Annotated in this window: 52 protein-coding genes (1 of these 52 cut by a window edge); 20 read left to right on the top strand and 32 right to left on the bottom strand. The window is 72.2% G+C overall.

Annotated features, from left to right (window positions below; translation table 11 throughout):
• From ACIOWN_RS22135 to ACIOWN_RS22210, 16 genes are all read right to left on the bottom strand, one after another.
• The coding region (locus ACIOWN_RS22135; RefSeq protein ID WP_401741802.1) for a flavodoxin-dependent (E)-4-hydroxy-3-methylbut-2-enyl-diphosphate synthase at window positions 1-275 on the bottom strand (275 nt) is incomplete at its 3' end.
• A 4-nt stretch (window positions 276-279) separates the two neighbouring features.
• Complete coding sequence (gene hpnH, locus ACIOWN_RS22140) at window positions 280-1,302, bottom strand: adenosyl-hopene transferase HpnH (protein WP_362351483.1); 1,023 nt, start codon at window positions 1,300-1,302, stop codon at window positions 280-282.
• Between the two features lie 5 nt (window positions 1,303-1,307).
• Window positions 1,308-1,949, bottom strand: a complete 642-nt coding sequence (locus ACIOWN_RS22145) for a 1-hydroxy-2-methyl-2-butenyl 4-diphosphate reductase (protein WP_362351480.1) — start codon at window positions 1,947-1,949, stop codon at window positions 1,308-1,310.
• Complete coding sequence (gene shc / locus ACIOWN_RS22150) at window positions 1,949-3,988, bottom strand: squalene--hopene cyclase (protein WP_401983165.1); 2,040 nt, start codon at window positions 3,986-3,988, stop codon at window positions 1,949-1,951. The genes ACIOWN_RS22145 and shc overlap by 1 nt, the downstream gene beginning before the upstream one ends.
• A 119-nt stretch (window positions 3,989-4,107) precedes the next feature.
• Window positions 4,108-5,172 carry a polyprenyl synthetase family protein gene (locus ACIOWN_RS22155; RefSeq protein WP_362351522.1) on the bottom strand — a complete coding sequence of 355 codons (1,065 nt, stop codon included), beginning with the start codon at window positions 5,170-5,172 and terminating at the stop codon, window positions 4,108-4,110.
• Between the two features lie 71 nt (window positions 5,173-5,243).
• A complete protein-coding gene (gene hpnE / locus ACIOWN_RS22160) occupies window positions 5,244-6,674 on the bottom strand; it encodes a hydroxysqualene dehydroxylase HpnE (RefSeq protein ID WP_362351474.1) in 1,431 nt (476 codons plus the stop codon).
• Window positions 6,671-6,811 carry a DUF6380 family protein gene (locus tag ACIOWN_RS22165; RefSeq protein WP_362351471.1) on the bottom strand — a complete coding sequence of 47 codons (141 nt, stop codon included), beginning with the start codon at window positions 6,809-6,811 and terminating at the stop codon, window positions 6,671-6,673. Before ACIOWN_RS22165 ends, hpnE begins: the two co-directional genes overlap by 4 nt.
• Entirely contained in the window at window positions 6,811-7,758 is a 948-nt protein-coding gene (hpnD, locus tag ACIOWN_RS22170; RefSeq protein ID WP_362351468.1) for a presqualene diphosphate synthase HpnD, read from the bottom strand. Before hpnD ends, ACIOWN_RS22165 begins: the two co-directional genes overlap by 1 nt.
• Window positions 7,755-8,651, bottom strand: coding sequence for a squalene synthase HpnC (gene hpnC, locus ACIOWN_RS22175; protein ID WP_362351467.1), 897 nt, complete (start codon window positions 8,649-8,651; stop codon window positions 7,755-7,757). Before hpnC ends, hpnD begins: the two co-directional genes overlap by 4 nt.
• 359 nt (window positions 8,652-9,010) lie before the next feature.
• Window positions 9,011-9,820: an ABC transporter ATP-binding protein gene (locus ACIOWN_RS22180; RefSeq protein ID WP_362351464.1), complete on the bottom strand. Its 810-nt coding sequence runs from the start codon at window positions 9,818-9,820 to the stop codon at window positions 9,011-9,013.
• Window positions 9,813-10,742: an ABC transporter permease gene (locus tag ACIOWN_RS22185; RefSeq protein ID WP_362351461.1), complete on the bottom strand. Its 930-nt coding sequence runs from the start codon at window positions 10,740-10,742 to the stop codon at window positions 9,813-9,815. Before ACIOWN_RS22185 ends, ACIOWN_RS22180 begins: the two co-directional genes overlap by 8 nt.
• Before the next feature lie 102 nt (window positions 10,743-10,844).
• Complete coding sequence (locus tag ACIOWN_RS22190; protein ID WP_401983259.1) at window positions 10,845-11,690, bottom strand: glycosyltransferase family 2 protein; 846 nt, start codon at window positions 11,688-11,690, stop codon at window positions 10,845-10,847.
• A gap of 53 nt (window positions 11,691-11,743) precedes the next feature.
• Window positions 11,744-12,523, bottom strand: a complete 780-nt coding sequence (locus tag ACIOWN_RS22195; protein ID WP_362351456.1) for a CDP-alcohol phosphatidyltransferase family protein — start codon at window positions 12,521-12,523, stop codon at window positions 11,744-11,746.
• A complete protein-coding gene (locus ACIOWN_RS22200; protein WP_362351453.1) occupies window positions 12,501-13,562 on the bottom strand; it encodes an iron-containing alcohol dehydrogenase family protein in 1,062 nt (353 codons plus the stop codon). Before ACIOWN_RS22200 ends, ACIOWN_RS22195 begins: the two co-directional genes overlap by 23 nt.
• The gene (locus ACIOWN_RS22205) at window positions 13,550-14,299 is read right to left on the bottom strand and encodes a sugar phosphate nucleotidyltransferase (protein ID WP_401983166.1); all 750 of its coding nucleotides are present in this window, start codon (window positions 14,297-14,299) and stop codon (window positions 13,550-13,552) included. The genes ACIOWN_RS22200 and ACIOWN_RS22205 overlap by 13 nt, the downstream gene beginning before the upstream one ends.
• Window positions 14,296-16,113 (bottom strand): DUF5941 domain-containing protein, encoded by a 1,818-nt coding sequence (locus ACIOWN_RS22210; RefSeq protein ID WP_401983167.1) that lies wholly within the window; start codon window positions 16,111-16,113, stop codon window positions 14,296-14,298. Before ACIOWN_RS22210 ends, ACIOWN_RS22205 begins: the two co-directional genes overlap by 4 nt.
• Window positions 16,114-16,571: 458 nt before the next feature.
• Here ACIOWN_RS22210 and ACIOWN_RS22215 point away from each other — a divergent pair, with 458 nt between their 5' ends.
• Both ACIOWN_RS22215 and idi read left to right on the top strand, forming a co-directional pair.
• A complete protein-coding gene (locus ACIOWN_RS22215; RefSeq protein ID WP_362351445.1) occupies window positions 16,572-17,510 on the top strand; it encodes a cation diffusion facilitator family transporter in 939 nt (312 codons plus the stop codon).
• A gap of 277 nt (window positions 17,511-17,787) precedes the next feature.
• The gene (idi, locus tag ACIOWN_RS22220) at window positions 17,788-18,378 is read left to right on the top strand and encodes an isopentenyl-diphosphate Delta-isomerase (protein WP_362351442.1); all 591 of its coding nucleotides are present in this window, start codon (window positions 17,788-17,790) and stop codon (window positions 18,376-18,378) included.
• A 27-nt stretch (window positions 18,379-18,405) separates the two neighbouring features.
• Here the strand turns inward: idi and ACIOWN_RS22225 are convergent, their stop codons facing one another.
• Window positions 18,406-18,915 carry an ATP-binding protein gene (locus tag ACIOWN_RS22225; RefSeq protein WP_362351519.1) on the bottom strand — a complete coding sequence of 170 codons (510 nt, stop codon included), beginning with the start codon at window positions 18,913-18,915 and terminating at the stop codon, window positions 18,406-18,408.
• A 239-nt stretch (window positions 18,916-19,154) separates the two neighbouring features.
• Window positions 19,155-19,733, bottom strand: a complete 579-nt coding sequence (locus tag ACIOWN_RS22230) for a DUF308 domain-containing protein (RefSeq protein WP_362351439.1) — start codon at window positions 19,731-19,733, stop codon at window positions 19,155-19,157.
• Window positions 19,734-19,856: 123 nt separating this feature from the next.
• Here ACIOWN_RS22230 and ACIOWN_RS22235 point away from each other — a divergent pair, with 123 nt between their 5' ends.
• Window positions 19,857-20,603 (top strand): enoyl-CoA hydratase-related protein, encoded by a 747-nt coding sequence (locus tag ACIOWN_RS22235; protein WP_362351436.1) that lies wholly within the window; start codon window positions 19,857-19,859, stop codon window positions 20,601-20,603.
• A 246-nt stretch (window positions 20,604-20,849) separates the two neighbouring features.
• Complete coding sequence (locus ACIOWN_RS22240) at window positions 20,850-23,216, top strand: Tex family protein (RefSeq protein ID WP_362351433.1); 2,367 nt, start codon at window positions 20,850-20,852, stop codon at window positions 23,214-23,216.
• A gap of 424 nt (window positions 23,217-23,640) precedes the next feature.
• On the opposite strand, the gene ACIOWN_RS22245 is transcribed toward ACIOWN_RS22240, so the two are convergent.
• Both ACIOWN_RS22245 and ACIOWN_RS22250 read right to left on the bottom strand, forming a co-directional pair.
• Entirely contained in the window at window positions 23,641-25,281 is a 1,641-nt protein-coding gene (locus ACIOWN_RS22245; RefSeq protein ID WP_362351427.1) for an ABC-F family ATP-binding cassette domain-containing protein, read from the bottom strand.
• Between the two features lie 13 nt (window positions 25,282-25,294).
• A complete protein-coding gene (locus ACIOWN_RS22250; protein ID WP_401983168.1) occupies window positions 25,295-26,386 on the bottom strand; it encodes an oxidoreductase in 1,092 nt (363 codons plus the stop codon).
• A 90-nt stretch (window positions 26,387-26,476) separates the two neighbouring features.
• On the opposite strand from ACIOWN_RS22250, the gene ACIOWN_RS22255 reads away from it, so the two are divergent.
• Both ACIOWN_RS22255 and ACIOWN_RS22260 read left to right on the top strand, forming a co-directional pair.
• A complete protein-coding gene (locus ACIOWN_RS22255; protein ID WP_401983260.1) occupies window positions 26,477-27,412 on the top strand; it encodes an FAD-dependent oxidoreductase in 936 nt (311 codons plus the stop codon).
• Window positions 27,413-27,594: 182 nt separating this feature from the next.
• On the top strand, window positions 27,595-29,088 hold the full coding sequence (locus ACIOWN_RS22260) for a M1 family metallopeptidase (RefSeq protein ID WP_401983169.1): 1,494 nt from the start codon (window positions 27,595-27,597) through the stop codon (window positions 29,086-29,088).
• Window positions 29,089-29,153: 65 nt separating this feature from the next.
• Here ACIOWN_RS22260 and ACIOWN_RS22265 read toward each other — a convergent pair whose 3' ends face one another.
• Entirely contained in the window at window positions 29,154-30,617 is a 1,464-nt protein-coding gene (locus ACIOWN_RS22265) for an amino acid permease (protein WP_401983170.1), read from the bottom strand.
• A 238-nt stretch (window positions 30,618-30,855) separates the two neighbouring features.
• Here ACIOWN_RS22265 and ACIOWN_RS22270 point away from each other — a divergent pair, with 238 nt between their 5' ends.
• Window positions 30,856-31,608 carry a MerR family transcriptional regulator gene (locus tag ACIOWN_RS22270; RefSeq protein ID WP_362351416.1) on the top strand — a complete coding sequence of 251 codons (753 nt, stop codon included), beginning with the start codon at window positions 30,856-30,858 and terminating at the stop codon, window positions 31,606-31,608.
• A gap of 171 nt (window positions 31,609-31,779) precedes the next feature.
• Here ACIOWN_RS22270 and ACIOWN_RS22275 read toward each other — a convergent pair whose 3' ends face one another.
• The 3 genes from ACIOWN_RS22275 to ACIOWN_RS22285 form a co-directional block, all read right to left on the bottom strand.
• Window positions 31,780-33,957, bottom strand: coding sequence for a 3-hydroxyacyl-CoA dehydrogenase NAD-binding domain-containing protein (locus tag ACIOWN_RS22275; protein ID WP_401983171.1), 2,178 nt, complete (start codon window positions 33,955-33,957; stop codon window positions 31,780-31,782).
• Between the two features lie 50 nt (window positions 33,958-34,007).
• Complete coding sequence (locus ACIOWN_RS22280; RefSeq protein WP_401983172.1) at window positions 34,008-35,222, bottom strand: acetyl-CoA C-acetyltransferase; 1,215 nt, start codon at window positions 35,220-35,222, stop codon at window positions 34,008-34,010.
• A gap of 82 nt (window positions 35,223-35,304) precedes the next feature.
• Window positions 35,305-36,477 (bottom strand): CaiB/BaiF CoA transferase family protein, encoded by a 1,173-nt coding sequence (locus tag ACIOWN_RS22285; RefSeq protein WP_401983173.1) that lies wholly within the window; start codon window positions 36,475-36,477, stop codon window positions 35,305-35,307.
• A gap of 262 nt (window positions 36,478-36,739) precedes the next feature.
• On the opposite strand from ACIOWN_RS22285, the gene ACIOWN_RS22290 reads away from it, so the two are divergent.
• The gene (locus tag ACIOWN_RS22290; protein ID WP_362351407.1) at window positions 36,740-37,918 is read left to right on the top strand and encodes a saccharopine dehydrogenase NADP-binding domain-containing protein; all 1,179 of its coding nucleotides are present in this window, start codon (window positions 36,740-36,742) and stop codon (window positions 37,916-37,918) included.
• Here the strand turns inward: ACIOWN_RS22290 and ACIOWN_RS22295 are convergent.
• Together ACIOWN_RS22295 and ACIOWN_RS22300 are read right to left on the bottom strand one after the other, a co-directional pair.
• The gene (locus ACIOWN_RS22295) at window positions 37,890-38,615 is read right to left on the bottom strand and encodes an endonuclease V (protein WP_362351404.1); all 726 of its coding nucleotides are present in this window, start codon (window positions 38,613-38,615) and stop codon (window positions 37,890-37,892) included. The two genes, ACIOWN_RS22290 and ACIOWN_RS22295, sit on opposite strands and share 29 nt — an antisense overlap.
• Window positions 38,616-38,708: 93 nt before the next feature.
• A complete protein-coding gene (locus ACIOWN_RS22300; RefSeq protein ID WP_362351402.1) occupies window positions 38,709-39,035 on the bottom strand; it encodes a plasmid stabilization protein in 327 nt (108 codons plus the stop codon).
• Window positions 39,036-39,275: 240 nt separating this feature from the next.
• Here ACIOWN_RS22300 and ACIOWN_RS22305 point away from each other — a divergent pair, with 240 nt between their 5' ends.
• On the top strand, window positions 39,276-39,692 hold the full coding sequence (locus tag ACIOWN_RS22305) for an SsgA family sporulation/cell division regulator (protein WP_362351399.1): 417 nt from the start codon (window positions 39,276-39,278) through the stop codon (window positions 39,690-39,692).
• Between the two features lie 47 nt (window positions 39,693-39,739).
• On the opposite strand, the gene ACIOWN_RS22310 is transcribed toward ACIOWN_RS22305, so the two are convergent.
• Window positions 39,740-40,408: a GPP34 family phosphoprotein gene (locus ACIOWN_RS22310; RefSeq protein WP_362351396.1), complete on the bottom strand. Its 669-nt coding sequence runs from the start codon at window positions 40,406-40,408 to the stop codon at window positions 39,740-39,742.
• Between the two features lie 311 nt (window positions 40,409-40,719).
• Here ACIOWN_RS22310 and ACIOWN_RS22315 point away from each other — a divergent pair, with 311 nt between their 5' ends.
• From ACIOWN_RS22315 to ACIOWN_RS22325, 3 genes are all read left to right on the top strand, one after another.
• Window positions 40,720-42,345 carry an ABC-F family ATP-binding cassette domain-containing protein gene (locus ACIOWN_RS22315; RefSeq protein WP_362351393.1) on the top strand — a complete coding sequence of 542 codons (1,626 nt, stop codon included), beginning with the start codon at window positions 40,720-40,722 and terminating at the stop codon, window positions 42,343-42,345.
• Between the two features lie 105 nt (window positions 42,346-42,450).
• Entirely contained in the window at window positions 42,451-43,227 is a 777-nt protein-coding gene (ddaH, locus tag ACIOWN_RS22320; RefSeq protein WP_401983174.1) for a dimethylargininase, read from the top strand.
• A gap of 240 nt (window positions 43,228-43,467) precedes the next feature.
• A complete protein-coding gene (locus ACIOWN_RS22325; RefSeq protein WP_362351387.1) occupies window positions 43,468-44,442 on the top strand; it encodes an acyl-ACP desaturase in 975 nt (324 codons plus the stop codon).
• On the opposite strand, the gene ACIOWN_RS22330 is transcribed toward ACIOWN_RS22325, so the two are convergent.
• Window positions 44,443-44,709 carry a WhiB family transcriptional regulator gene (locus ACIOWN_RS22330; RefSeq protein WP_326805197.1) on the bottom strand — a complete coding sequence of 89 codons (267 nt, stop codon included), beginning with the start codon at window positions 44,707-44,709 and terminating at the stop codon, window positions 44,443-44,445.
• A gap of 284 nt (window positions 44,710-44,993) precedes the next feature.
• Here ACIOWN_RS22330 and ACIOWN_RS22335 point away from each other — a divergent pair, with 284 nt between their 5' ends.
• Window positions 44,994-45,785, top strand: coding sequence for a VOC family protein (locus tag ACIOWN_RS22335; protein ID WP_362351383.1), 792 nt, complete (start codon window positions 44,994-44,996; stop codon window positions 45,783-45,785).
• A 31-nt stretch (window positions 45,786-45,816) separates the two neighbouring features.
• Here ACIOWN_RS22335 and ACIOWN_RS22340 read toward each other — a convergent pair whose 3' ends face one another.
• Both ACIOWN_RS22340 and ligD read right to left on the bottom strand, forming a co-directional pair.
• The gene (locus tag ACIOWN_RS22340; protein ID WP_362351380.1) at window positions 45,817-46,893 is read right to left on the bottom strand and encodes a LacI family DNA-binding transcriptional regulator; all 1,077 of its coding nucleotides are present in this window, start codon (window positions 46,891-46,893) and stop codon (window positions 45,817-45,819) included.
• A gap of 100 nt (window positions 46,894-46,993) precedes the next feature.
• Window positions 46,994-48,019, bottom strand: a complete 1,026-nt coding sequence (gene ligD, locus ACIOWN_RS22345) for a non-homologous end-joining DNA ligase (RefSeq protein WP_401983175.1) — start codon at window positions 48,017-48,019, stop codon at window positions 46,994-46,996.
• A gap of 74 nt (window positions 48,020-48,093) precedes the next feature.
• Between ligD and ACIOWN_RS22350 the strand changes: the two genes are divergently transcribed.
• Window positions 48,094-49,164 carry an ATP-dependent DNA ligase gene (locus ACIOWN_RS22350; RefSeq protein ID WP_362351374.1) on the top strand — a complete coding sequence of 357 codons (1,071 nt, stop codon included), beginning with the start codon at window positions 48,094-48,096 and terminating at the stop codon, window positions 49,162-49,164.
• A 58-nt stretch (window positions 49,165-49,222) separates the two neighbouring features.
• On the opposite strand, the gene ACIOWN_RS22355 is transcribed toward ACIOWN_RS22350, so the two are convergent.
• Complete coding sequence (locus ACIOWN_RS22355; RefSeq protein WP_362351371.1) at window positions 49,223-50,413, bottom strand: zinc-dependent alcohol dehydrogenase; 1,191 nt, start codon at window positions 50,411-50,413, stop codon at window positions 49,223-49,225.
• Between the two features lie 254 nt (window positions 50,414-50,667).
• On the opposite strand from ACIOWN_RS22355, the gene ACIOWN_RS22360 reads away from it, so the two are divergent.
• The gene (locus ACIOWN_RS22360; protein ID WP_401983176.1) at window positions 50,668-51,672 is read left to right on the top strand and encodes a DUF3048 domain-containing protein; all 1,005 of its coding nucleotides are present in this window, start codon (window positions 50,668-50,670) and stop codon (window positions 51,670-51,672) included.
• A 35-nt stretch (window positions 51,673-51,707) separates the two neighbouring features.
• Here the strand turns inward: ACIOWN_RS22360 and ACIOWN_RS22365 are convergent, their stop codons facing one another.
• Entirely contained in the window at window positions 51,708-52,172 is a 465-nt protein-coding gene (locus ACIOWN_RS22365; protein ID WP_362351367.1) for a MarR family transcriptional regulator, read from the bottom strand.
• A 237-nt stretch (window positions 52,173-52,409) separates the two neighbouring features.
• Between ACIOWN_RS22365 and ACIOWN_RS22370 the strand changes: the two genes are divergently transcribed.
• The 5 genes in view from ACIOWN_RS22370 to pcaG are tightly spaced (at most 20 nt apart) and all read left to right on the top strand, a layout consistent with a single transcriptional unit that may run on beyond the window.
• A complete protein-coding gene (locus tag ACIOWN_RS22370; RefSeq protein ID WP_362351513.1) occupies window positions 52,410-53,165 on the top strand; it encodes a CoA transferase subunit A in 756 nt (251 codons plus the stop codon).
• Window positions 53,165-53,809, top strand: coding sequence for a CoA transferase subunit B (locus tag ACIOWN_RS22375; RefSeq protein WP_362351364.1), 645 nt, complete (start codon window positions 53,165-53,167; stop codon window positions 53,807-53,809). The genes ACIOWN_RS22370 and ACIOWN_RS22375 overlap by 1 nt, the downstream gene beginning before the upstream one ends.
• Window positions 53,806-55,008, top strand: coding sequence for a thiolase family protein (locus ACIOWN_RS22380; protein ID WP_401983177.1), 1,203 nt, complete (start codon window positions 53,806-53,808; stop codon window positions 55,006-55,008). The genes ACIOWN_RS22375 and ACIOWN_RS22380 overlap by 4 nt, the downstream gene beginning before the upstream one ends.
• A gap of 20 nt (window positions 55,009-55,028) precedes the next feature.
• Window positions 55,029-55,802 (top strand): protocatechuate 3,4-dioxygenase subunit beta, encoded by a 774-nt coding sequence (gene pcaH / locus ACIOWN_RS22385; protein WP_362351358.1) that lies wholly within the window; start codon window positions 55,029-55,031, stop codon window positions 55,800-55,802.
• Between the two features lie 6 nt (window positions 55,803-55,808).
• Window positions 55,809-56,179, top strand: partial view of a protocatechuate 3,4-dioxygenase subunit alpha gene (gene pcaG, locus ACIOWN_RS22390; RefSeq protein WP_401983178.1) — the 5' portion only. The gene runs 235 nt beyond the window's last position; only the first 371 of its 606 coding nucleotides appear in the window; it begins with the start codon at window positions 55,809-55,811; its stop codon lies beyond the right edge, outside the window.

Here is a 56,179-nt window from a genome sequence, read left to right on the forward strand (position 1 = left end):
GGGATCTGCGACTTCCGCGCGATCGTCGCCAACGCGTCCGCGTCGTCCTGCGTCGGACACGCCACCCGCACGATCTGGCACCCCGACGCCGTCAGTTCCGCGATCTGCTGCAACGTCGCACCGATGTCCGACGTACGCGTCGTCGTCATCGACTGCACCGACACCGGCGCCCCGCCCCCGACCGCCACCGGCCCGACGTCGATCCGCCGCGACACTCGCCGCTCGCCGATCGGCCGGGCCGGTACCTCGGGGACGCCCAGAGGAATGGCGGCCATGCCGTCAGTCCCGGTTCCCGGAGATGGTCTCGCGCATGGCGCGCAGGGACTCCTTCAGCGATCCCATGGTGGCCAGCACGGCCGTGGGTTCGTAGCCGCAGTGCGCCATGCAGTTGGCGCAGCGCGGGTCCTTGCCCCGGCCGTACTTGTCCCAGTCGGTGTCCTCGATGAGCTCCCGGTACGTCGGCACGTACCCGTCGCTCATCAGGTAGCAGGGGCGCTGCCAGCCGAAGAGGGAGTAGTTCGGGATCGCCCAGGCGGTGCACGGGAAGTCGACCTTGCCCTCGAGGAAGTCGAGGAACAGCGGGGAGTGGTTCAGCCGCCAGCGGCCCCTGTTTCCGCCCGCGAAGGCCTTCCTGAACAGCTCACGGGTCTGCTCCACGCCCAGGAAGTGCTCCTGGTCGGGCGCCTTCTCGTAGGCGTAGGCCGGTGAGATCATCATCTCGTCGACCTTGAGGTCGTCGTTGAGGAAGTTGAGCACCTCGACGACGGTCTGCGGGGTGTCGGTGTTGAAGAACGTGGAGTTGGTGGTCACCCGGAAGCCGCGCCGCTTGGCCTCCTTGATGGCCTCCACCGCCTCGTCGAACACGCCCTCCTTCGCCACCGACTCGTCGTGCCGATCGCGCAGGCCGTCGATGTGCACCGCGAAGGCGAAGTAGGGGGACGGCTTGAACTTGTCCATCTTCTTGCGCATCAGCAGCGCGTTGGTGCACAGGAAGACGTACTTGCGCTTGGCCACCAGCTGCCGGACGATCTCGTCGATCTGCGGGTGCATCAGGGGCTCACCGCCCGCGATGGACACCATCGGCGCACCGGACTCCAGTACCGCTCCCACCGCCTGGGCGACGGGCATGCGCTGCTTGAGCACTCCGGCCGGATGCTGGATCTTGCCGCAGCCCTCGCACTTGAGGTTGCAGGCGAAAAGCGGTTCGAGTTCGACGATCAGCGGGAACTTGTCCCGCTTGCGCAGCTTCTGTTCGGCCAGGTATGTGGCGACTTTGACGGACTGGCGCAGCGGCATGGCCATCTGGCTCACCTCCGGGGGAGCAGCACATTACGGTGCCATTCGAAAAAAGTCGGCAGGACGGAACGAAGAACACGGAAGGCTGATATTCCACCGCGCACCGTACCGATACGGACGAGTTCATGTTCTGGAGCGTCCACGACCACCCGCACGGCCGCAACGGGGCGCACGCCCGTGCGCACGGCGCTCAGAAGCGTGGCCGCCGACTCCATGTCGACAGCGATCGCGCCGGTGGCGCGCAGATCGGACCGCTCGGGGCCGCGCACGACGTGATCGGAGCCGGTGAGCGGCCCGGTGTGCACGGTGCGCCCGGGCAGGGTGCGGGTGAGTTCCTTGACGAGCAGTTCGGTGCCCACACAGGGGACGGTGCCGTGCGGGTCCCGGGTCTCCTCGGCGACGACGAGGTCGCCGGGGTGCATGCCCGGGGCGAGCCCCGCGCAGAAGCCGGTGGCGAGCACCGCGGCCCGGTCCAGCGGGGGGCCGGCGAGGACCCGGGTGACGGAGCGTTCCGCCGCCTTGGGCCCCATGCCCGTCCGCAGGACGGTGACCGGCCCGCCGGCTCCGCCGCGGTCGCCGGCGCGCAGGGCGAGACGCTCGATGCCGAGCGCGCAGGCGATCAGCAGCGGGGCCGGTCCGGGCCGTGTGCGCATCAGCTCCCCTTGGCCTCGGCGCCGGGCCGGCCGGCGAGGGCACCGGCGGGGCGTCGCCGGCCGGTGAGGGGCTCGCCGTGCACATACCGGCCGAGCGCGGTGAGCGGGAAGACCTGCCGGTACAGGTGGTAGTTGATGGAGAAGTCCCAGGGGAAGCCGGTGCCGGTGAAGTACGGCTCGTCCCAGGAGCCGTCCTCCTGCTGGGTGGCCGCGAGCCACTCGACGCCGCGCTCGACGGCCTTGGAGTCCTGCTCCCCCGCGGCCAGCAGGGCCATCAGGGCCCAGGCGGTCTGCGAGGCGGTGGAGGCGCCCCTGCCTCTCCACTCCCCGACGTCCTTGTAGGAGCGCAGGTCCTCGCCCCAGCCGCCGTCGTCGTTCTGCACGCTCTCCAGCCAGCTCACCGCGCGGCGGACGGCCGGATGGGAGCCGGGCAGGCCCGCGGCGGTCAGCGCGGGCACGACCGACCCGGTGCCGTAGAGGTAGTTGACGCCCCAGCGGCCGAACCACGAGCCGTCCGGCTCCTGTTCGGCCAGCAGCCATTCGATGCCGCGCCGGGTGCGCGGATCGTGGGTCAGGCCCTCGGCGGCGAGCATCTCCACGACGTGCGCGGTGACGTCCGCCGAGGGCGGGTCGATCACCTCGCCGAAGTCGCAGAACGGCAGCCGGTTGGGGAACAGGCTGGTGTTGTCGGCGTCGAAGGCTCCCCAGGCGCCGTCCTTCGACTGCATCCCGAGGTTCCAGCGCACCCCGCGCCCGATGGCCTTGTCCAGCCGCTCCGGATCGTGGTGCCTGACCCGGCGCAGGGCGAGGACGACCTCGGCGGTGTCGTCGATGTCCGGGTAGTTGTCGTTGTGGAACTCGAACGCCCAGCCGCCGGGCGGCAGTCCGGGACGGCGCACCGACCAGTCGCCGGGGCGGACGATCTGCTCGCCCAGCATCCAGTCGGCGGCCTTGACCAACTGCGGGTGGTCGGCGGGCAGTCCGGCGTCGGCGAGGGCGATGGTGGCCAGGCAGGTGTCCCACACCGGCGACTGGCAGGCCTCGATCATGCGGGCGCCGTCCTCGCGCCACACGGCGTAGCGGTCCAGAGACTTCAGGCCCGCCCGCATCACCGGATGTTCGAGGTCGTAGCCGAGCAGGTACAGGGCGATGACCGAGTACACGGCCGGCGGCTGGATGCCGCCCCAGCAGCCGTCGTTCTCCTGCCGCTCGATGATCCAGCGGGCGGCCGAGTTCATGGCGGCCTCGCGCACCTTGCGCACGGCGACGCCGCGGTAGCCGCGCACGACCATGTCGAGCCGCTGGAACAGTCCGTCCCAGGTGCGCGCCGGGGCGAGCGGCCGCGGCGGCCGGGGGCTGCCGGGGTCGGTGTGCAGTTCGTCGAGCGGGAACGGGGCCGGACGCACCGGGCGTTTGGCCGAGACGACGGTCAGGGGCACGATCGTCTGCCGCGCCCAGCACCCGAAGTTGTAGATGTTGAGCGGGAACCACTTGGGGAACCAGATCAGCTCGGGAGGCAGTTCCGGCAGGTCCTCCCACTTCCACCAGCCGAACAGGGCGAGCCAGATCCGGGTGAAGACACGGGAGGCCGCGATGCCGCCCTGCTCGCGCACCCAGGCGGAGGCCCGGGCCATGTGGGGTTCGTCCGGCGTGTCGCCGGCCAGCCGGAGGGCGACGTAGGCCTCGATGGTGGTGGAGAGTTCGCCCGGGCCGCCGTAGAAGGTGGCCCAGGTGCCGTCCTCGCGCTGCTCCCCGCGGATGAACAGCGCGGCGGCCCGGGTGGTGTCCTCCTCCAGGATGCCCAGGAACTGGCGCAGGAGCAGGTCCTCGGCGTCCATGGTGACGTTCGTCTCGAGGTCGCCCTTCCACCAGCCCTCGGCGTCCTGCTGGGCGAGCAGGAAGTCGGTGGCCCGCCGGACGGCGGCCGCGGCGGCTTCTTGTACCCCGGCCGCCTCGGGGGTGCTGAGTACGGTTTCACTGGCCGCGGCAGCACGGGTCGGCAGTGTCGCCCCGGTGCTTCCGTCGGTCGTCGCTGTCATGGCTTCCCCTTCGTGCAGTCGTGCAAGTCGTGCTGCTGTGGGTCCGCCGTCGGCCGGTGCCTGAAACCACCTTGCAGCACCGGCCGGCGACTACGCGAGGCTGGTTCGACCGATAGTGATCATCTCTCTCGTACGACGACGAAGTCGGCGAGCGCCGTGAACGCGGCCCGTACCCGCTCGGGCATGTCGACGGCGTCGAGGGCTTCGATGGCGATGGTGTGCTGACGGCGCGCCTCCTCGGCCGTCCACTCCCGGCCGCCCGCCTCCTCGATGAGGGCGGCGCGGGCCGCGAACTCCTCCTCGGAGAAGTTCGCGAAGTCGCTGCTCTTGGCGTCGGCGGCGAGGATCTCGCCGAGCCGCTCGGAGGCCGGGCCGCCCGCCGCGAGCGCGGCGACGACCGGCAGGGACTTCTTGCGCTGGCGCAGATCGCTCCAGGTCTGCTTGCCGGTGGCCCCCGGGTCGCCCCAGATGCCGAGGAGGTCGTCGACGGCCTGGAAGGCCAGGCCGAGGTGGTACCCGTACGTCTCCAGGGTGTCGGCGGTGCGGTCGTCCGCGCCGCCGAGGACCGCGCCGACGGAGGAGGCGCAGGCGAGCAGGGCGCCGGTCTTGTTGCCCTCCATCTCCAGGCACTCGGCGACGCTGACCCGGTCTCGGTGCTCGTAGGAGATGTCCTGCGCCTGACCGTCGATCAGGGCGAGGGTGGCGCTGGTCAGGCGGCGGGCGGCGCGCCCGGCCTCGGCGGTGCCCGGTTCGAGGAGCACCTCGTTGGCCAGCGCGAACAGGGCGTCGCCGACCAGGATGGCCTGGGCGGGGCCGTGCACCTTCCAGACCGTGTCGCGGTGGCGGCGCTGTTCGTCGCCGTCCATCAGGTCGTCGTGCAGCAGGGAGAAGTTGTGGACGAGCTCCACGGCGACCGCGCCGGGCACACCGGCCTCGGGCGCGGCCCCGGCGACCTCGGCGGAGAGCACGGCCAGCGCCGGGCGCACGGCCTTGCCGCCGTCCCCGGCCGCCGGGTTGCCCTGAGCGTCGATCCAGCCGAAGTGGTAGGCGGCGACAGTGTCCATGGGGGGCGCCAGGCGGTCGACGGCCGCCCGCAGTACCGGCGTGGCCAGGGTCCGGCCGCGCTCCAACAGCGCGGTCACGTCCACCGCGGTCCTCCGAGCGGCCGTCGAGGCCGGGGGCACAGTGGGCACAGTCTCTCCTCTTGTTGCGGTGCCGGAGGTGCGGGGGCCTGCCACGGGCTGCTGATCGAACGTCATGCCGCCGCCTCCTCGATGGCGAAGAGACGGCTCGGGCGGGGCCGGCCCAGGGCGCTCAGCGCGGCCTCGGCCGCCTTCACACCGCTGCGGACCGCACTCTCCATGGTCGCGGGCCACCCTGTGGCGGTCCACGCTCCGGCCAGGTACAGGCCGGGTGCCTTGGTACGGGCGCCGGGCCGCAGCCGTCCGACGCCGGGGGCCGGGGCGAACGTCGCCGTGCGCTCCCGGGTCACGAAGAAGTCCTTCACCTCGGCCCGGCGGGCGCGGGGCAGCAGCCGCCTCAGTTCGGGCAGATAGCGCTCGCGCAGCACGGCGACCGGCGCGTCGATCTCGTCCTGCGCCACCGACTGGGACACCGCGAGGTACTGACCGTGCTTCAGGCCGGCCGCCTCGGTGCGGTCGAAGACCCACTGCACGGGGGTGCCGATGGCCGCGAAGAAGGGCGCGTTGAGCACCGTGCGGTCGTAGACGACGTGGGCGTTGAGGATCGGCGCGGTGCCGATCCTGAGCAGCCGGTCCGGCGCGTCCAGGGCGCCGGACGGCAGCAGGCCGTGGGCCTCGCGCTGCGGTACGGCGAGGACGACCGCGTCGGCGAGCAGGTTCTCACCGGGAACCTGAACGTTCCAGCTCCCGTCCGCGTCGAGGGAGACGGAGGTGACGCGTGTTCGGACCTCGGTACGCACGCCCGCGGAGTCGAGCGCCCTGCGAGCCAGCCGGTCGTGCAGTTCGCCCAGCGGGACGCGGGCCCAGCCGATGTCGGCCGCTCCCGGGTCGGACAGCAGTCCGGTCTTGAACACCATCGCGGCGAGCCCGAGCGAGGCGTCGCCGGCGACCGCGTTGAGGGTGGCGACCCCGACCAGGTCCCACAGCGCCTCCACGGCGCGCGCCGACTGGCCGTGCTCGGCCAGCCAGGTGCCGAAGTTCTGTGCGTCCAGGGTCGGGTCGGACAGGTCGAGGCCCTTGAGCGCGAGCGCGGCGCGGCCCACCCGGGCCCGCTCGGCGAGCGAGAGGTGCGGGTAGGTGGCGAGGCTGCGCCCCAGGTGCAGGGGCACGGGCAGCGCGTCGCGCCGCAGCGTGCCCAGCCGCCGGCCCTCGGGTCGCGCCACGTCGACGACGGGCACCTCGAGGCGGTCCTGCAGCGGGGCGAGCTCGGCGCCGCCGATCCGGTCGAGGAACCAGCGGTAGGCGGTGCAGCAGCGCAGGTACACGTGCTGCCCGTTGTCGATGGTGAGGTCGCCGCGCTGGAAGGAGAAGGCGAGCCCGCCCAGGCGGGGTCTGCCCTCGAGGAGCGTGACGCGCATTCCGGCGTCGGCGAGCGCGAGCGCGGAGGTGAGGCCGGCCAGGCCGCCGCCGACCACGACGGCGTGCCGTCCGGCCGGTCCCGTGACGTCGTCGAGCGGTCCGTCGCGCCGTGTGCCGTCGGTCATCGTGCGCCCTCCCCTGTGCGTCCGCCGCGATGGGCGGGGACCTCGCGGGCGACCGTTGCCGTCAGGGACGCCGCCCGGCACCCGAGGGTTGCCCGCTTCTTCTCACCGGTGGCCCCACCGTGCGGTGACTTCGCCATCAGGCACGCCTCCTGACGGTCTGCCGGGACACGTACCGCGCGTCGAGGCCCGACAGGCCGCGCACGGCGACGTACGCCTTCTCGTGTCCGGGCAGCGAGACCCGGCCGCGCAGCACGGCCTCCGGCTCGCGCTCGATGCGGTCGAGCAGGCGGCGGTAGATGCCGGCCATGGCGGCGACGCAGGCGCCGCTGCGCCGGTCCAGCAGGGGCAGCAGCCGGTAGCCCTCGGCGAACAGGGCGCGGGCCCGTCGCACCTCGAAGTGCACCAGGCCCGCGAAGTCGGAGCCCTCCGGCGGCGTCGGGCCGTTGAACCCGGCCGAGCAGCCGAACTTGGCGAGGTCGTCGGCGGGCAGGTAGGTGCGGCCGCCCTCGGCGTCCTCGCGGACGTCTCTGAGGATGTTGGTCAGTTGCAGCGCGAGCCCCAGCGTGTCGGCGTACTCGGAGGCGCGTTCGGCGCCGCGCGCGCCCGGTTCGGTGCCGAACACGCCGAGGGAGAGGCGTCCGATGGCCCCGGCCACGCAGCGGCAGTAGACCTTCAGGTCCTCCCAGGTCTCGTAGCTCTCGCCGCGGACGTCCTTCAGGACGCCGTCGATGAGTTCGTCCAGGCCGCCGAGCGGGATCGGGAAGACCCGGGCGGCATGGGCGAGGGCGACGGCCACGGGGTCGGTGTCGTCGTCCTCGACGGCGCCGTCGCGGACCCGGCCGAGCAGCGCCCGCGTGTCCTCCAGACGGGTGATCTTCACGTCGTCGGGCAGCGCTCCGTCGCCGATGTCGTCGACGCGCCGGGAGAACGCGTACAACGCCGACATCGCCCGCCGCTTGGCCGACGGCAGCAGTCTGATGCCGTAGGCGAAGTTGCGGGCCTGCTGCCCTGTGACCGCCTCGCAGTAGCTGTAGGCGGCGAGCACCGGCGCGGACACGTGTTCCGACTCCACGGCCCGGATCACCCCTCTCCTCGCAGAGTCACGCCCACCTCGCGCAGCAACCGGGTCCTCCCGGGCTTGGGTGGGCCGGGAAGTACGTCGTATTCGGCGGCGGCGATCGCCTGGATCGCCGCCCTTCCCCCCGCCACGAACCCCGCGAGCAGCAGCTTCAGCCTGCCGTGGACGCTACCCACCAGGGGGGCGCCTTCATTCAGCAGACCGCGGGCGCGTTCCGCCTCGTACGCGACCAGTGCGCGCAACGACGCGCCCGCGGAGGCCGCGGCGAGATCGGACTCCTGCACGTGGAAACGTTTCATGTCGGCGGCGGGCAGATAGATGCGGTCCCGTCCGAGGTCCTCCCGGACATCCTGGAGGTGCTCGACGATCTGGAGGGCGGTGCAGACGGCGTCGGAGCGGCGGATCCGCTCGGGGGTCGAGGTGCCGGTGACGGCGAGGACGAGGCGGCCCACGGGGTTGGCGGACAGTTCGCAGTAGGCGAGGAGGTCGTCGTAGGTCTCGTACCGGGTGACGATTTGGTCCTGGCGGTTGGCGGCGATCAGACCGAGGAACGGCTCGGGGGTCAGCGAGCGGCGGCGGACGGTGGGCTGGAGCCGGCGCAGCAGGGGATGGCGCGGGGTGCCGTCGAAGACCCGGCGCAGATCGGCCTCGAAGGCGTCGAGGAGGACCAGGCGGTCCTCGGCCTCGTCGGGCGACACGCCGAGCAGCCGGGCGTCCGCGCCGCCGGGGGCCAGGTCGCCGTCGCCGATGTCGTCGACGAGGCGGGCGAAGCCGTAGACGGCCATCAGGTCGGCACGCCAGGCTCTGGGCAGGAAGAACGGTGCCACGGGGAAGTTCTCACCCGCGGCCTTGTCGAGAGTGGCGCGCTCGTGGTCGCGCGCCGTCGGTGTCCACGTCATCGTCCACTGCCCGGCACGGTGGCGGCACCTGCTGCGTTGAGCTGGGGAGTTTCCGTAGCCATTGCCGTCACATCTCCCGTTCTACACTGCCGACCCAACACACACTATTTCGGACACGCCGCCCGGCCGTCCGCCCGGCGGCGTCGGCGGAGGGTGTCGCGCATTATCTCCCCACTTGCCGCTTTCCGGGACCGGTACAGCTTACGTTGTACAACGCAGCGAGCCGCGCGGGGGGTGTCCGCACATCACAACAACACACCGATTGCCGTCAAGATTCCTCAGGACGGCGCGAGTTGACACATCCTTTGCGGACGGGAGCCCCGCCGGACACGTTCCGGCGGGGCCCTGGCGCCTGCGGGCTACTTGCCCGTGAACTTCTCGTACTCCTTGAGCACCTCGTCGGTGGGGCCGTCCATGCGCAGTTCTCCGCGCTCCAGCCACAGCACCCGGTCGCAGGTGTCGCGGATCGACTTGTTGTTGTGGCTGACCAGGAAGACGGTGCCGGCCTCCTTGCGCAGTTCCCGGATGCGCGCCTCGGAGCGCTTCTGGAACTTGCGGTCGCCGGTGGCCAGGGCCTCGTCGATCATGAGGACGTCGTGGTCCTTGGCGGCGGCGATGGAGAAGCGGAGCCGGGCGGCCATGCCGGAGGAGTAGGTGCGCATCGGGAGCGTGATGAAGTCGCCCTTCTCGTTGATGCCGGAGAAGTCGACGATCCCCTCGTAGCGCTCCCTGATCTGCTCGTGCGACATGCCCATGGCGAGCCCGCCCAGGATGACGTTGCGCTCGCCCGTGAGGTCGTTCATCAGCGCCGCGTTCACACCGAGCAGCGAGGGCTGGCCGTCGGTGTAGACCCGGCCCTTCTCGGCGGGCAGCAGTCCGGCGATGGCACGCAGCAGCGTGGACTTGCCGGAGCCGTTGGAGCCGATCAGGCCGATCGCCTCGCCGCGGTGGGCGACGAAGGAGACGCCCCTGACGGCGTGCACCTTGCGCACGCCCCGCGCCTCGTCGTCGGAGCCCCGCCTGAGGATGCGGCTGAGTGCGGCGGTGGCACTGCCCTTGCCGGTCCTGGTGCCGTTGACGCGGTAGACGATGTGCAGCTCGTCCGCGATCACGGTGGGCACCCGCGGCCCGTCGTCACGCGTGTCATGGTGGTGGTCCCGGTCAGCCACGGCCGTACCTCTCCTCAGCCTTCCAGAAGTACACGAAGCCGCCGACGAAGACGAGCACCGCCCAGCCGAGGGCGCCGGCCCAGACGTGCGGCGGCAGGTGCGAGGAGTCGTAGCCGTCGATCAGCGCGAAGCGGATCAGATCCATGTAGATGGCGGCGGGGTTGACCTGCATCAGCCGGATGACCCACTCGGGCTTCCCCGCGAGCATGCCGCTGAGGGAGAACATCACGCCCGACGCGTACATCCAGGTCCGCGTGACGAACGGCATGAGCTGGGCGAGGTCGGGGGTCTTGGCTCCCAGCCGGGCCATGATCAGCGCAAGGCCGGTGTTGAACAGGACCTGCAGCGCCAGCGCCGGCACGATCAGCAGCCAGGACAGGGCCGGGTAGCTGCCGAAGGCGATGACCACGATGAACAGCACGATCATCGAGTACAGCAGTTGCTGGAGCTGCTGGAGCGCGAACGAGATCGGCAGGGAGGCGCGCGGGAAGTGCAGCGCGCGCACCAGCCCGAGGTTGCCGGAGATGGCGCGCACGCCGGCCATGACCGAGGTCTGGGTGAAGGTGAACACGAACACCCCGGTCACCAGGAACGGGATGTACGTGTGCCGGTCGAGTCCCCGGGTGGCGTGGATGAGGACGCCGAAGATGAAGTAGTAGACGGCGGCGTTCAGCAGCGGTGTCGCCACCTGCCAGAGCTGGCCGAGCTTGGCCTGGCTGTACTGGGCGGTCAGCTTCGCCCGGGAGAAGGCCAGGATGAAGTGGCGCCGCCCCCAGAGCTGCCGGACGTACTCCCTCAGCGAGGGCCGGGCGCCGCTGACGGACAGCCCGTACTTGTCGGCAAGCTGGGCCGCGGTGAGGCCCTCGTCGGGCGACGGAGCCGCGCCGAGGGCGACGCCGCCGTCATGCGTTGTCTCACTCACAAGTGGAAACTTTCGTCTTCGAAATGCGCTGCCAGTGCGGATGTACGGGCGTGGCTGAAGCAGCGGCCGGGAGGGGCCCGGGTACCCGCGGGAACGAGCTTGTCAGATGACCGGCGGCCGGCCCAGCCGGGTGAGTCGCCACACCGTACGCCACTTCATGGGCCGCCGCGGACCGCAGGGTGTGGCCCAGCCCTCCCGGAAACCGCCCAACCAGGCCTTCAGGGCCGGACGCGAGGGGCGGCGGGCGAGGGTGAGCAGCAGCCAGACCCCCAGATAGACCGGGACGAGCGGCACCGGGAGGTTGCGGCGGGCCAGCCACACCCGGTTGCGGGCCACCATGCGGTGGTACACCGCGTGCCGCGACGGCGCGGTCGTCGGGTGGTACAGCACCATGTCGGACCGGTAGTCGATCATCCAGCCCGCGTCGAGGGCCCGCCATGCCAGGTCGGTTTCCTCGTGGGCGTAGAAGAACTCGTCCGGCAGGCCGCCGACTTCCGCGAAGACCCGGGTGCGTACGGCGTTGGCGCCGCCGAGGAAGGTGGTCACCCGGGAGGAGCGCATCGGGTCGGAGGCGCGCAGCCGCGGCACATGGCGGCGCTGGGTGACACCGGTGTCGGGGTCGGCGATGCGGAAGCTGACGATGCCGAGCCGGTCGTCGTCGGCGAAGGCCCGGCGGCACAGCTCGGCGGTGTCGCTCCGGGCGAGCAGGCCGTCGTCGTCGAGGAAGAGCAGGATGTCGACGTCTGCGCCGGCCGGGCCGAAGGCCTCGATGCCGACGTTGCGGCCGCCGGGGATGCCGAGGTTCTCCTCCAGCTCGATGGTCCGGACGCCCTCGGGGAGGTCCGGGACGGGCGAGCCGTTGCCGACGACCACCACCTCGACACGGTCGCCGTCCTGCTTGGCGACCGAGTCGAGCAGGGCGCGCAGTTCCTCGGGCCGGTTGCCCATGGTGATGACGACGGCGCCGACCTTGAGCGGAGCGTTCGAAGACGTCACGCCGCTCACCTCAGCCTGCTGGAGGCGAGGACGGACACCAGGTGCAGCAGGGTCTGCAGCAGCGCGATGCCGGCGAGCACGGCCGTGCCGAGCCGGGTGAAGAACAGGTCGCCCCTGACCGCGTCGGCGATGGCGAGGACCAGGATCAGCAGGGACGCCTCGATCCCGAGGATCAGGCGGTGGAACTTGAGGGCCGCGGCGGCCCGGCGGGCCAGCGCCATGCCGGAGGAACGCGGTTCGGCTGCGCTCTCCTTGACCGGCGGCAGCCCGGCCTGGTGGCGGGCGACGCCGACGAGGTCGGTCTCGGCCTTGATCAGGATCGCGCCGAGGGCGGCCAGGGTCCCGAGGAAGGCCCACAGCCAGTCGATCCGCCCGGACCCCCACAGATCGGCGGCGCGCAGCCCGAGCCCGACCAGGACCGCGGCGTCGGTGAGATAGGCCCCGACCCGGTCCAGGTAGACCCCGCCCAGCGAGAACTGCTGCTTCCAGCGGGCGATCTCGCCGTCGACGCAGTCCAGCAGCAGGTACAGCTGGACCATCAGCACACCGAGCACGGCGCCCGCGATCCCCGGCACCAGCAGGGCGGGGGCCGCGAGGACGCCGAAGACGGTCATCAGGTACGTGAGCTGGTTGGGCGTGACCCTGGTGCCCACCAGGTAGCGGTCCACCCGCAGGGACACCTCGCGCATGTAGAGGCGTCCCGCCCAGTGTTCTCCGCTGCGCCGGTCCTTCACCCCTGCCGGATGGACGACCGGTCTCAGTTCAGCTACCGATGGCCTTGACATAGTCGGCGTAGATGTCCTTGATCTGTTCGGTCTTGAGGTCGAGGTGTTCGAGGATCGTGTAGCGGCCGGGCCGGGTCTCCGGGGCGAACTCGACGACCCGGACGAACTCGTCCACCGTGAAGCCGATGTCCTTCGGCAGCACCGGCAGCTCGTGCCGGCGCAGCACCTCGGCCATGCCGGCCGACGCCTCGTGGGCCCCGCGCAGGTACATCGCGAAGGCCGCGCCCAGCCCGCACTGCTCCCCGTGGCTCGCGGCCCGCTTCGGGAACAGCAGGTCGAAGCCGTGGTTGATCTCGTGGCAGGCGCCGGAGGCGGGCCGCGAGTCGCCCGAGATCGACATGGCGACCCCCGTGAGGACCAGGGCCTCGGCGAGCACCTGGAGGAAGTCGCTGTCGCCGATGCCGCCCGGGTGCCGCAGCACCGCCTCGCCCGCCTGGCGGGCCATGGCCGCGGCCAGGCCGTCGATCTTCTCCCCGGTGACGCGGTGGGACAGCTCCCAGTCCGCGACGGCGGAGATGTTGGAAACGGCGTCTCCGATGCCGGAGCGCACGAAACGCGGCGGGGCCTCGCGGATCACGTCCAGGTCGATGAGGACGGCGATCGGGTTCGGCACACCGTACGAGCCGCGGCCCGCGTCGTTGTCGAGGGTGGCGACCGGGGAGCACAGGCCGTCGTGCGAGAGGTTCGTGGGCACGGCGACCAGGGGCAGGCCGACGCGTGCCGCGGCGAACTTGGCACAGTCGATGATCTTCCCGCCGCCCAGGCCCACGACCGCGTCGTAGCGGCCGGCCTTCATCTCGCCGGCCAGCCGGATCGCGTCGTCGAGGGTGCCGCCGCCGACCTCGTACCAGGTGGCGCCGGGCAGCGAGGGGGCGATCCGCTCGCGCAGCCGGGCGCCGGAGCCGTTGCTGACGGCGACGGCGAGCCTGCCGGAGTGCGAGATGCGCTCGTCGGCGAGCACACTCGCCAGGTCGTCGAGGGCGCCGCGGCGGATTTCCACCACCACCGGCGACGGGATGAGCCGGCTCAGTACAGGCACGCGATCCCCCGGCCCTTGGCGAGGTCGTCGTGGTTGTCGATCTCGACCCACTTGACGTCGCCGATCGGCGCCACGTCGATCGTGAAGCCGCGGTTGACGAGCTCCTGGTAGCCGTCCTCGTAGTACAGCTGCGGGTCCCGCTCGAAGGTGGTCTTCAGGGCGTCGGCCAGCTCGGGGGCGGCGTCGCCCTCGATGAGGGTGACACCGATGTACTCGCCGGTGGCCTCGGCCGGGTCCATGAGCTTGGTGATCCGCCGCACGCCCCGGTCGTCGGCGACGACCTTCATCTCCTCGTCGGCCAGCGACTTCACCGTGTCCAGGGCGAGGATTATCTTCCTGCCGTCGCCACGGGCGGCGAGCAGGGTCTTCTCGACGGAGACCGGGTGCACGGTGTCGCCGTTGGCCAGGATCACGCCGTCCTTGAGGGCGTCACGGCCGCACCACAGGGAGTAGGCGTTGTTCCACTCCTCGGCCTTGTCGTTGTCGATCAGAGTGAGCTTCAGGCCGTACTTCCGCTCCAGGGCCGCCCTGCGCTCGTACACGGCCTCCTTGCGGTAGCCGACGATGATCGCGGCCTCGGTCAGGCCGACCTCCGCGAAGTTGCCGAGGGTGAGGTCCAGGACCGTGGGGCCGTCCTCCGCGCCGTCGGGCCCCACCGGCACCAGCGCCTTGGGCAGGGTGTCGGTGTAGGGGCGCAGGCGCCGTCCGGCGCCGGCCGCCAGCACGAGGCCGATCATGCGGGTTCTCCTTCGTCGTGTACTGCGGGCGCGCCCCTCAGATGAGAGGCCACCCAGAAACGGATGCTCTCAACGAGCACCACCAGGGCGACGGCCACGGCGAGGACCGTGAGCGCGACCTGGAATTGCGAGGCGGTGAGCAGCGCGGCCAGCAGGGTGACGAGCAGCGTGCGCCCCTCCTGTCCTCCGAGGGCGCGCACCAGCCAGGCCGGCGGCGCTCCGGCGCTTCCGCGGATGCGGTACACCGTGTCGTAGTGATGGTAGGCGACGGCCGCCACCAGGCCGAAAGCCGCGGGAAGTGCTCCGTTCACGTCCGCTCGTGCCGCCAGCACCAGCACGGTGCCGTACTCGGCGACGCGGAACAGCGGGGGGACGAGCCAGTCGAGGGGGCCCTTGAGGGGCTGGGAGAGGGCCAGTCCCGAGAAGACGACGTAGAAGCAGGCGCCCATGAAAGGCATCCAGCGGTCGCCGTCGTACAGGCTCCCGGCGAGGAAGGCCACGCCGACCAGGGCGCGCAGCAGCGGGTGGTCCAGGTACCAGCGTGCGTTGGGATCACGCAGCTTGGCCACGAAGTCCGCGATCGGCCCGTTGTCCGCGAGGTCCGCCAGCGCCCGCGCGGCCCGGTCGGTGCGGCGTGCCTTGCGCGTCACCGACCGCAGGACGCGGCCCGCCGTGGTGTACGTCGCCGCCAGGGCGGAGCCGACGAGCAGCACGTAGAACGTGATGCGCGGGGTCGTGAGCGCCGTCAGGACCGCGATCATCGCCCAGCGCTCGCCGATGGGCAGGACGATCATCCGGCGCAGCCAGACCGTCCAGCCGAGGTTGTCGAGCCTGTCGGAGAGGGCGGCGGTGGGGCCGGCGTTGACGGTGGCGTCCGTGTCCCCGGCGTTCGCCTCGTTGAAGGAGAAGTCGACCACGTGCCGGCAGGTCTGGAGCACCATGGCGGCCAGGGCCAGGGCCCAGACGTCGTCGCCGCCGCGGGCGGCGCCCAGCGCGAGGCCGGCGTAGTAGGCGTACTCCTTGGCCCGGTCGAAGGTGGCGTCCAGCCAGGCGCCGAGGGTGGAGTACTGGAGCGAGTAGCGGGCCAGCTGGCCGTCGGCGGCGTCCAGCACGAACGAGGCGATCAGCAGCACGCCGGCGGCGACGAAGCCGGCGCGGGTGCCGGTGGCGGCGCAGCTCGCGGCTACGAGCGCGGTGAGCAGGGAGGCCGTGGTGACCTGGTTGGGGGTCAGGCCGCGGCGCGCGCACCAGCGGGCGACGTAGCGGGAGTACGGGCTGATGAAGAAGGTGGTGAAGAAGCCGTCTCGGGCCTTGACCGCCGACTTCAGGCGGACGGCCTCGTCGTCGACGGAGGCGACGGCCTGCCGCGCCTCGTTGCGGGTCTGGGGGTCTTCGGGCACGGCGGCGACGAGACTGCCGAGCGCGGGGCGGTGCACGTCGCAGCCGTCGGCGTCCAGGGCGGTGGAGATCCGGTCGGCGAGGCCGGCGACGGCGACCGCGGTGTGCCCGCCGTCGGAGTTCTCGCGGGCCATCGCGCGGGTCAGCGCCTGGCGGCCGGCCGGGCGGGCGGTCACCGCGCCGGGGACGGCGGCGAGCGGGAAGCGGGGGTCGGTCAGGCCCAGGCGCAGCGCGTGCAGATGGCCGACGAACCGGGCGTCGACGATGGCGACCCGCTGGTCACCGGGCACCTGGGCGAGCAGTGTCTCGGCGTCGGTGCCGTCCGAGGCGACCCGCACGTCGAATCCGAGGGACCGCAGATCGCCTTCGATCGACGATCCGGGGACCGGCTGGCCGGTCAGGATGGCGGTCGACAACCGAACTCACTCCCTGGGTGCCGACGTCTCCGCGCCGGTCGTGTGCATATGGGTGCGCCGCCTGCCTGTGGCGCCCGGGCGGCATGTCGGCAGAGGCTATCGGATGGCGGGAAGCCCTCGTTCACCGCCCGTTCACCGGCCCGACCGGCCCGGTCCGCGGCGGCCTGCGCCGCGATCATCATGGGTGATCCGGCCGCCGGGCCACAAACTCCGCACCAGAACGGACATTCGTCACATCCGGCTCCGCACGACGCCGGGGAGACCGCCCCGCGTCCCCGCTCCGGGCCCGTCGGACCAGCCCCTCCGCGGTGCGCCGCGGCGCCGTCGCGCACGCTGACCTGCGGTTCGTTTGCGCAGGTCAGGGGACATGACAACGGTGTTCAGTGCCGCGTTGCCCCATACCCCCGGCCCGTAGTTCACTGTGATCCCGGACGCAATACGGAAAGGGCGGTCATCCCATGGGGGCCGGTCACGACCACGGGCACGCGCACGGCGCCGGAGCGGGCGGCACGGCCGGCGCCGCGCACCGCGGCACGCTGCGCATCGCGCTGTCGATCACGCTCACCGTGATGGTGGTGGAGATCGTCGGCGGCCTGCTCGCGGACTCGCTGGCGCTGATCGCGGACGCCGCCCACATGGCCACCGACGCCCTCGGCCTCGGCATGGCGCTGCTGGCCATCCACTTCGCCAACCGCCCGCCGAGCGGGAACCGCACCTTCGGCTTCGCCCGCGCGGAGATCCTCGCCGCGCTCGCGAACTGCCTGCTGCTGCTCGGCGTCGGCAGCTATGTCCTCTACGAGGCGGTCGAGCGGTTCCTCACCCCGGCTCCCACCCAGGGTGGGCTGATGCTCGTGTTCGGCGCGATCGGCCTGGTGGCGAACTCGGTCTCCCTGATGCTGCTGATGCGCGGCCAGAAGGAGAGCCTGAACGTGCGCGGTGCCTTCCTTGAGGTGGCCGCGGACGCGCTCGGCTCGGTGGCCGTCATGATCTCGGCGGCCGTGATCCTGCTCACGGGCTGGCAGGCCGCCGACCCCGTCGCCTCCCTCGCCATCGGCGTGCTGATCGTGCCGCGCACCTTCCGGCTGCTGCGCGAGACCCTCGACGTGCTGCTGGAGGCGGCCCCGAAGAACGTCGACATGAACGAGGTGCGGGCGCACATCCTGGCGCTCGACGGCGTGGAGGACGTGCACGACCTGCACGCCTGGACGATCACCTCGGGTCTTCCGGTGCTCTCCGCGCACGTGGTCGTCCGCTCCGACGCGCTCAGCGCCACCGGCCACGAGAAGCTTCTGCACGAGCTCCAGGGCTGCCTCGGGGACCACTTCGACGTGGAGCACTGCACCTTCCAGCTGGAGCCGAGCGGGCACGCGGAGCACGAGGCGCGTCTGTGCCACTGACGGGCCTCTCCCCCGCGGCCCTGACCGGCCCGGGGCGCCCGGCGCGCACGGCGCCCGCGCCGCATCGCGGGGCTCGGCGTGCGCCCGCGTCCTCGCCGCAGGGAGTGTCCCAACGGTTCCGGGTGTGACCGGCCGGGCACGATCCCCAGCGGTGCCCGGCGGCTGTCGAGCCGCGGGACCACGGCGCCCCGCAGGACATGCGGAGTGCCGGGAAGTGCCGGGAGTGCCGGTTTCGTACGGCAGACTTGGGACTCGAGGACCGAAGTGAAGGATGGGTATGCCGACCACACCTGCCACCGCGAAGCACAGCTCGTCGAACGGCGCCGCGGAAGCGATCTTGCTGGAACTGGTCGACGAGGACGGCGTGACGATCGGCACCGCGGAGAAGCTGTCCGCCCACCAGCCACCGGGACGGCTGCACCGCGCCTTCTCCGTGTTCCTGTTCGACAACCGCGGCCGGCTGCTGCTGCAGCAGCGGGCCCTGGGGAAGTACCACTCCCCCGGCGTGTGGTCCAACAGCTGCTGCGGCCACCCCTACCCCGGTGAGGCACCCATGGCGGCGGCGGCCCGGCGCACGTACGAGGAGCTGGGGATCTCCCCGTCGCTGCTCGCCGAGGCGGGCACGGTCCGCTACCACCACCCGGACCCGGACTCGGGCCTGGTGGAGCAGGAGTACAACCACCTCTTCATCGGCCTGGTGCAGTCCCCGCTGCGGCCGGACCCGGAGGAGATCGCCGCCACGGCGTTCGTGACGCCCGCCGAGCTGGCGGAGCGGCAGGCGCGGGACACCTTCTCCGTCTGGTTCCCGACCGTGCTGGACGCGGCGCGCCCCGCGGTCAGGGAGCTGACGGGTCCCGCGGGCTGGTGAGCTCCGGGGACGGCGCCGGAAGTGCTGTCAGACCTGGTGCGCGGGCTTGAGCGGCAGGGCTGCCCAGATCACCTTGCCGCCGCTCGCGGTGTGCTCGACGTCGCAGACACCGCCGGCCTCCCGCGCGATCTCGCGGACCAGCAGCAGCCCGCGCCCGCCGGTGCGCGCGTGGTCGGTCTCCAGGGCGGTGGGGCGGTAGGGGTGGTTGTCCTCCACGGACACCCGCACCCACTCCGCGCCGACCGCGATCTCCACGGCGAGCATCGGCGAGAGCAGCGCCGCGTGCCGTACGGCGTTCGTGACCAGCTCGGACACGATCAGCAGCAGCCCGTGGAGCAAGTCGTCCGAGACCGGGACGCCCTGGCGCAGCAGCAGGTCCCGGACCGCGTGCCGGGCCTGCGGGACGGAGGCGTCGACGGCGGGCGCGGTGAACCGCCAGACGCCCTCGTACGGAAGCGGATCCGGCGGTACGTCGCCCAGGGGTGCCCTGGCGCCGCCCTCCGGGCGTGAGCCGTACCCGCGCCCGTGGTTGTCCATCGTCCGGTCGCCACCCTCGCGCTCGATTGTCACCACACGTCGAGTGTTGGTAACGCACCGCGCCCAGCCCAAGGACTGAACACAAGTCAGCGTGTTTCAAGCGCCTTGTGACCGTTGCCGCACGAATCGGTCAGGGACGGGACCGGTGCTGACCCGTCCACGCAGACATCGCGAACTTTTCGGGTTGTACGGTCCATGCGTCCCCCGAGCCCGCCCCGGCCGGGACGGCACCGCCACCGCTAGGCGGTGCCGTCGGAGACCATGCCGACGATGCGGCGGCCGCCGAAGCCGGTCGCGATCAGGCCGAGGCCGTCGAAGAGCAGGGCGAGGGAGAAGAAGGCGCCGATGACGTACTGGCTGCTGCTCGGCCAGGAGCCCAGTACCAGGACGCCCAGCAGCAGGTAGAAGGCGCCCAGCAGCAGCGTCCAGCCGAACTGGGGGCCGCGCACGACGAGGCTGCCGACCACCCGGAACAGGCCTCCGGTCAGGAACAGCAGGGCGGCGAACATGGTGAGCGCGGCGGCGGTCGCGTGCGGATGGCCGATGACCACCACGCCCGCCGCGATGTTCAGCGCGGCCACGATGACACCGAGCCAGAAGAAGCTCGAACCGCGCGCCTGGACCGCGTGCAGCAGCCCGACGAGACCGCCGATCAGCAGCAGCCAGCCGAACAGGAGCATGGAGGTCAGCGTGACGGCGGCCGTGTAGACGAGCCCGACAAGACCGGCCACCACCAGGAGCACCCCGAGTCCGGCGAGCCAGCCGAAACTCCGGCGCATCCTCGCCGTCTCACTGCGGGGCTTGGTCAACCTGGCCATCGGCGCCTCCTCGAAGCCGCGCGGGCCCCCCGTTTCCACGTTTTGTTCCCTTTGCCACCGTGTCGTAACTGTCCCCCGGCCCTTCTTGATCAAACGCTCGGCCGGGCGGATAGCATCCGGCGCATGGAGCCGCAGTTGCTGCACGACGTCACCGGCGCGGTGGCCACCGTCGTGGTCCACCACCCGGCCAAGCGCAACGCGATGACCGCCGCGATGTGGCGGGCGCTGCCCCCGCTCCTGGACGACCTCGCGGCCGATCCGGGCGTGCGGGCGCTGGTGCTCACGGGGTCGGGCGAGACGTTCTGCTCCGGCGCCGACATCTCCACGCTGCGCGGCTCACCGCGGGAGGCGCAGCGACTCGCGGGGGAGGCCGAGGAGGCGCTCGCCGCGTTCCCCAAGCCGACGCTGGCGGCGGTGCGCGGGCACTGCGTGGGCGGCGGCGCCCAGCTCGCGGCGGCCTGCGACCTGCGGTTCGCCGAGGCGGGGGCGCTGTTCGGGGTGACGCCGGCCAGACTGGGCATCGTCTACCCCTCCTCCGCCACCCGCCGGCTGGTCTCCCTGGTGGGCCCGGCGACCGCCAAGTACCTGCTCTTCTCGGGCGAGTTGATCGACACGGAGCGCGCGCTGCGCACCGGCCTGGTCGACGAGGTGCTGCCGGAGGGCGAACTCGCCAAGCGGGTCGCGGAGTTCACTGAAATCCTCGCCGCTCGCTCGCAGCTGACGCAGGCCGCGGCGAAGGAGTTCGCGGACGGCCGCACGGACCGCGACGCCCACTGGGCCGAGCAGGCGGGCGCGAGCGGCGACACCGCGGAGGGCGTCGCCGCGTTCCTGGAGCGCCGGACCGCCCGGTTCACCTGGAGCGTGCGGTAGCCGGCCGTCCACATCAGCACGAAGCGGCGGCTTCGCCGCGCCATGCGACCGATTCCTCGCGGGCCGGAGGACGGCCGCGATGACGGGTTTCCCACCTTTCCCACCTTTCCCGCCATTGCCGCCCGTTCCCGCCGGGGCGCGGGGTGGCGGGAACGCGCCTCGCCGGGCGGCGCCCTGCGGCCAGGTTGCCGGTGGGGCCTGCCACAATTGCGGCGCACACCGAAGTGGAGAAGGCGGTACGGGATCGTGACGACACCCCTCACAGCGTCCATCGAGGACAGGATCGCCGAGGAGCTCGGCGTACGGGAGCGGCAGGTCAAGGCCGCCGTGGAGCTGCTGGACGGCGGTTCGACGGTGCCCTTCATCGCCCGCTACCGCAAGGAGGCGACCGAGATGCTCGACGACGCGCAACTGCGCACCGTCGAGGAGCGGCTGCGGTATCTGCGGGAACTGGAGGAGCGGCGGGCGGCGATCCTCGAGTCGGTGCGCGAGCAGGGCAAGCTCACCGATGAACTGGAGGCGCGGATCCGCGGCGCCGAGACCAAGGCGCGGCTGGAGGACGTCTACCTGCCGTACAAGCCGAAGCGGCGGACCAAGGCGCAGATCGCCCGGGAGGCGGGTCTGGAGCCGCTGGCCGAGGGCCTGCTCGGTGATCCGTCCGTGGAGCCGCTCGCGGCGGCGGCCGCCTTCGTCGACGCGGACAAGGGCGTCGCCGATCCGCAGGCGGCGCTGGAGGGCGCGCGGGCGATCCTCACCGAGCGGTTCTCGGAGGACGCCGACCTGATCGGCGAGCTGCGCGAGCGCATGTGGGTGCGCGGGCGGCTGGCCGCCAAGGTGCGGGAGGGCAAGGAGGAGTCGGGCGCCAAGTTCGCCGACTACTTCGACTTCGCCGAGCCGTTCACCGAGCTGCCCTCGCACCGGATCCTCGCGATGCTGCGCGGGGAGAAGGAGGAGGTCCTGGACCTCGTCCTGGAGCCGGAGGAGCAGGTGGACGGCCCGTCGTCGTACGAGGGGATCGTGGCCCACCGGTTCGGGATCACCGACCGCGGCCGGCCCGCCGACAAGTGGCTCCAGGACACGGTCCGCTGGGCCTGGCGCACCCGGATCCTCGTCCACCTGGGCATCGACCTGCGGCTGCGGCTGCGCACGGCCGCGGAGGACGAGGCGGTCAACGTGTTCGCGGCCAACCTGCGCGACCTGCTGCTCGCCGCGCCGGCCGGCACGCGCGCGACCCTCGGTCTCGACCCCGGGTTCCGTACGGGCGTGAAGGTCGCCGTGGTCGACGCGACCGGCAAGGTCGTCGCCACCGACGTCGTCCACCCGCACGTTCCGGCCAACCGGTGGGACGAGGCCGTCGCCAAGCTGGCCCGGCTGGCCAAGGAGCACGCGGTCGACCTGATCGCGATCGGCAACGGCACCGCGTCCCGGGAGACCGACAAGCTGGCCGCCGACGTCATCGCCAGGCACCCGGAGCTGAAGCTCACCAAGGTGATGGTGTCGGAGGCGGGCGCGTCGGTGTACTCGGCGTCGGCGTACGCCTCGCGGGAACTGCCCGACATGGACGTCTCCCTGCGCGGCGCGGTCTCGATCGCCCGCCGGCTCCAGGACCCGCTGGCCGAACTGGTCAAGATCGACCCCAAGTCGATCGGGGTCGGCCAGTACCAGCACGACCTGTCCGAGGTGAAGCTGTCCCGCTCGCTGGACGCGGTGGTCGAGGACTGTGTGAACGGCGTCGGCGTGGACGTGAACACCGCGTCCGTGCCGCTGCTCGCGCGGGTCTCCGGCGTCACCTCGTCACTGGCGGAGAACATCGTGGCGCACCGGGACGCCAACGGGCCGTTCACCTCGCGGGCGCAGCTCAAGAACGTCTCGCGGCTGGGTCCGAAGGCCTACGAGCAGTGTGCGGGCTTCCTGCGGATCCGCGGCGGCGACGACCCGCTGGACGCCTCCAGCGTGCACCCCGAGTCCTATCCCGTGGTCCGCCGGATGGTGAAGACCACGGGCCAGGAGGTGGCCTCGCTGGTCGGCAACACCGGGGTGCTGCGCTCGCTCCGGGCGGCCGACTTCGTGGACGACACGTTCGGCCTGCCGACGGTGAGCGACATCCTGAAGGAGCTGGAGAAGCCGGGGCGCGACCCGCGGCCGGCGTTCAGGACGGCCACGTTCAAGGAGGGCGTCGAGAAGATCGCCGACCTGTCGTCCGGGATGGTCCTGGAGGGCGTGGTGACGAACGTGGCGGCCTTCGGCGCGTTCGTCGACGTCGGCGTCCACCAGGACGGTCTGGTGCACGTCTCGGCGATGTCGAAGCAGTTCGTGAAGGATCCGCGCGATGTCGTCAAGCCCGGTGACATCGTCAAGGTGAAGGTGCTGGACGTCGACATCCCGCGCAAGCGGATCTCGCTGACGCTGCGTCTGGACGACGAGGCGGCGCCGCAGGACCGCCAGGCTCAGGGCGACGGCGGCGACCGGCGCCGTCGCGGCGGCCGGCCTCCGCAGCAGCGCCAGGGCCGCGGCGGCGGTGGCGGTGGCGGCGGTTCCCGCCAGGCGCCCCCGCCCGCCAACAGCGCGATGGCGGACGCCCTCCGGCGCGCCGGCCTCCTCGACCGGAAGTAACGCCCGCCGCTGACGCCGCGGCCCGGACCCGCCTTCGGGCGGGTCCGGGCCGTTTCCCGTCGACGTGACCGGCGGCCGCGCGGACCCGTCGGGGCGGGGTCATCGCGGCGGGTGCTGGCCCGGGGGGAGCTCGGCGTGGGGGCGTGGGGCCGCGCCCGGGGGCGGCGGGCCCGGGGTGAAGGCGGCGTTGGGGTGCCCCGTTCGCATCACGTCCTCGAGCTGCCGCTGTATGGTCGTGGCCGCGTCACGCACGCGCGCGGGCACGTCCCCTCGTTCGGCTACGAGTTGGTGATAAATGGGGGCGTCTTGGAACATGGGTGACCATGCCTTCCGATCTGCGGTTTCGTTCCGCTGGGCAACGGTGACCGAGTGTAAGACCCCCTGTCCGGCCGTTCACCGCGGGTCCCCGCAAGGCGGGAAAGCGCTAATGCTCCGTCACCTTGCCCTCGGCCACCTCCAGTCGGCGGGTGACGTGCACCGCGTCGAGCATGCGACGGTCGTGGGTGACCAGCAGCAGGGTGCCCTGGTAGGAGTCCAGCGCCGACTCCAGTTGCTCGATGGCCGGCAGATCCAGGTGGTTGGTGGGCTCGTCCAGGACCAGGAGGTTCACGCCCCTGCCCTGGAGGAGGGCGAGCGCGGCCCGGGTCCGTTCGCCCGGGGAGAGCGTCGCGGCGGGACGCGTCACATGGTCCGCCTTGAGACCGAACTTGGCGAGCAGCGTCCGCGCCTCCACCGGCTCGGTGTCCGGCACCGCCGCGCAGAAGGCGTCCAGCAGGGCTTCGGTGCCGTGGAAGACGCGGCGGGCCTGGTCGACCTCGCCGACCAGCACGCCGGAGCCCAGCGCCGCGTGCCCGGCGTCCACCGGGATCCGCCCCAGCAGCGCGGCCAGCAGCGTCGACTTGCCCGCGCCGTTGGCCCCGGTGACCGCCACCCGGTCCGCCCAGTCGATCTGGAGGTTCACCGGGCCCAGCACGAAGCCGCCCCGCCGCACCTCCGCGTCCCGGAGCGTGGCGACGACCGCGCCCGAGCGCGGGGCCGACGCGATCTCCATGCGCAGCTCCCACTCCTTGCGGGGCTCCTCGACGACCTCGAGCCGTTCGATCATGCGCTGGGTCTGGCGGGCCTTCGCGGCCTGCTTCTCACTGGCCTCGCTGCGGAACTTGCGGCCGATCTTGTCGTTGTCGCCGCCCGCCTTGCGCCGGGCGTTCTTCACGCCCTTGTCCATCCAGGACCGCTGCATCTGGGCCCGGTCCTGGAGGGCGGCCCTCTTGTCGGCGTACTCCTCGTAGTCCTCGCGGGCGTGCCTGCGGGCGACGTCCCGCTCCTCCAGATAGGCCCCGTATCCGCCGCCGTAGAGGTTGATCCGCCGCTGGGCCAGGTCGAGTTCGAGGACCTTGGTGACGGTGCGGGTGAGGAACTCGCGGTCGTGGCTGACGACGACCGTCCCGGCGCGCAGGCCGGTCACGAACCGCTCCAGGCGCTCCAGGCCGGCCAGGTCGAGGTCGTTGGTCGGCTCGTCGAGCAGGAAGACGTCGTAGCGGGACAGCAGCAGCGAGGCGAGTCCGGCGCGGGCCGCCTGGCCGCCCGACAGGGATGTCATGGGCTGGTCGAGGCCGACGGCCAGGCCGAGCGAGTCGGCGACCTCGTCGGCGCGTTCGTCGAGATCGGCGCCGCCGAGGCCGAGCCACCGCTCCAGGCTGCTCGCGTACGCGTCGTCCGCGCCCGGCGCCCCGTCGACGAGCGCCTGCGTGGCCTCGTCCATGGCCCGCTGGGCCGCGGCCACCCCGGTACGCCGGGCGAGGAACTCCCGTACGGTCTCCCCCGCCCGCCGCTCCGGCTCCTGGGGCAGGTGCCCGACGCTCGCCCCCGGCGGGGACAGGACGACCTCGCCCTGTTCCGGGGTGCTCAGCCCGGCGAGCATCCTGAGCAGGGTGGACTTGCCCGCGCCGTTGGCGCCGACCAGCCCGATCACGTCCCCGGGCGCGACGACGAGGTCCAGTCCGGCGAACAGCGCGCGGTCGCCGTGCCCGGCGGCGAGGTTCTTGGCAACGAGGGTGGCAGTCATCAGGAGACCGATCCTAACGGCGGTGCCCCGGCGGCTCTCCGTGCGCCACCGCCGCCACCAGCACGCCCCCGGCCGTCCGCGCCACCACGAAGGACTCCCCCTTCACCGCCCGGGCGTCCAGCGCGAGCCGGTGCCGGCCCGGTTCCAGGACGCCGTCGAAGAGTTCCCGGGTGCGGGTGCGGTGCAGCCGGTCCAGTCGGTGGGCGGTGAGCCGGACCCGGCAGGCGGAGGTGACCTCGACGTCCGCCGCGCCGCCGGCGGCCGTCAGCCGGGTCAGCCGGCGCCGCTCGACGGGACCGGGGTCCAGGGCCTGCTCGATCCGGGCGACCAGGAGCGGCACGATCGGAGGAGTCCCGTCGACCCGGGCCACGTCGGCGCCCGCGCGCTCGAAGGCGCCCCGGACGGCGGCGCGTTCGGCCGGGCCGACGCCCGTGCCGAAGACGACGGCACCGTACTGGCACAGTTCGCCGGTGTGGATGTGGACCGTGTCGCCGGCGATGTCGGCGCCGATGCCGAGGGCGCGCAGGGCGGCGGCGAGCCGGGCGAGGGCGGCGGCCCGGGCCCCGACGAGCAGCACCCGGCGACGGGGCGCGCGGCCGTCGCCGTCGCCGTCGCCGTCCAGCAGCGATCGCAGTGCCGCGCGGTACTCGGCGCCGGCGAAGCGGAACGGACCGATGCCGTGGTAGCCGTCCCGTTCCAGGTCGGCGTGCGCGTCCGTCTGCCAGGCGAAGTCCCGCCATACGTAGTCCGCCCCGTCCGCCCCGTCCGTACCGGTGCCGCGCGCGTGGGCCCGCTCGATGACGGCGGTGACCGCGCCGCAGGCCAGGTCCTCGCACTCGGGGCAGCCGTAGATGAGGTACCGGCCGCCGGGCAGCGGCGCCTCGCTCTCCAGCAGCAGGCCGCGCACCTGGGCGGCGAGGATCGCGGGCGGCACGTCCGAGGCGAGCGGGGAGACCGCGTCCAGGTCGGCGAGCCGGAACAGCAGGGACCGTCCGTCCACGACGAAGTCCACGAAGTCACGGTGGAGCCGGTGGCCGCCGTCGGCGGCGATCTCCCCGGGACGCGTCGCCGGGGCCAGACCGAAGGTCGTGTACTCGGCAGGCATGCCGTGAGTATTCCCGCCCCGGGGCCGAGGTGAGCACGGTGTGCGCCTTCCGCTACCGTGCGCTGCGTGGACAGTGAGCCGGGTGCCGAGGTGGTGGTGGTCGGCGGCGGCGTCATCGGGCTGACGACGGCCGTCGTGCTGGCCGAGCGCGGCCGGCGGGTGCGGGTGTGGACGCGTGAGCCCGCCGAACGCACGACGTCGGCGGTCGCCGGGGCGCTGTGGTGGCCGTACCGGATCGAGCCGGAGTCGCTCGTCGGGGAGTGGTCGCTCGAATCCCTGGCGGTGTACGAGGAGTTGGCGGTGCTTCCTGCCGAGACGGGCGTACGCATGGTCGAGGGGGTGCACGCCGGGACGCGGCTGGACTCGCTGGGGCCGTGGGCGGCGCGGGTGCCCTCGCTGCGCCCGGCGCACGCCGGGGAGTGGGCGGCGGGAACGGCGCTGTGGGCAAGGCTCCCGCTGATCGACATGTCGGCACATCTGCCGTGGCTGCGCGAGCGGTTGACCGAGGCGAGCGGGGTCGTCGAGGAGCGGACGGCAACCGATCTGGCGGCGGTCGACGCGCCGGTCGTCGTGAACTGCACCGGCCTCGGCGCCCGTGAGCTCGTCCCCGATCCCGCGGTGCGTCCCGTGCGCGGTCAGCTCGTCGTCGTGGAGAACCCGGGGATCACGACGTGGCTGACGGCGGTCGACCCCGCCTCGGAGTCCTCCACCTATGTCTTCCCGCAGCCGGGCGGGCTCGTCCTCGGCGGCACGGCCGAGGAGGACGACTGGTCGCAGGTACCCGATCCGGCGGTGGCCGACCTGATCGTCGAGCGGTGCGCGGCCCTCCGGCCGGAGATCGCCGGGGCGCGGGTGCTGGGGCACCGGGTGGGGCTGCGGCCGGTCCGGCACGCGGTGCGGCTGGAGCGCGAGGAGCTGCCGGGCGGGCGGGTGCTGGTGCACAACTACGGGCACGGCGGGGCCGGGGTCACGGTGGCCTGGGGTTGTGCGCGCCGGGCGGCCGGGCTGGCGTATCCGGCTGCCTGAAATCGGGGGCGCTCCTGGCGGCACGTCCAGTGCACGGGCGTGGCTCGAAAGGTCCCTGAGCGTGTTCCGCTCATGACGGCCGAATGGCGATCGTGTGACAGGGGTGGGCATGGACACGTCTGTGGCCACCGGGACTCAATAGGCTCCGAACCAACCTCGTGCCCCTACGACTTGGAGCTGACGTGCACCGCAGAATGATCGCGCCGGGCGCACTGGCGGCGGCCACCCTGCTGCTGGCGATCCCGGCATCGGCCGCGAGCCACTCCCCCGGCGCACCGGGCATCGGCGACCCCTATCACCCGTACTACGGCAACGGCGGATACGACGTCTCCCACTACGACCTCAGACTGAAGTACCAGCCGGCCACGGACGAGCTGGAGGGCACGGCGACGATCGAGGCACGGACCACGCAGGACCTGTCCAGCTTCGACCTGGACTTCCTGCTGGACGTCAGCGAGGTGCGGGTCAACGGCGCCACGGCCGCCTACGCCTCCTCCGGTCAGCACGAGCTGGTGATCACCCCGAAGAAGCCGCTGGCCAAGGACACGCCGATCACGGTGGTGGTCCGCTACAGCGGCGTGCCGTCCACGAAGAGCGCGTACGGCTTCACCACCTGGCACCGCACCCCGGACGGCGGGATCGCGGCGGACGAGCCGGAGGCGGCCTGGTGGTGGTTCCCGAGCAACGACCACCCGAGCGACAAGGCCACCTACGACGTGTCGGTGGCCGTGCCGGACGGCACGCAGGCGATCTCCAACGGCACTCTGCAGTCGACCGGTTCGCAGCTCGGCTGGACCCGGTACAACTGGCGCCAGAACAAGCCGCAGGCCACGTATCTGGCGACGCTCGCGATCGGGAAGTTCGACATCACGACAAACACCTCCGAGGGCGGTGTCCCCGTCCTCAACGCCTACAGCAGGGACCTCGGCGACAACGCCGGGGCGGCCCGCGCGAGCGTGGAGCGCACCGGTGAGATCGTCGACTGGCTGAGCGGCTTTTTCGGGCCGTATCCGTTCGGCTCGGCGGGCGGCTATGTGCCGAACACGACGACCGGCTACGCGCTGGAGACGCAGACCAGGGCGTACTACAGCCCGAAGCAGTTCGCAGGCGGCTCCAACACGTCCGTCGTCGTGCACGAGCTGGCCCACCAGTGGTACGGCGACAGCGTGTCGCTGAAGGGCTGGAAGGACATCTGGATCAACGAGGGCTTCGCGCGCTACGCCCAGTGGCTGTGGTCCGAGCACGAGGGCGAGGGCACCGCGCAGGAGCTGGCGGACTGGGTGTACGCCTCGCACCCCGCCGGCGACCCCTTCTGGACGGTCGCGCCGGGCGATCCGGGTCCGGACGACCAGTTCGACATCGCGGTCTACGACCGGGGCGCGCTCGCCGTGCAGGCGCTGCGCAACGAGATCGGCCACAAGGCGTTCTTCGCCCTGCTGAAGGGCTGGCCGCAGAAGCACGCCTACGGCAACGCCTCCGTGGCCGACTTCCGGAAGTACGCCGAACAGGTCTCCGGCAAGCCGCTCGCGGCCCTCTTCGACACCTGGCTGTTCCAGCCGGCCAAGCCGGCCGCCCCCGCGGCACGCGCGGCGTCTCTGACGAAGGCGTCGGCTCCCACCGCTCCGCCGAGGTCCTGGAAGAAGATCGAAGCGACGAACGACGTGCACACGAGGTGACCCACGGCCGGGCGACCCACGCGGCCGCCCGGCCTCACCCACTCGGAGTGAGCGGGGTGGGGACGTTACTCCGTGATCTCGGAGAGCTCCCGGTCGGCCGTCCGGGAGACGCGGTGGCGGACGCCGAACCAGCCGGCGACCAGGAGGGCCGCGATCAGCGGGATCAGCAGGAGGGTCTTGCGGCCCACCTCGGGGTCGTTCCACATCATGCCGAGGCAGCCGATGAAGAAGGCGATCGTGGCGATCTCGGTGAACGGGCTCCAGGGAAGGCGGAAGTGCGGGCGGGTGAGTCGGCCGGCCTTGGCGCGGCGGACGAAGACCAGGTGACAGATCATGATGGTCACCCAGGTGCTGACGATGCCGAGGGAGGCGATGTTCAGCACGATCTCGAAGGCCTGGGCGGGCATGACGTAGTTCAGGCCGACGCCGAGCACGCAGACCGCGCAGGTCAGGAGGATGCCGCCGTAGGGGACCCGGCTGCGGCTCATCACGCCGGTGAACCTCGGAGCGGAGCCCGCCGCGGCCATGGAGCGCAGGATGCGGCCGGTGGTGTACAGGCCGGAGTTCAGCGACGACATGGCGGCCGTGAGGACGACGAGGTTCATGACGTCGCCGGCCGCCGGGACGCCGATCCTCGACAGGACGGTGACGAAGGGGCTCTCCCCGGCCGAGTAGACCGAACCGGGCAGCAGCAGGGCGAGCAGGATGACCGAGCCGACGTAGAACAGGCCCACGCGCCACATGATCGAGTTCACCGCGCGCGGGATGATCTTCTCCGGCTCGGCGGTCTCACCGGCGGCGACACCGATCATCTCCAGGGCGGAGTAGGCGAAGATCACGCCCTGCATGACGAGGACGACCGGCATCACGCCGTGCGGGAAGAACCCGCCGTGGTCGGTGATCGAGCTGAGGCCCGGGGTCCGGCCGCCGACGTCGTGCTGCGTGGCCAGCAGGAAGACGCCGATCAGCATGAAGCCGACCAGGGTGGCGACCTTGACGATCGCGAACCAGAACTCCATCTCGCCGAAGATCCTGACCGAGATCAGGTTCACGGCGAGGACCACGGCGAGGGCGATCAGCGCGAGCACCCACTGCGGGACGGACGTGAACATGCTCCAGTAGTGCGTGTAGAGCGCGATCGCCGTGATGTCGGCGATACCGGTCGTCGACCAGTTCAGGAAGTACATCCAGCCGGCGACGTAGGCGCCCTTCTCGCCGAGGAACTCGCGCGCGTACGACACGAAGGAGCCGGACGAGGGCCGGTACAGGACCAGTTCGCCGAGGGCCCGGACGACGAAGAACGCGAAGATGCCGCAGACGAGGTAGGCCAGCGCCAGGGCGGGGCCCGCGTTGTGCAGGCGACCGCCCGCTCCTAGAAAGAGCCCGGTTCCGATCGCCCCACCGATGGCGATCATGTTGACGTGACGGTGCTTGAGGTCCTTGCTGTATCCGGCGTCGCCCGCGTCGGCGGGCGTCCCGGTCGCCTGGTGGGAGGCGACCTGTGCCGTGGGCACGGCGTCCTTGCTCAAGGGTGGTTCCACTTTCTGGTGCCCGGGCGCCTGCGCCCGGGTGTCCGTACGTGATCCGGCCCGCACCACCCGTGTCGCGGTACAGACCAGGGCAGCAGCTTCCCCGGCGGCTGGTTCCCCGGCGATGGCGTACGTCACAGAGCGGAACTTCTCACACAGAGCGTTCACTCATCGGTAACCGGCCGTACACCGCAGGTCAGGGCTTTCACAGCACTGGTGGGACAGCGATACTGCTGCGATGACGACCGACTCCGACGAGCCGACCCTCACGATCGACGAGCTGGCCGCGCGGGCCGGCGTCACGGTGCGCACGGTCCGCTTCTACAGCGGCCGGGGCCTGCTGCCGCCGCCGGTGCTCGGCCCGCGCCGCGTGGGCCGCTACGGCCAGGAGCACCTGGCACGGCTGGCGCTGATCGAGGAGATGCAGCTGCGGGGCATGACGCTCGCCGCGATCGAGCGCCATCTGCGGCAGCTTCCGCCGGACCTCAGCCCGCACGACCTCGCCATCCACCGCGCGGTGGTCGCGTCCTGGGCACCGGACACCGTGGAGTCGCTGTCCCGGCGGGAGCTGGAGCGCCGGGCCGGCCGGGCGCTCGGCGAGGAGGACGTCCGGCGGCTGGCCGCGATGAACGTCGTCGAGGCCGACGGGGACTGCTTCCGCGTCGACTCCGGTCTGCTGCGGCTCGGCGTGGAGCTCCTCGACGTGCCGCTGTCCCAGGAGACGATCCTCGCCGCCCGCACGGTGCTGACCGAGCACGCGCGTACGGCCGCCCACGAGCTGTCGAAGCTGCTGCGCGACGCCGTCGCCGAGCGCGACACCCGGGACGTGAGGTCCCTGTCCGCCCTGATGCACCCCCTGGTGGTGCAGGCCCTGCTCACCACCTTCCAGCGCTCGCTGAAGGAGGAGCTGCGGGAGTGGCTGGCCGCGGCCGGACGGGAGGGCCCCCGGGGGGCGGATCCCCGGGGGACGCAGGAGCCGCCGTCCGGCTGAACGGCTTCTAGTGCTGCGACCGGAAAGGTTCACCGGCTCGCGACGCCCGGCACGGCACCTCGCCGCGTTGTCGCATCACCCAAGTACATCCAGTACGCGGGCGATGCTCCGCCTTGCGATGCACCGCACCGGACGCCGCGAGCTTTCCGGCAAACCTTCCCGGCCACAGCACTAGCGCGCGTCGGTGAAGGTCTCCCCCCTCTCCGCCTTCGCCACCAGCAGCGCCGGCGGGGTGAACCGCTCGCCGTAGCGCCAGGCGAGTTCCCGCGCGCGTGCCACGAAGCCGGGCAGACCTCCCTCGTAGCCGTTGATGTACTGCAGCACCCCGCCGGTCCAGCCCGGGAAGCCGATGCCGAGCACCGAGCCGATGTTGGCGTCGGCGACGGAGGTCAGGACGCCCTCCTCCAGGAGCCTGACGGTGTCGAGCGCCTCGGCGAAGAGCATGCGCTCCTGCATGTCCCGGAACGGGATCTCGTATCCGGGCTTCGAGAAGTGTTCGCGCAGCCCCGGCCAGATGCCGGTGCGGGAGCCGTCCTCCGCGTAGTCGTAGAAGCCGGCGCTGCCGCCGCGGCCCGTGCGGCCGAACTCGTCGACCATCCGGTCGACGACCGCGTCCGCGGGGTGCGGGGTCCAGGTGCCGCCCGCCTCCTCCACCGCCCGCCGCGACTCGGCCCGGATCCTCCGGGGCAGGGTGAGGGTCAGCTCGTCCATCAGGGACAGCACCTTGGCCGGGTAGCCCGCCTGGGCCGCCGCCTGCTCGACCGACGCGGGCTCGATGCCCTCGCCGACCATGGCCACGCCCTCGTTGATGAACTGGCCGATGACCCGGGAGGTGAAGAAGCCGCGCGAGTCGTTGACGACGATCGGGGTCTTGTTGATCTGCCGGACCAGGTCGAAGGCGCGGGCCAGTGCCTCGTCGCCGGTGCGCTCACCCCTGATGATCTCGACCAGGGGCATCTTGTCCACGGGTGAGAAGAAGTGCAGCCCGATGAAGTCGGCCTGGCGCTCCACGCCTTCGGCGAGCAGGGTGATCGGCAGGGTGGAGGTGTTGGAGCACAGCAGCGCGTCCGGCGCGACGACCTGCTCGACCTCCTGGAACACCTTGTGCTTGAGCGCCGGGTCCTCGAAGACGGCCTCGATCACCGCGTCGCAGCCCGCGAGGTCGGCCACCTCCGCGGTGGGCGTGATCCGGGCGAGCACCGCGTCCGCCTTCTCCTGGCTGGTACGGCCCTTGGCGACGGCCTTGGCGCACAGCTTCTCGGAGTAGCCCCTGCCCTTGGCGGCGGCCTCCGCGGACACGTCCTTCAGGACGACCTCGATGCCCGCGCGGGCGCAGGCGTAGGCGATGCCCGCGCCCATCGCCCCGGCCCCGAGGACGGCCACCTTGCGCACCTGGCGGGGTTCGACGCCCTGGGGCCGGCCGGCGCCGGAGTTGACGGCCTGGAGGTCGAAGAAGAAGGCCTGGATCATGTTCTTCGAGGTCTGCCCCGCGGCCAGTTCCACGAAGTAGCGGGCCTCGATGACCTGGGCGGTCTCGAAGTCGACCTGGGCGCCCTCGACGGCGGCGGCCAGGATGTTGCGCGGAGCCGGGTAGGGGGCGCCGTTCGTCTGCTTGCGCAGACTGGCCGGGAAGGCGGGCAGGTTGGCGGCGAACTTCGGGTTCGCCGGGGTGCCGCCGGGGATGCGGTGTCCGGGCTTGTCCCACGGCTGCCCCGACTCGGGGTTGGCGTCGATGAAGGCGCGCGCCTTCGCCAGCAACTCCTCCTGGGAAGTGGCCACTTCGTCGACGAGCCCGTTCTCCTGGGCGCGCCGCGCGTTGTACTGGGTGCCCTGGAGCAGCACCTTGAGCAGGGCGTCGGTGATGCCCAGCAGCCGTACGCTGCGGACGACACCGCCGCCGCCGGGGAGCAGGCCGAGGGTCACCTCGGGGCAGCCGATCTTCATGCCGGGGGTGTCGAGCGCGATCCGGTGGTGGCAGGCCAGGGCGAGTTCATAACCGCCGCCCAGGGCCGCGCCGTTGATGGCGGCGACGACCGGCTTGCCCAGGGTCTCGATGCGGCGCAGGTTCCGCTTGAGCGCGAGGCCGCCGTCGAACAGGTCCTGTGCGGTGTCCGGGGTGACCCGGATCAGGTCGCGCAGGTCTCCGCCCGCGAAGAAGGTCTTCTTCGCGGAGGTGAGGATGATGCCGCGGACGGATTCCCGCTCCGCCTCCAGCCGGTCGGCGACGGCGGCGAGGGAGTCGCGGAACGCCTGGTTCATGGTGTTCGCGGACTGGTTCGGGTCGTCGAGGACGAGGGTGACGACGCCGGTGTCGTCCTGCTCCCAGCGGATGGTGGTGCTCTCGGTCATGTCGTGGTCTCCGTTGAGGTCCGGGTTCTGAGGTCGCCGCTGGGGGCGGGTCAGACGCGCTCGAGGATGGTGGCGATGCCCATGCCGCCGCCGACGCAGAGGGTCGCGAGGCCGTAGCGCTTGTCCTGGCGCTCCAGTTCGTCCACGAGGGTGCCGAGGATCATCGCGCCGGTGGCGCCGAGCGGGTGGCCAAGGGCGATGGCGCCGCCGTTGACGTTGACCTTGTCCAGGGACAGGCCCATGTCCTTCACGAAGCGCAGCACGACCGCCGCGAACGCCTCGTTGATCTCGACGAGGTCGATGTCGTCGATGGTCAGGCCGGCCCTGGCGAGCGCCTTGCGGGTGGCGGGGGCGGGCCCGGTGAGCATGATGGTGGGCTCGGAGCCGGAGACGGCGGCGGAGACGATCCGCGCGCGGGGGGTGAGTCCGTACCGCTCGCCGATTTCGCGGGAGCCGATCGCGACGAGCGAGGCGCCGTCGACGATGCCCGAGGAGTTGCCCGCGTGGTGGACGTGGTCGATCTTCTCCACCCAGTGGTACTTCTGCAGGGCGACGGCGTCGAAGCCGCCCAGGTCGCCGATGTCCGCGAAGGACGGCTTGAGCGCCGCCAGCGAGTCGGCGGTGGTGCCGGGGCGGGGGTGCTCGTCGTGGTCGAGGACGACGAGCCCGTTGCGGTCCCTGACCGGGACGACGGAGCGGTCGAAGCGGCCCTCCTTCCAGGCGGTGACCGCGCGCTCCTGGGACAGGGCCGCGTACTCGTCGACGTCCCGCCGGGAGAAGCCCTCGATGGTGGCGATCAGGTCGGCGCCGATGCCCTGGGGCACGAAGTTGACGGCGAGGTTGGTCATCGGGTCGTTGAACCAGGCGCCCCCGTCGGAGGCCATCGGCACCCGGGACATCGACTCGACGCCGCCCGCGAGGACCAGGTCCTCCCAGCCGGAGCGCACCTTGGCGGCGGCCAGGTTGACGGCTTCGAGGCCGGAGGCGCAGAAGCGGTTCTCCTGCACACCGGCCACCGTGTCCGGCAGTCCCGCGGCGATGGCGGCGATCCGGGCGATGTCGGAGCCCTGGTCGCCGATGGGGCCGACGACGCCGAGCACGATGTCGTCGACGGCGGCCGGGTCGAGTCCGGGGAAGCGGTCGCGGATCTCGTGGATGAGGCCGACGACCAGGTCGATGGGCTTCGTGCCGTGCAGCGCGCCGTTGGCCTTGCCGCGCCCGCGCGGGGTGCGGATCGCGTCGTACACGTACGCTTCGGTGCTCACTGACAAGCCTTTCGACGAGGGTGGTGTCCGGGGGGCCGGGGCGGGTGGTGGGGCCGGGGGGCGGGTCGCGGTCGTGGGTCCGTCAGGAGCCGGCCTCCCCGGCTCCGTTCTTCCCTTCGGTTCCGTCCTCCGGGTGGGCGGGCAGGTCCCAGTCGCGGGCCACGGCCGCCGCGCCCTCGCCGGGCCGGGCGGGGGCGGTGCGCACGGCGGTGGGCGTGGCGGAGAAGCGGGGCGCGGGGGCGGGCTGGATGACGCCGGCGTGCTCCGTGAAGGTGCCGCGGGCGGCGAGGTGCGGGTGGCGCGGGGCCTCGCCCAGCGACAGCACGGGGGCCACGCAGGCGTCGGAGCCCTCGAAGACCTCGGTCCACTCCCGCTGGGTGCGGGACTTGAAGCGGGCGGCGACCGCCTCGCGCAGTTCCCCCCAGCGGGTGCGGTCGGTACGGGCCCCGGCGTGCTCGTCCAGGCCGAGCAGTCCGGCGAACTCGTCGTAGAACCGCTGCTCCAGGGCCCCGACCGCCATGTACCGGCCGTCCGCGGTCTCGTAGGTGCCGTAGTACGGGCAGCCGCCGTCCAGGAGGTTGGCTCCGCGGCGGTCCTGCCAGACCCCGGCGGCGAGCATGCCGTGGATCATCGCGGAGAGGTGGGCGGTGCCGTCGACGATCGCGGCGTCCACGACCTGGCCGGTGCCGGTCGCGCGCGCGTGGTGCAGGGCGGCGAGGACGCCGACCGCGAGGTAGAGGGAGCCGCCCGCGTAGTCGCCGAGGAGGTTCGCGGGGACGGCGGGGGGCGTGTCCGGTTCGCCGATCATGCCGAGGGTGCCGGTCACGGCGATGTAGGCGATGTCGTGTCCCGCGCGCGGGGCGAGCGGTCCGTCCTGGCCCCATCCGGTCATACGGGCGTAGACCAGCCGCGGGTTGCGGGCGTGGCAGGCCTCGGGGCCCACGCCCAGGCGCTCGGCGACGCCGGGGCGGTAACCCTCGACGAGGACGTCGGCGCGGGCGGCGAGATCGAGGACGCGGGCGGGGCCGTCCGGCGACTTCAGGTCGACGACCACCGAGCGCTTGTTGCGGTTGGTGAGGTCGTGGGCGGGGTCGATGCCGAGTCCGGCGCCGCCGGGGCGGTCCACCCGTACGACGTCGGCGCCCAGGTCGGCCAGCAGCATCGCGGCGAACGGGCCGGGGCCGATGCCGGCCAGCTCCACCACCCGCACGCCGGTCAGCGGGCCGTGCCGCCCCGCCGCCTCTGCCGTTGCCATCAGGCCCCCTCACTGTGACACAACCGATGTAACACCGATGATGCTAAGAACGGGTTCCAGCGGATACAAGCCCTCGGCGAGCAAGCGCTTAGCCAAGGCGTACGGAAGACGTACCCGCCGGCCCCGTGGCCGTACCCGGTGGCTTCGTGGCCGTACCCGCGCCGCCGGACGGTCGCCACAGGGCCCTCGCCGCCGTGGACCGCACTCCTCACGCTAGCCTCGGCCACCGACAGCGGCGCGGGCTGCGAGAGCGAGGAGTGTCATGAGCAGGCTGAGGAACTCCGACCGTCCGTACGACATCGTCCTCTTCGGGGCCACCGGCTTCGTGGGGGCGCTCACCGCGGAGTACCTCGCGGCACACGCCCCCGAGGGGCTGCGCTGGGCGATCGCCGGGCGCAGCGGGGAACGGCTGCGGGAACTGCGTGAGCGGCTGCCCTCGGGTGCGTCCGTCGGAGTGCTGCGCGCGGACGTGGCCGACCCGGACTCCCTGCGCGACCTCGCCCGGCACGCGCGCGTGCTGGCCACCACCGTGGGCCCGTACACGGCCGTGGGCGAGGAACTCGTCGCCGCCTGCGCCGACAGCGGCACGGACTACCTGGACCTGTGCGGCGAGCCCGAGTTCGTGGACCTGGTGTACGTACGGCACGACGCACGCGCGCGCGAGACCGGGGCGCGCCTGGTGCACGCCTGCGGCTTCGACTCCGTCCCGGCCGACCTGGGCGTGTACTTCACCGTGCGGGAGCTGCCGGAGGGCGTACCGCTGACCGTGGACGGATTCGTCCGGGTGGACGCCACTTTCTCGGGCGGGACCCTCGCGTCGGCGCTCAGCCAGTTCGCGCGGCCCCTGCGGGTGCGGGCCGCCGCGCGGGACCGGGCGCGGCACGAGCCGCGGCTGCTGGGCCGGCGGGCGGTCACGCCGACGGGCGCGCCGCGGTTCGCCGGGGAGGTTGGCGCGTGGGCGGTGCCGCTGCCGGTCATCGACTCGCAGATCGTGCGGCGCTCGGCGCGCGTGCTGGAACGTTACGGCCCGGACTTCCGCTACCGCCACTACGCGGCCGTACGGCATCTGCCGGTCGCCTTGGGCGGTGCCGCCGCCCTCGGCGCGGTCATGGCAGCCGCGCAACTGCCGCCCGCCCGGCGCTGGTTGTCCGGGCGGCTGCAGCCCGGTACGGGACCGGGCGAGGAACGGCGGGCCAGGAGCTGGTTCTCGCTGCGGTTCGTGGGCGAGGGCGGCGGACGGCAGGTGTTCACCGAGGTCGCGGGCGGCGACCCCGGGTACGGCGAGACGGCGAAGATGTTCGCCGAGTCGGCGCTCGCCCTGGCCCTGGACGACCTCCCGCCGACGGCGGGCCAGGTCACCACGGCGACGGCCATGGGTGACGCCCTCATCGACCGCCTGCGCCGCGCGGGCCTCACCTTCCGGATCGCGGCGAGCCGCTGAGCCCGGCCGCCCCGGCCTCGCGCAGGGCGCGGCGGCACAGTGCGTCGGCGCCGCGGGTCGTCTCCGGGAGGCGGTGGGCCGGGGTGAGGGCGAGGGTGTGCGCGCAGGCGTTGTCCAGGCTCGTCCGGTGGCCGACGGAGACGAAGACCGGCTTGACGCCGTCCCTGGTGCGCAGGGCCCGGCCGACCTCGTCCCGGCCGGCGAGCAGCGGGGAGGTGCTGCCGCGCGGGGTGTCCGGATCCTCGTGGGTGAAGGTGAACGGGTTCTTGGCGACGCCGATCGTCGGCAGTCCGGTCAGCACGCCGAGGTGGCTCGCCAGGCCGAAGCGCCGGGGGTGGGCGAGGCCGTAACCGTCGCAGACGACCAAGCCGGGCGGGCAGGGCAGGGCGTCCAGCGCGGCGAGCACGGTGGGGATCTCACGGAAGGCCAGCAGCCCGGGCACGTACGGGAAGGAGACGCGCCCGACGGCGGTGGTCTCGGCGACGACGCGCAGGGTGGCCGCGTCCAGGACGACGGCCGCCGCCGCGACGAGGTCCCGCTCGTCGTCGTAGGCGACGTCGACCCCCGTGACGTGGCCCGTCCCGGGCGGCGGTCCCGGCTCGTCCCGCACCACTCGTCCGCGCAACTCGTCCTGGACGGCGCGGGCCTGCCCCTCGGTGGCGGGCCAGCCCGCCGGAATGCGTACGGTCGTCGTCATGACGGCCGAGCGTACGGCCCCGCGGGCGCCGCACGGCCGGGCGGGCCCGCGTCCTGTCCGGAGGCGGGCCCGCCGGGCTGTGTGCGGGGGGGGTCAGCCTTTGTCCAGGGCCTGCCGCAACTGCTGCTTGTTCATGTCCGAGCGGCCGTGGATGTTGCGCCGCTTGGCCTCCTCGTAGAGCTGGTCGTAGGTGGGCCCCTCGGAGCCCCGGCCCGAGCGCTGCCCGCCCCGCCTGCCGGAGGACATGTCCTGGGTGGAGGTGCGACTGGCGGTCTTCGACTCGCCGGTGCGGGCGCGCTCCTTGTTCACCGTGCGCGCGGCGATCTCCTTCGCGCGTTCGGTGCTCTCCCCCCGGTCCTGCGCGCTCTCCTTGATGTGCTCGTACTGGCGCTCGCGCTTGGAACTGGAACCGCGTGGCATGCCGTTCACTTCCTCTCTGTGCAAGGAACGGATACCCGCAATTCTGGATCGATTCGCCATATCGGGCGATCTCCAGTCCTCCAGTCGAGCGACACGCGAGTCGTGTCGCTTGCGCGCATGAAGGCGGTGACGGAGGTCACTCGCCCCTCGTGTGCACGGATCGGCGGCTTCCGTCGTCTCTTCCAGTGCCCGGCCTCATCCGACCGGAGGTTCGTCCAGCCGTCACAAGGGAGCAAGGCCTTGTCCACCGACATCGAGCAGTTCGTGGAGGCGCGCCTGGTCTCCGCCACGCCACGGATGCACAGCATTCCGGCCACGCTGCACTATGACCGGCGCGACCCGTTCGCCGTCCGTATGACCTTCCCGGCCCCGGCCACCCTCGAAGGCGTGGAGGTCTGCTGGATCTTCGCCCGTGAGCTGCTGGCGGCAGGTCTGCGGGAGCCCGAGGGCGACGGCGACGTACGGGTTCGCCCGTACGGCTACGACCGTACGGTCCTGGAGTTCCACGCCCCCGAGGGCACGGCCGTGGTGCACATCCGCAGCGGTGAGATACGGCGCTTCCTGGAATCCACGAGCGAACTGGTGCCGCTGGGCCTGGAACACCTCCAGCTCGACCTGGACCACGACCTGGCGGAACTGATGCGCGACGCCTGCTGACGGCTCCCGTCCGCCCCGCGGGCGCGCCGGCCCGCGCCCGGTCGCGTTCAGCCGGCCGCCGTGGCGGCGGCCGTGGCCGCCACGATCACCGCCGCGTTCACCTCGCGTACCACCCGGCGCAGCGCCGGGGCCGCGGCTCCGCTGCGGTCGGTCAGCTCGTCGATGCGTGCCTTGTGGCGCCTGCGGTCCTTGGCGGGTACCAGGGTGCGCAGTTCGGCGGCGGCCGCGAGGGCGACGACGGCCGCGTCGCGCTCGGGGACCTCCGCGGCCGGCGACGGGCCCTCCAGCACCCGGCGTGCCCCCTCCCGCAGCGCGTCGACGGCGGCGACGCGCTCCAAGGCGTAGTCCACGGACGGGAGGACACCGAGGACCCGGCGCCGCTCGGCGCTCAGGAACCCCTCGGCGGCCAGCTGCTCCCGTACGGCGTCGAGGGTGGTCCGTGCGTGCAGCGTCACCCAGGTCCTCCAGCGGCGGGGCCGGGACTCCTGGACGAGTTCGAGCAGCCCGTCGAGCACGGGGTCACCGGTGCTCGCGTCCAGTCCGACGGGGACGGCGATGCCGTCGTCGTCGACGAGCAGCCCGCGCTGGGCCAGCTCGGTGAGGGCGCCGGCCCGGACCAGGAGGTGCAGCTGAGCGGTGCCGGTGATCTTCAGCCGTCCGGTGTCCCAGGCCAGCAGGTAGAGCCGGGCGGGCAGCGAGAGCGAACCGTCGGGCACGGGTGCCTCCTTCCGGGAGGGCTCGGGCCACCCGTTATTCCGTTGACAGGTGTCCCGGCCCCTCCTACCTTTTGCAACGGTTCTGTTGCCGTCGATTGGAGAGGGACGTTGCTCGTCTGAGGTCCTGAGACACCGCGTCACACCGGTCAGGTGTGTACGTGGCGTGCGACCTCGGCGTCCGAGCCGTCCCGAAGGAATTCCGGCCCAGGGCTCTTCTCCTGCCCCGTGGCTCCCCTCCTACACGGTGACCTCGCCCCGCGGTGTCTCACACGCGTCCGACACTGACCGCACCCAGCCACCGCGAGGCGCCCATGTCCGCATCCATCACCTGCACCTCCCTTTCCTTCGCCTGGCCCGACGGCAGCCCCGTCCTGCCCGGCCTCGACCTCGCCTTCGGTCCCGGCAGGACCGGCCTGGTCGGCGTCAACGGCTCGGGGAAGTCGACCCTGCTGAAACTGATCGCCGGCGAACTCGGGCCGACCGGCGGTTCCGTCCACGTCACCGGCGAGGTCGGACACCTCCCGCAGAACGTCACGCTCGACACCGCGCTGCGGGTCGACGAGGCGCTCGGCATCGCCGCGCGGCGGGCCGCGCTGCACGCCATCGAGGCCGGTGACGTCGCCGAGGAGCACTTCGAGACGGTCGGCGACGACTGGGACGTGGAGGAACGCGCCCTGGCCACCCTCGGCGAGCTCGGGCTCGGCCGCATCGGCCTGGACCGCACCGTCGGCGAGGTCTCGGGCGGCGAGTCGGTGCTGCTGCGGCTGGCCGCACTGCTGCTGCGCCGGCCGGACGTGCTGCTGCTCGACGAGCCGACCAACAACCTGGACCTGTACGCGCGCCGCCGGCTGTACGCGGCCGTCGAGTCCTGGCCGGGCGTGATGGTCGTGGTCAGCCACGACCGCGAGCTCCTTGAGCTCGTCGACCAGATCGCCGACCTCAGCTCCGGCCGGGTCACCTGGTACGGCGGGAACTTCTCGGCGTACGAGGAGGCCCTCGCCCTGGAGCAGGAGGCGGCCGAGCGCATGGTGCGCGTCGCCGAGGCCGACCTTCGCAGGCAGCGGCGCGAACTGGCCGACGCCCAGGTCAAACTGGCCCGGCGCAAGCGGTACGGCCAGAAGATGTGGGACCAGAAGCGCGAGCCGAAGATCGTCATGGGGGCCCGCAAGCGCGCGGCGCAGGAGTCCGCGGGCAAGCACCGCATCATGCACGAGGAGCGGCTCGCCGAGGCCAGGGAACGGCTGGACGAGGCGGTGGAGGCGGTGCGGGACGACGACGAGATCCGCGTCGAACTGCCGTGCACGGCCGTACCGCCGGGCCGGACCGTGCTCACCGTGCGGGATCTGGAACTGGCGTACGGCGCACGCGTGGGCGCGGGCTTCGACCTGCGCGGTCCGGAGCGGGTCGCGCTGATCGGGCGCAACGGGGCGGGCAAGACGACGCTGCTGCGCACCGTCGCCGGGGAGCTGCCGCCGCTGTCGGGCGAGGTGGCCGCGCACGTGCCGGTGCGGTTCCTGCCGCAGCGGCTGGACCTCCTCGACGACGAGCTGAGCGTCGCCGGGAACGTGGCCCGTCTCGCGCCGGGCGCCACCAACAACCGGATCCGGGCCCAGCTCGCGCGCTTCCTGTTCCGGGGCGCCCGCGCCGACCAGGTGGCGGCGACGCTGTCCGGCGGGGAACGCTTCCGGGCCGCGCTGGCCGCGCTGCTGCTGGCGGAGCCCGCGCCGCAGTTGCTCCTGCTCGACGAGCCGACCAACAACCTGGACATGGCGAGCGTGCGCCGGCTGACGACCGCCCTGGAGTCCTACGAGGGTGCCCTGATCGTGGCCAGTCACGACCTGCCGTTCCTGGAATCGATCGGCATCACCCGGTGGCTGCTGCTGGAGGAAGGAGAACTGAGGGAGACCACCAGGGAGTCCGTCACGGATCCCGATTGACGTCCGGTGGGCTTTTGTCCGGGCGGGCGCTTGGCGCATGATGGCGGCCCGGCGCGGTTTCGGCCGTGCCGGGAACCGCACGCACGCAGCCACGAAAGGCCCCTCGTGCCCAGCAAGAAGGCCCTCGTCCGCCGTCCCGGCCCGCGTCTCGCCGAAGGGCTGGTGACCCATGTCGAACGGCAGACGGTCGACGTCGGGCTCGCGGTGCGGCAGTGGGAGGCGTACGTCGAGGCGCTGCGCGAGCACGGCTGGGAGACGGTCGAGGTCGAGCCGGCCGACGACTGCCCCGACGCGGTGTTCGTGGAGGACACCGTCGTCGCGTACCGGAACGTCGCCCTGATCACCCGCCCGGGCGCCGAGACCCGGCGCGCCGAGACCGCCGGGGTGGAGCAGGCCGTGGCGCGTCTGGGCTGTTCGGTGAACTGGGTCTGGGAGCCGGGCACGCTGGACGGCGGGGACGTGCTGAAGGTCGGCGACACGGTCTACGCCGGCCGCGGCGGGCGCACCAACGCGACCGGTGTGCAGCAGTTGCGGGCCGTGTTCGAACCGCTCGGGGCGCGGGTCGTGACCGTACCGGTGAGCAAGGTGCTGCACCTGAAGTCGGCGGTGACGGCGCTGCCCGACGGGACGGTCGTCGGGTACGTCCCGAAAGTGGACACGCCGTCACTGTTCCCGCGTTTCCTGCCGGTACCGGAGGAGTCCGGCGCGCATGTGGTGCTGCTCGGCGGCGACCGGCTGCTGATGGCTGCGAGCGCGCCGAAGACGGCGGAACTCTTCGGCGATCTCGGCTTCGAGCCGGTCGCGGTGGACATCGGCGAGTTCGAGAAACTCGAAGGCTGTGTGACGTGCCTCTCGGTGCGGCTGCGGGAGTTGTACGTCTGAGGAGGTGGGCGGTGCCTGCGCCGGCCCCCCGGACCTGCGATGCTGGGTTGGTTCTGGGAACCCGTCAACTCCGGCGCGCACCCCTCTGATCAGCCACCTTTACAGCGAACTTAACCTACGGATTCGTAACCTACGGATTCGTAGCCTACGATCCCGTAGGTTCCCGTGCACCGCTCGCCGGGCCCGTTGCGTTCCGCCCTTGCCCGCCCCCGCTTCTTCACGCGTCCCCCTGGAGTTTCCGTGACCCTTACCTCTCCTCACCTCGGCAGCCCGTCCGCATGGACCGACGCGCGGCTGCTCTACGCGCTGGAGGAAGTGGTCGAGCAGGAGCTGAACCGGCATCTGAAGGTCGCCAAGGACTGGATGCCGCACGAGTACGTGCCCTGGAGCGACGGCCGCAACTTCCCCGGGCTCTTCGAGGACGGCGAGGCCTGGGACAAGGAGCAGTCCAAGGTCACGGAGGTCGGCCGGATCGCCCTGGTGGTCAACCTGCTGACCGAGGACAACCTCCCCAGCTATCACCACGAGATCGCCACCCTGTTCGGCCGGGACGGTGCCTGGGGCACCTGGGTGCACCGCTGGACGGCCGAGGAGGGCCGGCACGGCATCGTGATGCGCGACTACCTGCTCACCTCGCGCGCGGTGGACCCGGACAAGCTGGAGCAGTTCCGGATGGCGCACATGAGCGAGGGCTTCGAGTCCGACAACCGGCACTCGATGCTGCACTCGGTCGCGTACGTCGCCTTCCAGGAGCTCGCCACCCGCATCTCGCACCGCAACACCGGGCACCAGTCCGGCGATCCGGTCTGCGACCGCATGCTGTCGCGCATCGCGACGGACGAGAACCTGCACATGGTCTTCTACCGCAACCTGCTCAAGTCCGCGTTCGAGATCGCGCCCGACCTGACGATGCAGGCGGTGCGGGACGTGGTGGTCGACTTCCGCATGCCCGGCCACGGCATCCCCGGCTTCGAGCGGGCGGCGGCGCAGATGGCCATCGGCGGCGTCTACAACCTGCGCATCCACCACGACGACGTCCTCCAGCCTGTGCTCCGCTTCCTGAAGGTCCTGGAGATCGACGGGCTCGGCCCCGAGGGCCTGCAGGCGCAGGAGGAGCTGGGGATGTTCCTGGGCGGCCTGGACGCGGAGGCGGCGAAGTTCGACGAGCGGCTCGCCGCGCGGCGGGCCCGGATGGCGGCGCGGGCCGGCGCCTGATCAGCCGCCGGCGCACGGGGCGGCCCGTCCGGTCCGCCCGAGGGCCTGCCGTTCCTTCTCGGACAGTCCGCCCCAGACGCCGAAGCGCTCGTCGTTGGCGAGGGCGTACTCCAGGCAGGCCGGGCGCATCTCGCACATCCCGCAGATGCGTTTGGCCTCACGCACGGAACTGCCCGGCTCGGGAAAGAAGAAGTCGGCCCCGGTCTGCGCGCACAGGGCCAGGTCCTGCCAGGCGATGTCGTCCGGGGCGGTCGTCTCGAAGTGCATGCACGACATCGTGCCGACCGCCGCGAAACATCCGCTCAACGCCGGATCAACGCGGACACCCGTGCCCGCGCGACGTCCCGATGATGGCCGCACACCCGCCGCGAACGCACGACGGCGCGCGGAACACCCTGAGGGACGCCGAGACCGCCACCGGCCCCCTGGGCCCCGGCCGGGGCCCAGGGGGCCGGTGGCGTGGGGGGGGGTCGTGTTGCGGCGGCGGTTGTCAGTGGGGGGTGACAGACTCGGCAGTGCATGGATTCGGGCACCTTCGAAGGAGGGCAAGGATGCTCACCACCCGTTTCGTCAACGGCGCTCCGAACTGGATCGATGTCGGTGCGCCCGACATCGACGGCGCCCGCTCCTTCTACGGCGCTCTCTTCGGCTGGGAGTTCCAGTCGGCCGGCCCGCAGGCCGGCGGGTACGGGTTCTTCCAGCTCGGCGGGAGGACGGTGGCCGGCGGGATGCAGACCTCGCCGGAGCACGGGCCGCCCTCCTGGACCGTGTACTTCCAGAGCGCCGACGCGGCGGCGACCGCCAAGGCCGCCGAGGAGGCGCACGGCACCGTGCTGGTCCAGCCCATGGACGTGATGGGCGAGGGCCACATGGCGGTCCTCGCCGACAAGGCGGGCGTGCCGTTCGGCCTCTGGCAGCCGGGGCGGATCAAGGGCGTGGACGTGGCCGGCGAGGCGGGCTCGCTGTGCTGGGTCGAGCTGTACACGGCGGACATCGCCGCGGCGGCCGCGTTCTACAACAAGGTGCTGGGCCTGGAGACCTCCGGCGTGCCCTTCCCCGGCGGTACCTACACCTGCGTGAGCCCCGCCGAGGGCGGCGAGGACGCCATGTTCGGCGGCATCGTGGCCCTCTCGGACGACCCGACCGAGGCGAAGACGGGCGCGTACTGGCTGCCGTACTTCGAGGTCCCGGACACGGACGCGACGGTGGCCAGGGCCGAGGAGCTCGGCGGCACGATCCGGGTGCCGGCCACCGACGTCACGGGAGTCGGCCGCATCGCCAGGCTCGCCGATCCCTACGGCGCCCGCTTCGCGGTGATCAGGAGCGCCCCGTCCCAGACGTGAGGCCACCACTCCCGCGGCCTGGAGAAGGCTCTCACGCGGAGGCGCGCCGTACGAGTGTGGTCGGCAGGATGACACTGCGCGGCGCACCGGCCACCCCGGCCCCGGCACCGTGCCCGTCGAGGCCGCGCAGCAGGAGGCGGGCCATCAGCCGGCCCATCCCCTCTATGTCCTGACGCACGGTCGTCAGCGGCGGCTCGGTCTGCTCGGCCACGGGCAGCATGTCGTCGAAGCCGACCACGGCGACGTCGTCGGGGACCCGCAGCCCGCGCTCGCGCAGCACGCGCAGGGCACCGGAGGCGGTGAGGTCGTTGGCGGCGAACACCGCGTCCAGGTCCGGGCAGCGGTCGAGGAGTTCGCGCATGGCGCGTTCGCCGCCGGCCGGGGTGAAGTCGCTCTCCACGATCAGCCGCGGGTCGGCGTCGGCCATCACGTCCCGGAAGCCGTCGAGCCGGTCCGCCGCCGAGGTCTGGTCGAGGGCGCCCGTGATGTGCCCGATCCTGGTCCGGCCGAGGCCGGCCAGATGCCTTACGGCCTCCCGCGCCCCGCCCCGGTTGTCGCAGTCGACGTAGACGACCGCGGGGCTCCCGCCCTCCCGCGCGGAGTCCGCGGCGCCGGGGGCGGTGTCGTCGCTCCAGCCGGGCCGCCCGCCGAACACGGTCGGCACCCCGGCGCGCCGGATCAGCCCCGGCAGCGGGTCGTCGAGGTGCAGCGAGAACACGAGCGCGCCGTCCACGTGGCCGCCGGCGAGATAGCGCCCGACCCTGGCGTGGTCGTCCCGCCCCTCCGTCAGCAGCAGCACGAGCTGCGAGTCGTGGGCCGTCAGCTCCTTGCTGATCCCCCTCAGTTGCAGGGCGAAGAACGGGTCGGCGAAGACCCGGGTCTCCGGTTCGGCGATGACGACGGCGACTGCGTCGTGCCGCTTGGTCACCAGGCTGCGGGCGGCCTGGTTCGGCACGTACCCGAGTTCCTCCACGGCCCGCCGCACCCGCTCGGCCAGCGGCTCCCGCACCCCGTCCCCGCCGTTCACCACCCGGGACACGGTGGCCCGCGACACCCCCGCACGCGCGGCCACGGCCTCCAGCGTGGGACGCGACGCTGTCTCGGACACTTCTGGGCTCCTCACCGGCGGTTGCGGATCAGGATAACCGCGCACGGGCCCCGTCGTGAGAGCGCTCTCGTCCGGCCTCCCACCGGGGGTGCCGGCGGACTCAGCCGGCGGCCGGACCCTGCTTCCTCGCCCGGCTCGGCTGGACCCGTTTCGGCTCGCCGGGCATCTTCGGATACTCGGGCGGGTAGGGCAGATCACCGAGACCGTGGTCGCGTTCGTCCTGGGCGGCCAGTTCCAGCAGGGCCTCCAGGGAGAAGGCGTGGTCGTCCATGTCGGCGTGCACGTCGCCGACTTCGGCGAACCGGGCCGGCATGGTGGCCACGTCGAAGTCCTCGGGCCGGGCGACACCGACCTCCTCCCAGCGCAGGGGCGCCGAGACGGGGGCGTGGGGGCGGGGGCGCACGGAGTAGGCGGAGGCGATGGTGCGGTCGCGGGCCGTCTGGTTGTAGTCCAGGAAGATCCGGGCGCCGCGCTCCTCCTTCCACCACTTGATCGTCACGCGCTCGGGCATCCGGCGTTCCATCTCCCGGCCCACGGCGATCGCGGCGCGCCGCACCTGGGTGAAGGTCCAGCGCGGCTCGATCGGCACGAACACGTGCAGGCCGCGGCCGCCGGAGGTCTTCGGCCAGCCACGCAGGCCCCCGAACTCCTCAAGTACGGACCGCAGTTCGTGGGCGGCGCGCACGGCGTCGGTGAAGTCGGTGCCGGGCTGCGGGTCGAGGTCGATGCGCAGTTCGTCGGGGTGGTCGACATCCTCGCGGCGCACCGGCCAGGGGTGGAAGGTGAGCGTGCCGTACTGGGCGGCCCACACCACGGCGGCCTCCTCGGTGGGACACATCTCGTCGGCGCTGCGTCCGCTGGGGAAGGTGATGTGGGCGGTGGGAATCCATGAGGGCATCCCCTTGGGCGCCCGCTTCTGGAAGAACCACTCGCCGGTGATGCCGTCCGGGTAGCGCTCCAGGGTGGTGGGACGGTCGCGCAGGGCGCGCAGGATGCCGGGGGCGACGGACTGGTAGTACCGGGCGACGTCCAGCTTGGTGAATCCGGGCTCGGGAAAGAACACCTTGTCCGGGCTGGACAGCCGTACGGTCCGGCCGCCGACCTCCAGTTGCACCGCATCGCCCATGCGAGCCACGGTAGGGGCAGCGCGCGCGCCTCGCACACCGGGCGGGCATGCGCGCGGGCGCGCAGAATCTAGGCATGGACCTGCCGGTGATGCCGCCCGTGAAGCCGATGCTCGCCAAGTCGGTGGCGAGGATTCCGCCGGACATGCAGTACGAGGCGAAGTGGGACGGGTTCCGGGCGATCGTGTTCCGCGACGGCGCCGAGGTCGAGCTCGGCAGCCGCACCGGAAAACCGCTGACCAGGTACTTCCCCGAGCTGGTCGAGGCGCTCAAGGAGCGGCTGCCCGAGCGGTGCGTGCTTGACGGGGAGATCGTGATCGCGCGGGAGGGCCGGCTGGACTTCGACGCGCTGACCGAGCGGATCCACCCGGCGGACTCCCGGGTGCGGATGCTGGCCGAGCGGACCCCGTCCTCCTTCGTGGCCTTCGACCTGCTCGCCCTGGACGGCGAGTCCCTGCTGGACGTGCCGCTGTCCGACCGGCGCGCGCTGCTGGTACGGGCACTGGCGGAGACCACCGCCCCGGTGCACGTGGCACCCGCGACGACGGACATCGAGGTGGCCCGGCGCTGGTTCGAGCAGTACGAGGGCGCGGGCCTGGACGGTGTCGTCGCCAAGCCGCTGGGGCTGCGCTATCTCCAGGACGAGCGGGCCATGTTCAAGGTCAAGCACGAGCGCACGGCGGACGTGGTGGTCGCCGGGTTCCGTCACCACAGGAGCGGCCCGGTCGTCGGCTCGCTGCTGCTCGGCCTGTACGACGACCGGGGCACCCTCCAGCACGTCGGCGTGTGCGCCGCGTTCCCGATGAAGCGGCGCGCCGAGCTGATCGAGGAACTGGAGCCGCTGCGGATGGACGACGTGGCGGGGCACCCGTGGGCGGCCTGGTCGGACGAGGCGGCCCACGAGTCGGCCCGGCTGCCGGGCGCGCCCAGCCGCTGGTCGGGGAAGAAGGACCTGTCGTGGGTGCCGTTGCGGCCGGAGCGGGTGGCCGAGGTGGCCTACGACCACATGGAGAACGGGGCGCGGTTCCGGCACACGGCCCGCTTCCGCCGCTGGCGTCCGGACCGCGCGCCAAAGAGCTGCACCTACGCCCAGTTGGAGGAGCCGGTCCGCTACGACCTGGCGGAGGTCTTCGGCTCCCGCGCCTGAGCCGGTGCGCGTGTGGGGCGGCGGCGGTCCGGGAGCGCGCCGCGGGCCGCCGCGGGCCTCATGGCCGCATGACGACCTTGACGGCGCCTTCCTGCTTGCGCTGGAACATCTCGTACGCGTGGGGGGCGTCGGACAGCGGCAGCCGGTGCGTGGCGAAGTCGTCGACGCCCAGCGGGTCCTCGTCCGTGAGGTAGGGCATGATCTCGTCGGTCCAGCGGCGGACGTTGGCCTGGCCCATGCGCATCTGTATCTGCTTGTCGAAGAGCGTGAGCATCGGCATGGGGTCGGCCGTGCCGCCGTAGACGCCGCTCAGGGAGAGCGTGCCGCCGCGGCGCACCAGTTCGATGGCGGTGTGCAGCGCGGCGAGCCGGTCCACGCTGAAGCGTTCGGCGAGCGGTCCGCTCAGCGCGTGCGGCAGCGCCGCCGCGGCCTGCTGGATGAGCCGGGCTGCCGCGCTGCCGTGCGCCTCGGTGCCGACCGCGTCGATCACGGCGTCGGGCCCGCGTCCCTGTGTCTCGTCGCGGATCGCCGCGATGAGTTCCTTCTCGTTGTCGAAGCCCCGCAGGTCGTACGTCTCCACGCCCCGCCTGCGCGCCCGGGCGAGCCGTTCGGGGACCAGGTCCACGCCGAACACCCGCTCGGCGCCGCGCGCCTTGGCGATCCGGCACGCCATGTCGCCGATGGGGCCGAGGCCGAGTACGGCCACGCTGCCACCGCGCGGCACATCGGCGTAGGCGACCGCCTGCCAGGCGGTCGGCAGCACGTCCGAGAGGTAGAGGAACCGGTCGTCGGGCGGGCCCTCGGGGAGCTTGATCGGGCCGAACTGCGCCTGCGGGACGCGCAGGTACTCGGCCTGGGCGCCCGGCACGGCGCCGTACAGGCGGGTGTAGCCGAACAGGGCGGCGCCCATGCCCTCGCTGGTGACCTGGGTGGTCTCGCACTGGGTCGTCAGGCCCGCGGAGCACATGAAGCAGTGGCCGCAGGAGATCTGGAACGGTACGGCCACCCGGTCGCCGGGCTTGAGGTTCGTCACCTCGGCACCGACCTCCTCCACGATGCCCATGGGCTCGTGACCGAGGATGTCGCCCGGTGTCATGAACGGCGTGAGCACCTCGTAGAGGTGCAGGTCGGAGCCGCACAGGCCGGTCGAGGTGATCCGGATGACGGCGTCCGTCGGCTCCTGGATCTTCGGATCGGGGACCTCGTCCACCCGAACGTCGCGTTTGCCCTGCCACGTCACTGCCTTCATCGCGGCGCGCTCCCTCCGTCGTTCTGCGTCCCCCGTGCCGCGCCCGGGTACCCGGGGCCCGACCCGCCGAACCGCCGGTCGCCTCATCGGGCCGTTCGGCGCACTGGGTCGCGCTCGAAGGGCCGGTCGCCCCGGCGTATCACGCCCGATCAGAAACGTGCGGGTATGGCCACCGATGAACGGATAAACAGACAGTCAAGGGACAGCCAGACAGTCAAGGGACAGTGGCACGGAGACGGGGGCTGACGGTGGGCATGGGAGGAAGCACGCGCATGCGGTGCGCCGCCTCGGCGGTGGCGCTGTTGGCCGCCGTGACGACGGCCACTGTGATGACGGGCTGCACCGCACGGCACGGCACCGTCGGGGACCAGCAGGACGGAAAGGGACACACTCCAGCGCCCGCGCGGGAACTGCCGCGGAGCCAGGCACCGAGTCCGGAGCACGCCGGCCCCGTCCTCGCCGTCAAGATCGACAACGTGCAGGCGGCACGCCCGCAGACCGGCCTCGACGCCGCCGACATCGTGTACGCGGAGCAGGTCGAGGGCGGGCTCACCCGGCTGATGGCGGTCTACGCCACCCGCCTGCCCCCGGTCGTCGGACCGGTGCGCAGCGCGCGCGAGTCCGACCTCGAACTGCTGCGCCAGTTCGACCACCCCACGCTCGCCTTCTCCGGCGCCCAGCACAGACTGCTGCCGCTGATCGACGCCGCGCCCCTGACCGCCAGGACACCCGACGACAAGCCCGACGCGTATTTCCGGGGGGCCGCCAAGCCGTCACCGCACAACCTGTACCTGCGCCCCGGCAAGCTCCTCGGTCCGGCCCCGGGAGCGGACGCGCTGACCACCGGCTTCCACTACGGCCCGGCGCCCGCGGGCGGCCGCGCCGAGACCTCGCGCACGGTCCACTACCCGGCGGCCCGGTTCACCTTCACCTGGTCGGCGGGGCGGCACGGCTGGCAGGTGGCGATGGACGGCCGGCAGACGGTCACGACCGACGACCGGAGGGTGGTGCCCGCGACGGTGGTGGTGCAGCATGTGAAGGTGCGCACGTCGGACCTGCACGACGCGCTCGGCAACTACACCCCGTACACCGAGACCGTCGGTTCGGGGAAGGCGGAGGTGCTGCGCGGCGGGCGGGTGTACGACGCCACCTGGAAGCGCCCGAGCGCGGCGGACGGCACGCGGTTCACGGCCGCCGACGGCACGGACGTGAACTTCGCCCGGGGCCAGGTCTGGGTGGTGCTGACCCCAAGACCGTGATCCGCGGACGTGACCGGGAACGGCGACGGGCGTGATCAGGGCTGCGCCGCGACGGGTTCCGCCGGATGGCGCAGCCCCTCGGCCGCGTCCGCGACCCGCCGGATGAGGTCGAAGAAGAGGGTCTGTTCCTCGGCGCTGAGCGGCCCCAGGAAGACCTGGTTCATCCGGGCCGTCCGTACGGTGAGCTTCCGGTGAGTGCGCTCCCCCTCACCGGTCAGCCGCAGCAGGAAGCGGCGGCCGTCCCGCGGGTCGCGCACCTTGTCGAGCAGTCCGCGACGGCCCAGGCGGCTGATCACCTCGGCGATCGTGGACCGGTCGAGGCCCACCCGCTCCCCCACCGTGCGCTGATCGAGACCCGGCTCGGCGACGAGCACGTTCAGGACCGCGAACTGCGGCGAGGTGATCTCCTCGGAGACCATCGTGTTCCACAGCAGGTAGTGCGCCTGCTGCAACCGCCGGGCCAGATGCCCTGGGTGGGTCGAGAGGTCCACCGCGCCCATGTGCGCTCCTCGCGTCGATCCGTCGTATCGGCTGTGACTTTTGTAGGTGCACTGAACGATACCGCCGACGGACACCTCTCCACCATGGATTGCCGGATACGTCGGCCACCCTGCCCATCCTGGTCAGGCGGGTATTGACTGGGCGCGCGCCAAGTGGCAGCGTGAGGGAACCGCCAAATAGTCAGTGCCCTGACTATCTGCGTTGCTGGACGCTCGGCAGAGATGAGGCTTGATTCGATGGACAAGGTGGTCGCCACAGCCGCTGAGGCCGTGGCCGATGTGCCGGACGGCGCGTCGCTCGCGGTCGGTGGTTTCGGGTTGAGCGGGGTGCCGAATGTGCTGATCGGCGCGTTGTACGACCGCGGGGTGGGCGGGCTGTCGGTCGTGTCCAACAACTGCGGTGCGATGGAGTCGGGTCTGGCGGTACTGCTGGCCGCGGGCCGGATCGGTCGTGTGACGGGCTCCTACATCGGCGCGAACAAGGAGTTCGCGCGGCAGTATCTGGCCGGTGAGCTGGAGGTGGAGCTCATTCCGCAGGGCACGCTGGCCGAGCGGCTGCGCGCGGGCGGGGCGGGGATTCCCGCCTTCTACACGCCGGCGGGTGTGGGTACGCAGGTGGCCGAGGGAGGGCTGCCGTGGCGGTACGACGGGCAGGGCGGGGTGGCACTGGCGTCCCCGCCGAAGGAGGTGCGGGAGTTCGACGGCACCGAATACGTGCTGGAGCGCGGAATCCGGACCGATTTCGCGCTGGTGCGCGCGGCGAAGGGGGACCGGCACGGCAACCTGGTCTTCAACAAGTCCACCCGGAACTTCAACCCGCTCGCCGCGATGGCCGGCAAGGTCACCATCGCCGAGGTGGAGGAACTGGTCGAGCCGGGTGGGATCGATCCGGACGCGGTGCACCTGCCGGGCATCTTCGTCCAGCGCGTGGTGGCCCTCACCCCGGAGCAGGCGGCGGACAAGAAGATCGAGCAGCGGACGGTGAGCAGCTGATGGGCTGGACACGCGAGGAGATGGCCGCCCGTGCCGCGCGGGAACTCCGCGACGGCCAGTACGTCAATCTGGGCATCGGCCTGCCCACCCTGATTCCGAACCATCTGCCGGAGGGCGTGGAGGTGGTCCTGGAGTCGGAGAACGGCATCCTGGGGACCGGCCCCTACCCCACCGAGGACGCCGTCGACCCGGACCTGATCAACGCGGGCAAGGAGACGGTGACGGTCCTGCCCGGTGCCTCCTTCTTCGACTCGGCGCTGTCGTTCTCGATGATCCGCGGCGGACACATCGACGTCGCCGTGCTGGGCGCGATGCAGGTGTCCGCGGGCGGTGACCTGGCGAACTGGGCGGTCCCGGGCAGGATGGTCACGGGGATCGGCGGGGCGATGGACCTGGTCCACGGGGCCCGCACGGTGATCGTGGTGATGACCCACACCGCCAAGGACGGCAGCCCCAAGATCGTCGAGGAGTGCGTGCTGCCGCTGACCGGCAGGGCGTGTGTGGACCGCATCATCACCGACCTCGGCGTCCTCGACGTCACCGGCGACGGACTCGTCCTCGTCGAGACCGCACCCGGCGTCGGCGTCGAGGAGATCGCCGCCAGGACCGACGCCGAGCTGACCGTCGCAAAGGACCTGCTGTGAAGACCGTCTACCTCGTCGACGCGGTCCGTACCCCGATCGGCCGCTACAACGGCGCCCTGGCGAGCGTCCGTCCGGACGACCTCGCCGCCCACGCGATCCGTGAACTCCTCGCCCGCACCCCCCGCCTGGACCCGGCCCGGATCGAGGACGTCCACCTCGGCAACGCCAACGGCGCCGGGGAGGAGAACCGCAACGTCGCCCGCATGGCCGCGCTGCTGGCGGGCCTGCCGGCCTCGGTGCCGGGCGTGACGGTGAACCGGCTGTGCGCCTCCGGCCTGGAGGCGGTGATCCAGGCCGCCCGCGCCATCGCCGTCGGCGACGCCTCCATCGCCGTCGCCGGCGGTGTGGAGTCCATGACCCGCGCCCCCTACGTGCTGCCCAAATCCGACCGGCCCTTCCCTGCCGGGCACGCCGAGCTGTACTCGACCACCCTGGGCTGGCGCATGGTCAACCCGAGGATGGACCCGCAGTGGACCGTCCCGCTGGGCGAGAGCGCGGAGTTGATCGCCGAGAAGCACGGGATCAGCCGCGAGCGGCAGGACGAGTTCGCGCTCGCCTCCCACCGGAAGGCGGCGGCCGCACAGGAAGAGGGCCTGTTCGACGCCGAGCTGGCGCCGGTGGCCGTCCCTCGGCGCAAGGGCGACCCGGTGGTGTTCGCCGCCGACGAGTCCGTACGCCCGGACGCGTCCCTGGAAGCCATGGCCAGGCTCAAGCCGGCGTTCCGCACCGAGAGCGGGACGGTGACCGCCGGGAACGCCTCCCCGCTGAACGATGGTGCCGCCGCCCTGCTCCTCACCGACGAGGAGGGTCTGAAGGCCACCGGCCGCGAGCCGTTGGCCCGGATCTCCGCCAGCGGGCTGTCCGCCGTCGACCCGCACTGGTTCGGACTGGCCCCCGTCGAAGCCGTCAACCGGGCTTTGGCGAAGGCCGGGAGGACCTTCGCCGACCTCGACACCCTGGAACTCAACGAGGCGTTCGCCGCCCAGGTCCTCGGATGCGTCGCGGAGTGGCCCGAGTTCGACCCGGCCGTCCTGAACCCCCAGGGCGGTGCCATCGCCCTCGGTCACCCGCTCGGCGCCTCCGGCGCCCGGCTCGCCGGCACCGTCGCCCACCAACTCGCCCGCAAGGGCGGGGGAGTCGGCGTCGCCGCCCTCTGCATCGGCGTCGGTCAGGGCCTCGCCCTCGTCCTCGAACGCTAAGGAAGGGTTAGGAAACCCCCATGGCTCTCACCCAGCACGACATCGACCAGGAGATCGCGGCCGAGCACGCCGCGTACGAGAAGCGTGTCGCCGAAGGCGCCCCGGTCGAGCACCACCCGCGCCGCGACTACGCGCCGTACCGCTCCTCGGTGCTACGCCACCCCGAGCAGCCGCTGGTCGCCATCGACGTCAGCAAGGACCCGGAACTGGTCGAGCTGTCCTCGCCCGCGTTCGGCGAACGGGACATCACCGGGATCGACAACGACCTCACCCGCCAGCACACGGGTGAGCCGATCGGTGAGCGGATCACCGTCTCCGGGCGGCTGCTCGACCGCGACGGGCGGCCCGTGCGCGGCCAGCTCGTCGAGATCTGGCAGGCCAACTCCGCGGGCCGCTACGCCCACCAGCGCGAGCAGCACGACGCGCCGCTCGACCCCAACTTCACCGGCGTCGGCCGTACGCTGACCGACGCGGACGGCTTCTACCGGTTCACCACGATCCAGCCGGGCCCGTACCCGTGGCGCAACCACGTCAACGCCTGGCGTCCGGCGCACATCCACTTCTCGGTCTTCGGCACGGCGTTCACGCAGCGGCTGGTGACGCAGATGTACTTCCCGAACGACCCGCTGTTCCCGTATGACCCGATCCTCCAGTCCGTGACGGACGACGCGGCCCGGCAGCGGCTGGTCGCCACCTACGACCACAGCCTGTCGGTGCCGGAGTTCTCGCTCGGCTACCAGTGGGACATCGTGCTGGACGGCCCGCACGCCACCTGGCTCGAAGAAGGGCGCTGACCTGCCATGACGAAGATCGACACGAGCAGCCCCGAGAACGTGCTGCCCACTCCGTCGCACACGGTGGGCCCCTTCTACGGGTACGCGCTCCCCTTCCGCGGCGGCGAGGAGATCGCGCCCCTGGGACACCCGGACACCGTCACCGTGCACGGGTACGTGTACGACGGCGAGGGCCGGCCCCTGCCGGACGCCCTGGTGGAGGTGTGGGGGCCCGACCCCGACGGCAACGTGCCGGCCGTCGACGGCTCGATGCGGCGCGACCCCGCCTCCGGCGACCACCTCGGCCGCAACGGCGTGGAGTTCACCGGCTTCGGCCGCATCCAGACCGACGTCGACGGCCACTGGTACGTGCGGACGCTGCGGCCCGGCGCGCGCGG

Source organism: Streptomyces sp. NPDC087787 (assembly GCF_044743035.1).
In the GTDB taxonomy this organism is placed as follows: Bacteria; Actinomycetota; Actinomycetes; order Streptomycetales; family Streptomycetaceae; genus Streptomyces.

Excerpts from the sequence above, each read along its gene's own strand:
- ACIOWN_RS22290 (WP_362351407.1), top strand. The coding sequence starts at position 36,740 with ATGAGCAGGCTGAGGAACTCCGACCGTCCGTACGACATCGTCCTCTTC.
- ACIOWN_RS22350 (WP_362351374.1), top strand. The coding sequence starts at position 48,094 with ATGGACCTGCCGGTGATGCCGCCCGTGAAGCCGATGCTCGCCAAGTCG.
- ACIOWN_RS22165 (WP_362351471.1), bottom strand. The coding sequence starts at position 6,811 with ATGGCGAAGTCACCGCACGGTGGGGCCACCGGTGAGAAGAAGCGGGCA.
- ACIOWN_RS22250 (WP_401983168.1), bottom strand. The coding sequence starts at position 26,386 with ATGCCTGCCGAGTACACGACCTTCGGTCTGGCCCCGGCGACGCGTCCC.
- ACIOWN_RS22330 (WP_326805197.1), bottom strand. The coding sequence starts at position 44,709 with ATGCACTTCGAGACGACCGCCCCGGACGACATCGCCTGGCAGGACCTG.
- ACIOWN_RS22205 (WP_401983166.1), bottom strand. The coding sequence starts at position 14,299 with ATGATCGGCCTCGTGCTGGCGGCCGGCGCCGGACGGCGCCTGCGCCCC.
- ACIOWN_RS22335 (WP_362351383.1), top strand. The coding sequence starts at position 44,994 with ATGCTCACCACCCGTTTCGTCAACGGCGCTCCGAACTGGATCGATGTC.
- pcaH (WP_362351358.1), top strand. The coding sequence starts at position 55,029 with ATGGCTCTCACCCAGCACGACATCGACCAGGAGATCGCGGCCGAGCAC.
- ACIOWN_RS22285 (WP_401983173.1), bottom strand. The coding sequence starts at position 36,477 with ATGGCAACGGCAGAGGCGGCGGGGCGGCACGGCCCGCTGACCGGCGTG.
- ACIOWN_RS22270 (WP_362351416.1), top strand. The coding sequence starts at position 30,856 with ATGACGACCGACTCCGACGAGCCGACCCTCACGATCGACGAGCTGGCC.
- ACIOWN_RS22295 (WP_362351404.1), bottom strand. The coding sequence starts at position 38,615 with ATGACGACGACCGTACGCATTCCGGCGGGCTGGCCCGCCACCGAGGGG.
- ACIOWN_RS22315 (WP_362351393.1), top strand. The coding sequence starts at position 40,720 with ATGTCCGCATCCATCACCTGCACCTCCCTTTCCTTCGCCTGGCCCGAC.
- ACIOWN_RS22300 (WP_362351402.1), bottom strand. The coding sequence starts at position 39,035 with ATGCCACGCGGTTCCAGTTCCAAGCGCGAGCGCCAGTACGAGCACATC.
- hpnH (WP_362351483.1), bottom strand. The coding sequence starts at position 1,302 with ATGGCCATGCCGCTGCGCCAGTCCGTCAAAGTCGCCACATACCTGGCC.
- ACIOWN_RS22355 (WP_362351371.1), bottom strand. The coding sequence starts at position 50,413 with ATGAAGGCAGTGACGTGGCAGGGCAAACGCGACGTTCGGGTGGACGAG.
- hpnC (WP_362351467.1), bottom strand. The coding sequence starts at position 8,651 with ATGACGTGGACACCGACGGCGCGCGACCACGAGCGCGCCACTCTCGAC.
- ACIOWN_RS22365 (WP_362351367.1), bottom strand. The coding sequence starts at position 52,172 with ATGGGCGCGGTGGACCTCTCGACCCACCCAGGGCATCTGGCCCGGCGG.
- ACIOWN_RS22190 (WP_401983259.1), bottom strand. The coding sequence starts at position 11,690 with ATGGGCAACCGGCCCGAGGAACTGCGCGCCCTGCTCGACTCGGTCGCC.
- ACIOWN_RS22375 (WP_362351364.1), top strand. The coding sequence starts at position 53,165 with ATGGGCTGGACACGCGAGGAGATGGCCGCCCGTGCCGCGCGGGAACTC.
- ACIOWN_RS22225 (WP_362351519.1), bottom strand. The coding sequence starts at position 18,915 with ATGGACAACCACGGGCGCGGGTACGGCTCACGCCCGGAGGGCGGCGCC.
- ACIOWN_RS22370 (WP_362351513.1), top strand. The coding sequence starts at position 52,410 with ATGGACAAGGTGGTCGCCACAGCCGCTGAGGCCGTGGCCGATGTGCCG.
- ACIOWN_RS22275 (WP_401983171.1), bottom strand. The coding sequence starts at position 33,957 with ATGACCGAGAGCACCACCATCCGCTGGGAGCAGGACGACACCGGCGTC.
- hpnE (WP_362351474.1), bottom strand. The coding sequence starts at position 6,674 with ATGACCGACGGCACACGGCGCGACGGACCGCTCGACGACGTCACGGGA.
- ACIOWN_RS22245 (WP_362351427.1), bottom strand. The coding sequence starts at position 25,281 with ATGACTGCCACCCTCGTTGCCAAGAACCTCGCCGCCGGGCACGGCGAC.
- shc (WP_401983165.1), bottom strand. The coding sequence starts at position 3,988 with ATGACAGCGACGACCGACGGAAGCACCGGGGCGACACTGCCGACCCGT.
- ACIOWN_RS22230 (WP_362351439.1), bottom strand. The coding sequence starts at position 19,733 with ATGGCCAGGTTGACCAAGCCCCGCAGTGAGACGGCGAGGATGCGCCGG.
- ACIOWN_RS22235 (WP_362351436.1), top strand. The coding sequence starts at position 19,857 with ATGGAGCCGCAGTTGCTGCACGACGTCACCGGCGCGGTGGCCACCGTC.
- idi (WP_362351442.1), top strand. The coding sequence starts at position 17,788 with ATGCCGACCACACCTGCCACCGCGAAGCACAGCTCGTCGAACGGCGCC.
- ACIOWN_RS22215 (WP_362351445.1), top strand. The coding sequence starts at position 16,572 with ATGGGGGCCGGTCACGACCACGGGCACGCGCACGGCGCCGGAGCGGGC.
- ACIOWN_RS22145 (WP_362351480.1), bottom strand. The coding sequence starts at position 1,949 with ATGCGCACACGGCCCGGACCGGCCCCGCTGCTGATCGCCTGCGCGCTC.
- ACIOWN_RS22195 (WP_362351456.1), bottom strand. The coding sequence starts at position 12,523 with ATGTCAAGGCCATCGGTAGCTGAACTGAGACCGGTCGTCCATCCGGCA.
- ACIOWN_RS22360 (WP_401983176.1), top strand. The coding sequence starts at position 50,668 with ATGGGAGGAAGCACGCGCATGCGGTGCGCCGCCTCGGCGGTGGCGCTG.
- ligD (WP_401983175.1), bottom strand. The coding sequence starts at position 48,019 with ATGGGCGATGCGGTGCAACTGGAGGTCGGCGGCCGGACCGTACGGCTG.